The following is a 57,671-nucleotide window of genomic DNA, read 5'->3' on the forward strand; positions in this document are numbered from 1 at the left end:
AGCAGTGGATGAGATGATGCCTTTTGGCTGGGAGGGAATGGCTGCAAAGTACATACCTTATATATCTGATCCGGTCACCGGTTATGGGGCGAACGGTCCTCAAGGGTCCCTGCCCGGTTTCGCGCGTTTGTGGGTGAACTTAGGACTTCACCATCCCTTGTCGTATTTGAATGGCTTCTTCTGTTTAGAGGGCGGCTGGACGAGTTTTGTCGGCCCGCAATCCACCAAGGCCCAGAAACCCCCGTATAGGCAAGATCCCATGGTGATGCGCGTGTACACGTGGACCATGACGAATCCTGATACATATGGGCGGCTGCAAAAGGATCCGCACCCCAATGGGCGTCAACGGCTGGCCGATGAAACATACCAGACGCTGACAACCATACCGGTGCTGAATGTCTGCTTCTATGTGGCTGTCTGGTCATCGATCGTACCCTTCTTCATTCTATATGCCGCTTGGAGAAGGCGTGGTAGGGAGCGCTTGATGGTATTGGCCATGCGGCTGGCGCCCTATTTCGTTTCAGTGCTGAGCCTGTTCGCATACCCCATATCGTTTTCCGTCCCGGGACGGATGGATCCCACAAGGTATGTGTTTCATGCAGTGCTGATGGCTCCCCTGGCCCTGGGGGCTCTGTATTCAGCCAATGAAAAGATGTCTGAAGAAGGGGGTTTTGCCGCCGACCCAGCTTATAAAGGCGGCAATCAAAACAATAGCGGCCACCAGCACAAGATTGATGAGCATGGGCGCCTTATAGAATAAATGGAAATGCAGGACCAGATCACGAACCACCAATATCAGCATCAGATGCAAATAATAGATGCCAAGCGTATTGGAGCCGATAGCCGTGACGATTGCACTCAGGCCGGACGGGACTTTCCTGACCTGTATGAATAACTGGAATAGAGCGATGGCCAAGATCAAGGTTACAACGTTCTGGTAACCAGACTCTATATCGAAAGATATACCCTTTGTTCGGGCTTGGAACCGTTGCAGGGTGAAAAGCAAGCCCCAGGCCAATAGGGCCACGAGAGCAAGGCAGATGTTTTTCGCCCTCGCGCTTGCGAAGTGACGAGACAGCCAGGCTGCTATATCGTGCCCGTAACCTCCGGCAACGAAATAGACCAGGGCGTAACCATAGTCTCCCAGCATGTTGTATTGGCTGATCGAAGCGAGCACTTGCGGAACCTGATGCCCGCTGTAGCTCGACAGTATGTCTTTGGCATTGTCTCCTAGCGTTACAACGAATATCAGAGCACCAAGCACAATCGTGACATAGGCCAGGTATCGTTTCCCGTGCGGGTCGTCGTAGACAGTCTTCAGTATGGGGAAAACAATGTAAATGGCCAGAAGCGCATTGATGAACCAGAAGTATCCCAGAGGAACCACGTCGTAAGAGCCGCCCAGAAGATACTGGGGAACCAATTTCCAATCTATGCGTTTGCGCATCAGGGCACTGAGTATCGGCAAGCTGATGATCTTCCATGCCAGCAGGATGAATACCATCCTAAGGATTTTATGAAGATGCTTGTTCGCCGAAAATCGCGAGTTCATCAGAAGATACCCATTGACAGCAAAGAACAAGGGCACTCCGACGACTGAGAAAGTTGACGCGAGGTTGTTCAGTACGGTATCGCTGACAAAACCGGTGTAAAAAATGTAATGTACAAAAATAACAAGAAATATCGCCAGTGATTTTGCCAGATCAAGGCCAGCTATCCGATCCTTATGGACTCTGTGTCTCGCTGCATGTTCAGGAGGAGCAGCTCTTCGCAGGTCGTTCATCTGCAGCCTCTTTCGTGTGAAAACCCCAGAGCTAATCACGCGTGTAATCATGCGCAATCGCCGACGAGAACTGGCTCTGATATCTATTCCATACTCGATTCTGGAATGTCAGCAGAAGCCACAACCAACCACCTCAACCTGTGTACTGACTTTACTCCCCTTGAAACTGTGGCCCACATGGTCATTGGGTGATGTTTGCCTGTTCCCGTCATGATCAGGCTATGCATAAAAAACAATCGGTGCGATTTCCAGGTCGTTCCTCCAGGGCTCTGCTATCGAGCTGTTGGAGAACTGATGAGAGTTGTTGCCTACCGGTAAGGAATATGAGCCCAGCCTGGTACAACTAGACTTTATGGCATGCTGACTGCAAGGAATCCAAGTTCTTAGCGATCCAGACGTGTTTATCTTTATAGGGTTGCCGAAGGTGAGGTGGAGTTTATGTCTACGGGCCTGTCTTTGAGGGAGAAGCGCAACAGGCTGAGGCGTCTCGGTACCCGATGCGGTCGGGCCCTGGTGCCTGGCCGTCCACGAATCATTGCCTCTATGACTTCATACCCTGCCCGCATCGAGACTGTCCACCTGGCCATAAAGTCACTGCTTGCCCAGAAGACCCTGCCAGATTTGATCATTCTTTGGCTCTGCCGATCTGATTTTCCAGGTGGAGAGCGTGACCTGCCTTCCAGCTTGAAAGACCTGCTTTGGATGGATGTCCAGGTGCGTTGGGTCGATGATGATTTGAAGCCGCACAAGAAATATTATTGGGCTCTGCGCGAATTTCCGAACGATTTGGTTGTCACAGTTGATGATGATTTAATCTACCGGAATACCATGATTGGGGATCTTCTGGCGACCCACCGCCGCTATCCGCACACCATAGTGGCTTCCCGCACCCATCTCATCACTTTTAACAGCGACGGCAGTCGTAAAAAATATGAGGACTGGATTTACGAGGCACCGCATTATCATCCCCGATTGGTGGGTGTCCCGTCCATGCGACTTTTTGCCACTACTGGTGCCGGCACACTCTTCCCCCCACATTTGATGCCTGACTCTACCTTTGACAAGAACTTGATCATGTCTCTATGCCCCACCACCGATGACGTGTGGTTGAAAATTATGCAAGTAAGGGCCCATCGACCTATTCCTGTAGTGGCTTCCACAGATGATCAACTTCTGCAATATGTGCCCGGTACTCAAGAAGAGGCACTCTGCCACGTCAATACCGAGAGTGGAGGCAACGATCAGGTTTTCCAACGAATACTCGGCTATCTCAGCGCACATGGATGCCAGCTGGATTTCGACAATGCCGTTCGAGACGATGAATTAAATAAGTTGTTGTAATTCGGTTTCGACTGGATAATGTATGCACGTCTATCAAATACATAGTTCAAATAGAGCAGTGCACTTCACTTTAGACGCAGAAGTTTAATATACGGTTCTTTATGGCAGTAGTCAGTAATACTATATAATATAGTTTCAGGAAGGAGCGGGGCCACAAAATCCAATCGGTTAATCAACAGAGCTATAGATTCTGATTAAAGCAATGATGAGTCAGATTCTATGACACTCGAGATTGCCAACTACTCATGTAGGAGTATAGTGTTGTTGACGAAGGGGCCGGTTGGGTTCTTTCACGATAATAGAAACTGATATGTAGTACAACTTATACGATGAAGGAGAGTAAGTTGTCAAAAGTTAAAACATCCCTACCGTTGAAGCTGGGAGCCGGCCTAATCTGCGGTGCAACACTGATTGCATGCGTAGGTGCTTTGACTGTGCCTGCACGAGCTGCTACGGAATCGAAGTGCGGAGATGACAACACACTCAAAGATTGTGTGATAGATGAGAATCTTCGTAATCCTCTTAAAGATAATTTGACTACCTTTGTGCCAGGCGTTGCAGATAACACATTAGTTAAAACTGTAAAGGAACAACCCATCTCTGTAACAGTTGATGGAGTACGGAATCTGGAATTAGCAGGTTTGGGTACTTTCAAGAACGCTAAGTCTCTCTCTCTTACGAATGATGGACTTCGGGATTTGAATGAGTTGTCTGGGCTAGATCAGTTGGAGAGCTTGGACCTTTCAGGGAATCCAATCGTTTATGGCCTCACACAGCTAGGACAGAAAGATAAATTAAAGACTCTGAAAGTCGACGGCAATCAACACCAATTCATTGATAGTTTGTCGGCTGTTAGCTCGTTCAAGAACTTAACCACACTGTCTCTTCAGAATCAGAAACTCACCGATCTTTCTGCTCTTAGTGGGTTGGAGAAGTTAACATCGCTTAACTTGAAGAACAACAAGATATCAGATGTCACTCCGTTGGGTAATCTGACTGCTTTAACACAACTCAATCTTGATGAAAACAACATTAAAGACATAACACCGCTTCTTGGCACCGTGTCTTTGAACAATGCTGGGGTAGCTGGGTTGTCTGTTAAAGAGCAGAAGATTACGGTGAAGCCTGATCATGAATTCGACAAAAAAGCTGATTGGGTTCTTGATGGGGTGAAGGTCGGCAACGTCTACGCGAATATTGACGACGCATCATCAGAGGGTGTCCATACGGATGACACTAAAGTCACTTGGGCTGCGCCGGCCGAATATGATTCAGTATGGTATCACTTCAAGTCAGCTGTATTTGCTGCGAATGGCACGCAACTTGGTGCTGAAGATGCTTTCAGTGGTAAAGTTCAGCAAAACAGAAGTGTTATTCAGCGCCTGTCTGGCAATGATCGATATGACACAATGGGTGAGATTGTCGAAGAAGCTTATCCGCACGCATCTGACGACGGCACGGTGATTGTAGCTTCTGGAGATAATTTCCCCGATGCGCTTGCATCATCAGGTCTTTCTGGCTTAGCAAATGCTCCTGTCATTTTGACTAACTCGTATAGGCTTTCTGCTCGCGCTGATGGACAGATTTCTCGTTTGAACCCGAAAAAGGTTATAGTTATTGGTGGGGAGTCTGCAGTTTCTGATAGTGTTGTAAACCAAATTGAAAAGCGGGTTGCTCGAGAAGCAAAGATCGTTCGTATCTCAGGTGATACCCGTAGGGATACAGCTAATGAGATCTTTGCACAGGCAAAGAAGCAGGTAGGCGCAAATTGGAACGGTGATACTGCGATCATAGCTACTGGTGAGAACTTCACTGATGCACTGTCAATCTCTGCTTATGCACAAAAGAACGGATATCCTGTATTCCTGAGTGGCAAGACTGGCCTTGATGCGAGTACCGTTAAGGACATTAAAGGGTATGGATTCACCAAGATTGTAATTGCTGGAGGATCTGCTGCTGTGCCTAACAGTGTAATTGCTCAGTTGAAGGGTGCTGGAGTTTCTGAATCTAATGTTGTTCGTCTGGGCGGTGCTACGCGTTACCAGACCTCACTTGAGATTGCTAAGTATGCTGCAAGCAGAGACAACTCGGAAGCTCTTAAACCTACGACTCCAGTATTTGCGACTGGCGAAAACTTCCCGGATGCACTGGCCGGTGGTGTACTAGCTGGAGTAAAGAAAGCACCGCTTGTCTTGGTTAGCCCAGATACTGCCGTCAATCATGATGCACTCAACTGGATCAATTCCACTAACGCGTTTACCAAGACCGCTTATGTACTTGGTGGCCTTGATGCAGTAAGTGGGACGGTTTCAGCTGACATTTCCTCAGTGTTGAATGAAGACTGATTGCTTTAGATTATCATTAGTTTGACACTAAAATAGTTCAGATTGGTGGCTCCTGACATGTGATGTTGTCAGGAGTCACCAATTTTGCTAAGAACAGAAAACTACTCTTATCGTAGGATATAATTTCGGACTCAGAACTACGACTTAGTAAGTATCCTTGTCTGTGTTGATACATACGATTCGATAGTCTCGATGGAGCGAAAGTTAAGCGTTCTCTAAATTTTACAAAATCCTTACTGTAGGCCAACTTGTATGGAAAACGAACCCAAATCTGGCGAATCATTTCTTTTCCAGGACATGTAGCTAATAAAATGAATGGATGAGTAGTAAACATCCCATATCAGGCAACAATTTGATTATCAAAAATGTCTGTATCAGAAAAAACGTCAAGGGGAAAGACGCAAAAGTTAAGGCCGAGGTATTTGCTCCTCGTAAACAGCCAATGCAAATTTGTATCTTGTCATCCACTTGTTTTGGTCTTTTGCTTGCCTTTCTGATTGTTGTAATTTGGTTTCCCAACAATAGGAGTATGTGGAATCTGCCCATCCAGGCTATCGATGCGCCCTCACACTACTACTTCATTCGTAAACTTATGCAGAACGGCTTGTCAGTTGTATGGGAGCTAAACCCTAATGATAGTTTTTATCCACCCCTGTTTCACGTTTTAGTCTATGTCTTGCTTAGTGTATCGAGCCGGTTGGGGATTCAGATCAATATATTTACCGGACTGAATTTGATATGGCTGGTCACCTCGGGTCTTCTTTTCCCGATAGGTATGTTGCTGTGGTGCTCTTATTTCTATTCAGATGCATCAAAGAGATGTCAGATCATCCTTAATATTGCAGTTCCGGTGCTATCCGTGGTATCGGTGGCGCAGCCCTACTGGATGCTGAACGCCGGGCCGCTCATTGCTTATGGACTTGCTACCTCGATTCTGCCTTTGCTGATGTATTCCAGTCTTAGGTTGATGGACGTAGTCACTATACGGGGCAAACGCACAGTTGCTCACGTACTTCGTTGGTCTCTGCTGACGATTGTTCTCGGCTTGCTGATGTTGTTGGCTCACCCTCGAGTGGCTTTTACCTATTTGGTCTTCATAGGTCCTTTTATACTGGTGAAAATGTCCAAAAAAGACATTCTCTGCTTCCTTCTATGCATTTTCCTCGCAGCGGGGCTTTTCTTTGCGTATGTCTCTCACCGTGATCACGGCAAGGATTACCTGCATCCTGGGTCATGGTTCCATACATTTCGCCCTACCAGAAGTCTTGGTAATGCAGTAAAGACTGTGTTAACTGACGCCATTTCTGGCTTTGCAGGCCTATTTATGGCAATTTTGGTCTGTATATGTTTTATTGCAGTCCTGTTGCTTTGCGGAGAGCGTTTTCGTGATGCACTAGCTGTGAACGGAGCATTTCTTCTTACTGCCCTGATCTTTGTTTCCAGTTCTGCACTCACTGGGCCAGTGGCCAACGTGATCACTGCTGCCTGGTACCGTGGCGAGACCCGACCGCTGACCATGATTCCTTTGGCTGTTGTTCCTCTGCTTGCCTTTGGGCTGCGTTGCCTTCTTGAGCCTCATCCTGGCATAAGTCTGAAGACCCATGTTCTATTCCGACCTGTGTCATCCCAGGTTCAACTCTCGCCTGTCGGTGTGGTCACCGTGTTGCTTCTGGTCGTAGTCTTGGTGTTCTGCTCGAGTTTTGAACCAGCAAAAAAACGATTGTCAGTCATTGTCGCTGGCAGCACGGATATCGAGACGCAAACTCCAGGGGAGCAATTGAGCCATGATAAATACTACGCCTTGAAGAAGGTACACGACTTGGTGGAAGACAATGCTGTAGTGGTGTCCGACCCCTTGAATGGTTCCATGTATGGAATGGCTCTCTACGGAATGGATATGTTGTATCCGGTATACAACCCCATGGATACGAAAAATGGCCAGGTGTTCGGAAGGGTGGAGCGTGCATTCGCCTCAGGTGATTCCGCACGCTTGCTGCATACAGTGTGCCCTGTCGTGACCAGCTATAAGGCAAAGAGCGAACCTGAAGAGATAAGCAACAAGTACTTTTTGACCATGGGTCCGCAATCTCCGAGCCTGCGTATGTTCACCTACAAGGCGCAGTACTACCCCTTCCATGATGACCGTTTGATCAATGAATATGAGCAACGGGGAACTCTGGTAAAAATCAGTGCCCTTGATTCTCCCAATGAGCCGGGGAGTCAATGGAATCTATATCGATTCGCATGCAGATGAGCAATCTATGCGTCTTATACTTTAGGGCTTGAGAGGTAGTTGTCGGTTAACGGCTTGGGATAGATAAGAACAGTGGCGTCGCACTGCTGCTGAAGAAATCAGACGTTGCCGGCCTTCCTCACAGAAGGCTGGCAACGTCTAGATTAGGCTAGTGCCGACCTTCCACTGCCCTAGCTACCGTTTTCAAAATCTCGCGACGGGCGCTGCCGATTGGGGCGATAGGGTCTACCAATCTGCGGAGTCCATTGTCCTCAGCAATCACGCGTTCATGCTGTACCACCTGTACCTGGTTATGGGAGGATCCTGACAGGTGTTGTATCAGGCTCTCGTAGAAGGGGGTCTGTCTGGCGTAGGACCAATACACGTCAGCCAGGTCACAGCTGGCATCATTCCAAGGTTTTATGAATCCAGCGTAGTGAATAATCCTTGGCCGGTTACGGGACTGAAGATAGTCGTAGTAGGCATTGGCTGGTGCATGGCTGAATATACGCTCCAACCTGGTGTCGCAGTCATGTATCACGTTCCATGACCAATCCAGGTAAGTCACACGGCCCTGGCATTGAGCGTTGAGAACATCCTGGTCGTTGTAAATAAAGCTGGAATTTGAAGACAGCCTTAGCCATTCCGGCAGGGAGTGCAGCTTTCGCATCTCAGCAGTGTTCAGCAACAGTACGCCTGCCTGGAAGTAGGAATAAGGATCCCGCATGCCTAATACCTGCCTGCTGTAGCGCAGCCGCTTGCCATCCTTGTTGTTCAGGTTGCCCAGGTAATCGATATCGTGGATAGCCGCTAAGAGATCAGTACCCAGATCTGTATTGTAGAGTTCTGCAATATCGTCGTTCACTACCAGATCTGAATCCAGATATAAAACCTTGTCATAAAAAGGTAGGACCCTCTGGATGATAAATCGGTAATAGGTTTCGATGCTGATGTGTTGGTTGGAGGTTGTCAGGTGGCAGCCGGCAATTTCACGTTCCACATTCACGAAGCGCAAGGTGATGTTGGGGGAGGACACAAGGAACTTCCTCATGACCGCCTTATGTTGCTTGCTGATGTCCCTTTCCAGAACGACAATATCGTAGTGATACTTGTCTGATGCGTTTGACAGCAGCGAGTATATGGCTGTAGTCAGCATAGGGACATAGGCGTCGTTTGCCGCGAAGACTACCGGAATGATCTTTTTTGCATTGTCGGCAAGTTCAAGAGGCCTGCAGATCGTCTGTTGTTCGGGGTGGGTAAAATGAACGCATTGCAGTTCTTTGGTACGCAATGTGGGCTTGATCCGGCGCTGGTGAATAAGCCAGATGTTGAAAAGCCGCTCGGCCAGATGGCCTGGCGTGCGCAGACCCTCCTGGCTGTATGCGGACATGTCGGTGCTCTGCTCGAATTCGTCAAGTATTGGGAACAGCCACTGGCAGTAGGCAAAGAAGAGGTCCTTGCGCATAATAAACATATTGCAGAAGCAGGAATAATGCCCGTGCAGATACTGCTTGACGTCGTCGCTATAGTCAGGGTGCGACTTCATGACGATGGCGCATGCCTTTTGCAGATCCTTCAGGTACAGGTCCGGTGCGGCCCTGTACAGAGCCAGCGGGCTGCCCCAATTGTCGATGGTTGTTCGAAGGTCCTTGATGCCGGTGGTGATAACGTCATAGCCTTTGACAGTTGCGGAGATAGTTGCGTCGTCCAGGCCATATCGCTTGATGGCGGCATCGTCGATATAGTCATCCATGATTTCCCCGTAAGGGTTCTCCCTGTGGGTGTCCTTGGAGAAATCGAAGTATCGCCGGTAATGACAGAAGCCGTAATAGTCAGCGTCGACGTTTTTCCATGCCCAATACTGCGTGGTGAGTTCGCAGTATCTGGGGTTCTTCTCTGAGATGTTGATGCCGTCATCATCATGCAGGGTATTCTTCATCCTTGCCTTTGTAAGGCCAGGTCCTACCTGTACGGGTTGCAGGATCTCGGACTTGGGGATGTCGACCTTTTTGTGCGTTGTTACGAAAATCCTGATGCGCTGCCGGTTATAGGCATCAAGCGTCTGTCGGGCCTTCAGATCGGTCAGATGTTCATTGGCCTTGCTGCGCATGCTTTGATAGCGGTCAAGCTGCAGAGGGGGAGCAGAGTTCACAAATATCCTGTCTGCTATAGCCTTCCAACCCCACAGAGGGTCTGTGTCATCAATGGCGGATTGCTGATGGAGAAAGTCATATGCTCTATCTCGAATAAAGCGATAGATCTCCCGGCCGGTGATGGCGGGGCCGAAAACGTCGCTCATACCATGGGCGGCCTCTGCCTTATGCCCATCATCGATGCGCAGCAGCCAGTCATTGGCCAGTATTTCCGTGCCCTTATGCTCGAAGCCCAGGGCGCATTTCTGCAATATGGCCGAGTGCTGGCTGTTGGCGAAATCATAAGCAGCTGCGAAGTTCGATTGGAATTCCCGGCAATATCGTGCATACAACTTGGGGGTGATCTGTGCGGTGCCGCTGATTCCACGGCCATAGTAATAGCGGTATCCCCTGCATTCCTTGATCGGCTGATAAGACTGCGCAAGCGCTGAGGTGACAAAGCACTCGTACCCATCCTGGGAGCGGCCTAGGCGATTGTCGGTCATGGCGGCAAAGGCTTTTTTGAGCAGGGCTGTTTTGTAGAGCCGCTGGGTGAACCGCCAATCCACCTGTTGTCCGCGGTCTTCATCAAAAATGTCGCGAACGATATCGAGGCCCTGGCTCGGCTTGGTGGGCTTGTTATTAAAGCTCTCGAAATCTTGCCGTTCTTTGTCCAGGGTGCCGTTCGCTGCCGTCACAGTGATGCCGAAATGCATGATGTCGGCAGGGTGAAGGTCTATGGCCTCTGACAGCTCGCTGAGCATGGAGGGCGCCAAAGCATCGTCGCCATCCAGGAAGAAGGTATACTCACCCTTGGCTTCCTGCACGCCAGTGCGTCTTGTCAAATGGGTGCCCATATTGCTGGGGTGCTCCACCAATCGAATTCTCTCATCTTTGCCGGCTGCTTCCGCGGCAACGGCCGCCGTGTTGTCCGTGCTTGCGTCATTGATGACCAGAGCTTCGAAGTCCTTGTAATCCTGTGAGCTGATGCTGGCAAGGCATTCCGGAAGGTACCTGCCCACGTTGTAGGCGGGAATTACGACTGAGATCTTTGGCATATAGCTGGCATCTCCTTGTATAGCTAATCGAGGGCGACGAAGTCTTTACGTATCTTACCTGGATGCCGCAATAGGCAGGAGCAAAACCATTGAATATTCAGCTGGATTACACAACTGGTTCCCTGGCACTTCCAGTATGGAATGAACTGTAGACTGTTAGGTATGAAAATAACGATCGTAGGTACTGGCTATGTCGGTCTGTCCCTGGCCTGTCTGTTGTCACAGCACAATGAGGTGCGAGCCTTGGATGTTCTGAAGGACAAGGTCGATGCCATCAACCAAGGGCAATCGCCCATCAAGGATTCTGAGATCAGCGCTTTTCTCGCTTCCGGAAAATGCAACCTGCGGGCTACGCTGGATCCTGACTGGGCTTACGAGGAGCCGGATTACATTGTTCTTGCCACTCCGACCGATTATGACGAGGAGCGCAATTACTTTGACACCTCCTCAATCGAGCATGAGCTCCAGAGGTTGGCTGAACAGCACACCCAGGCCTGCATCGTCATCAAATCGACGGTTCCGGTAGGGTATACCGAGACCGTATGCAAGCGTTATCCGCAATTGCGCATTGTGTTCTCGCCCGAGTTTCTTCGCGAAGGCCACGCGCTTGCCGACAACCTGCATCCATCGAGGATTGTCGTGGGTATACCTGCCGGCCAGATGCAGGACTGGAGGCATTATGGTGAGCAGTTCGCTCAGCTGCTCCAGCAGGGCGCTGAGGATGACGGAATTCCTTGCCTGTTGCTCCGTGCCACTGAGGCGGAGGCCATCAAGCTCTTTTCAAACACCTATTTAGCGCTGAGGATTTCGTACTTCAACGAAATGGACACCTACGCCGACGTTCGTGGCTTGGACACGGCGCAGATCATCAAGGGCGTGTGCTTGGATCCCCGGATAGGTGATTACTACAACAACCCATCATTCGGATATGGCGGGTATTGCCTGCCCAAGGACTCCAAGCAGTTGCTGGCCAACTACAAGGATGTGCCGCAGACCCTGATCAAAGCCGTGGTTGTATCCAACGATACACGCAAGCGGTTCATAGCGGAGCAAATCGCCTCTCGCAAGCCCAAACTGGCTGGAATCTACCGGCTGGTCATGAAGAAGGGTTCGGATAACTTTCGTGCAAGTTCCATCCAGGGCATCATGGATTACCTGGATAGCCTGGGTGTGGATTTCATCATTTACGAGCCCATGGCTGCGGATAGTTTCGCCGGGCATAGGGTGATGCACGATCTTGATGAATTCAAGGCCTCATGTGATCTGATTGTGTGCAACCGGATGACTGAGGAATTGACCGATGTGGCAGACAAGGTCTATACCCGCGATTTGTGGCATCGAGAGTAGAAGCGGTCAATTGCCAATGCTGCTTACGCTTTATGCAGTATGACTCGCAGCAGTGATTTGACGCGGGAGCGCCTCTTGGAGCCAATCGGAAGTATCTTGTCGGCATACTGCCTAAGAGGGCTGTCTTCGGTAATAAGACGCTTATGATGTCCGGTTGAAAGAGACCCGGTCTTGGTCATGATCGCCAGTATCTGGTGGAAAAGCGGGGAGTGCCGGACGTACAGCCAATACCAGGTGGATAGGTCACACCAAGGATCCAGCCAGGGCTTGTCGAAGCCGGCATAATGAACAATATAGGGCTCCTCACGGGCTTGCGCATATTCCTTGAATGCCTGTGCAGGCGCATACCGAAAGACCGTTTCGACGCGGTCGTTGCAATCGTGCAGGACGTTCCACCGGCCGTCAAGGAACCTGACCTTTCCCTGGCATTCCATGTTGAGTATGTCTTGATCGTTGTATATATAGTGAGGGTTTGCTGCCAGCCGCATCCATTCGTTGGTGGTGTGTATTCTTCGGAGAGCCTTCAGGTTCATCACCAGCACCCCGGCCTGGAAGTATGAATACGGATGCTTCAGATGCAACACATTGCGGGCGTATTGCAGACGCTTGCCATCGGAATACCCCAGGTTGCCTAAAAAGTCCAGATCTTTGACTGCTGCCACGGCGTACTGGCTGACGTCGGTATCGTAGAGCTCGGCTATGTCTCGGTTGACAACCAGGTCGGAGTCCAGATACACCACCTTGTCGTATTGAGGCAGCACCTCCTGGATCAGGAATCGGTAATAGGTTTCATTGCTGATAAAGCCGTTATTGGTTGTCAGGGCTCTGCCGGCCATACGCTGCCGTACATTAAGGAAATGCAAAGAACACCAGGGGTATTTTGCGAATATCCCTGCAAGGATCTTTTTATTCTCCTTTGATATATCCTGCTCCAGGACAGTGATGCGGTATCGACGAGTCGCTGATGAATTGCGTAGTATGGACGTCAATGTCGTGGCCAGCATGGGCACATAGGCATTATCGGCCGCCAGCACCACGGGTACAGCCTTGTCCGTTGCGTTTGCTGGTTGAGCAGTTTCCTGAGCATCGGGATAGCGGAAGTGCACGCATCCCAGTTGCTTGATTTTCCAATTCCCGCTGGTGCGTTGATGATGGCAAAGGAAGATGTTCAGCAGCCTTTCAGCCAGGTGTCCCGGCGTTCTCAGGCGTTCAATGTCGGCCGTAGATGCATCCCATAAGGCCGTGAACTTCTGCAGGAGCGGAAACAGCCACTGGCAATATTGGCGGAAGATTGCTTTCTTCATTATGAACATGTTGCAGAAAGAACCCTTGTCGCCGTGCAATACGGAGTCTGCATCCTCCCTGTAGTCAGGGTAATTCTTGCAAAGGATCTCATACATGAGGCGGAGGTCGCCGACTCGCAGGTGATCGTTGCCTGCATAATGCTGGATCAGCGAATGATACCCCCCCATGGCTTCAACATTGTTGACGGGAGAGGTAATGACATCCCAGCCGATCACCTGGCGCCTGATGGATTCATCATCCAGGCCGTACCGCCGTGCAGCGGACTCGTCGATGAAGTCGTCCATGATTTCGCCGTAGTCGTTGGCCTGGTGGGGTACGCCGCTGAAATCGAAGTAGCGACGGTAATGGCAGAATCCGTAGTAATCGGCATCGACGTTTTTCCAAGCCCAATATTGCGCAGTGAGCTCGCAATACATGGCGTTGAGCGAAGAGATCGAGTCCCCGCTGTCGTCGTGAAGCATGTGCGGGAGCTTTTCCGGTGCCTGCGCTGTTCCGACTTGCAAGAGACTGATCGCATCGCATTGCGGGGCTGCAACGCGTGTACGGGTGGCTACATAGATTTTTATACGCTGCCCGTTTTGCCTGTCCTCGTTATTCATGCCGAATAAGACTCCTCGCTCGGTGGTTGGTACTTATGTTACTTCCCAATTGTGGGCTTCCTGTTTATATAAGGTAAAACCGCTGCCTGGTAAGAGGTTTCCTGCGAAAATGAGCCTTTGCGCTATTGGACGAGTTCAGTAGAATAGGAGTTTTGTGAAAGCTTCTTTAAAGCGACTACAGCAAAGGTATCGCTACTCGTTTATCGTTTTCAAAGAGTTGGTGAAGACAGATTTTCAACTTCGGTACCAAGGGTCCTTCCTGGGTGTACTGTGGTCGGTTCTCAAGCCACTGATGCTGTTCTGCGTCATGTATGTGGTCTTTGTGAGATTCCTTCACTTCACGGACGGAACGCCCACATTCCCCATTGTTCTGCTTTGCGGCACCTGCCTGTGGAGTTTCTTCTCGGAAGCCACCAGCATGGGGCTGCAGTCGATTGTCAACCGTGGAGACCTGCTGCGTAAGGTTCATTTTCCTACATACATCATCGTAGCGTCAGTCACGATGGGTTCCATGATCAGCCTGGCCATCAATCTGGGCGTGGTCATCGTTTTCGGGCTGTTCACTACGGCTCATTTCACATGGAGGATTCTCCTGGTCCCCCTCAATGTTTTTCAGCTCTATATCCTTGCCCTGGGCATTGCCATGATCCTATCCACGATGTTCGTTTATTATCGTGACATCGCCCATATTTGGGAAGTGGTTCTTCAGGCTATGTTTTATGCTGTTCCCATTATTTACCCATTGTCCATGGTGCAAAAGAACTATCCTTTGATTGCAAAATTCATGCTGTTGGATCCCGCAGCCCAGGTCATCATGGACGTGCGTCATAATCTCATTTCTCCTGAGAACGTGCCCACTGTTTGGACCCTGTACGGCAATAAGCTGTTCGCTTTCATTCCTTTGCTATTGACAGTTCTTATTTTCATGTTCGGCCTGTATGTCTTCCGGTCGCATAGCAGAAAATTCGCGGAGGTTCTGTAATGCAAGATGTTGATCAGTTTGATGATCGGCCAGTCGTGCTCTCTGTTGACCATGTAGCCAAGTCCTTCAGGTTGCCGACTGAGCAGGCCACTGGCCTAAAGCAGGCTTTCATCAACTGGACCAAGGGAATCAAAGGGTACAGAGAGCAGGTTGTTCTTAAAGACATCAACTTTCAAGTGCACCAGGGTGATTTCTTCGGCATCGTGGGAAGAAATGGCTCGGGCAAGTCCACACTGCTGAAAATCATCTCGGGAATCTACGTGCCGGAACACGGCAGTGTGGATATTCAAGGCAAGTTGGTGCCGTTCATCGAGCTTGGCGTGGGCTTCAATCCTGAATTGACCGGCCGGGAGAACGTTTTTTTGAACGGCGCGCTTCTCGGCTTCTCTCATGACCAGGTAGCAGCCATGTACGACGAAATCGTCGATTTTGCCGAGCTGGGCGAATTCATGGATCAGAAGCTGAAAAACTACTCCAGCGGCATGCAGGTCAGACTGGCCTTTTCCGTGGCCATCAAGGCGCAAGGCGATATTCTGGTGCTTGATGAGGTTTTGGCAGTTGGTGATGAGGCCTTCCAACGTAAATGCGACAATTTCTTCACTGAAATCAAGAAAGATCCGACCAAAACGGTCATTCTTGTTACGCATAGCATGGATTCCGTCAAGAAATACTGCAACAAAGCCATCCTGATCCGTGACGGCGAGATCGTGGTTTCTGGCGATAAGAATGATGTTGCCAGCCAGTACACCTTGGAGAATCTCCAGGCTGGGCAGAAAAAAACGGAAAAGAAGGCGGAAAAGGAAAAGCAGACCCATGAGCCGGGACTGAGCGATCAGGTGCCTATCTTTAGGGTCTTGCCAGTGTCGCCTCAGCTGCGTACCTGTGACGACACCTTCGAGTTCGATGTGGAGTATGACTATCGGGGAGACAGCGACTTCTACATACCCATGTCGGTCATGGATACCGGTCGGGGAGGGGTGCCTTTCGATTGCGGAGCCCACTTCCATGTCAATGCCCCAGGGCATCATCTGGTTCATTTTTCCATGCCGCTCAAGCTCTTCAATGATGGGAACTTCCGCATCATCGCCTCTATGCGGATCATCCCTGACGTCACCAACCTTTCCAATTACGAGCAGCTCGCTTTCACCAGCGATGAGAACGCCTGCGATTTTGTGGTGCGCAATCATGGCACTACCAATTTTGCAGGCCTGATCAACGACAGAAGTATGGAGATCGTCCGTACCGGCATGGAGGACATGGATTGACGGATAAGGATGAAGTTGCCAGCCTTCTTGTCACCGGCGGTGCAGGTTTTATAGGCTCCAACTTTGTTCGATATCTTGCCCGAGTGAATCCGCAAGCGAAGGTCGTTGTTCTGGATAAGATGACCTACGCCGCCAATCCGCATAATCTGGATGGTTTGTCGCGCAAGCCCATAGTGATCAGGGGTGATATCTGCGATTCATCTTTGGTTGAGCAAATCGTCAAGCAGCATCATATTAATGGAATCGTCCATTTTGCAGCAGAATCGCACAATGACAATTCTATTAGGGATGCTGCTCCCTTTATTCATACCAACATTTATGGGACCTACGTTCTTTTGGAGGCCGCAAGACGCCATGACCTGCGCTTTCATCATGTATCTACGGATGAGGTCTTTGGCGATACATCCGCTGGGGATGTGACGAAATTTGATGAGAGCAGTCCCTATCGTCCATCGAGTCCGTATTCGGCGACGAAGGCGGCCTCTGATCATCTGGTCAGGGCCTGGTGGAGGACTTACGGCACCAGAGTGACCATAACGAACAGCTCAAATAACTATGGTCCGTTCCAGCACGTGGAAAAGTTCATTCCCCGGCAAATAACCAATATTCTGACGGGTCACAGGCCCAAGCTGTATGGCCAGGGCGAGGATGTTCGGGACTGGCTCAGCGTAGAGGATGATTGCAGAGCCATCTGGGATGTTTACCGTCGGGGTCGTTTGGGGCAGACCTATCTGGTTGGAGCAGATAATCGCCTCAGCAATCTCGCTGTGGTGCGGATGATTCTGACAATGATGAACCGGCCTCTTGACGAAGTGGAGTTTGTAAGGGATAGGCCGGGAGCCGACAGAAGATACGCTATTGATGCCTCAAAAATACGGCGCGAGTTGGGGTGGAAGCCTCTTCAGGACGATTTCGCCAAGAGCCTTGAGGCCACTATTGAATGGTACAAGAGGCACGAATCGTGGTGGATACCTGCAAAGCAAACGACGGAATTGCGGTATCGGCAAGAAGGCCACTGAAATCTCTGATTCAAGGAACTGAACCCGTTGATGCCAGCCTGCCAGGTTGTCTGGCACGATAGATAATATATAGCTTATCTGTCTATGTATAAGTTGCATAGCGGGTTGATGTGCTACACCCTCCTGTCACGGAAGGCCCGTGACCTGTAAGTCCAAAGGAGGTGGGTGATGTCTGCGCATAAGTATGAATTGATGTTCATTGCCGATCCGGCCATGGATGAGCGCTCGCTGAAGAAGCTGACTGACCAGTATCTCGAGGTGGTCACCAAGGAAGGCGGCTCTGTCGACAATATCGATGTCTGGGGCCGTCGCAAGCTAGCCTACGAGATCGACAAGCACAAGGAAGGCAACTACGTGGTGGTCGAGTACACCTGCGAGCCCTCTGCCAGCGCTGAGCTTGATCGTGTGCTGAACCTGAACGAGTCCGTCATCCGTACCAAGATTCTTCGCAAGGACGACAAGTAAGCAAACAGCCAAGGACGTCGAAGCGTCGAAGGTTCAAGGGTGCGGGATTCGCCCCAATAGGCTCATTCCCAAATCCTCATTCCGAGGAAAGGTCGTGACATGGCGGGAGATACATACATCACCGTGGTGGGCAATCTCACTGCGGATCCGGAGGTGCGTACGACCTCCAACGGAGGCACGGTGGCCAATCTGACCATCGCGTCCACGCCCAGACAGTTCAATAGGAACTCAGGGCAGTGGGAGGACGGCGACTCGCTCTTCATGCGTTGCTCGGCCTGGGATTCCACCTACAGTCCCATGGCCTCCAACATTCAGGCCAGCCTGACCAAGGGCATGAGGGTTATCGCCCAGGGTCGTCTGGTGCAGCGCTCCTATCAGGATCGTGAGGGCAATAACCGCACGGTCGTGGAGCTGCGTCTGGACGAGATTGGACCCGCTTTGACACGGAACACCGCCCAGGTCACCAGGAACGCCAACACTGGTGGCGGTGGATCCCGCGGTGGTTTCGCCGGCTCCAACAACGGCGGCTACCAGGGCGGGGCTTCCTACCAGGGCGGTGCCAGCGCGGCATCGGCCCCCATGGGTCGTCAGCAGCCAGCGCAGAGCCAGCAGCCCCCTGTTCAGGATCCCTGGTCATCGACCGGGTCCGGCGATTCCTTCGGATCCTTCGGTTCCACCGGCGAGTTCGGTGGTTCCGGGGACGAACCCGAATTCTGAAGTTTCATAGCGTCATCATTCATTTAAGGAGTACCAATGTCACGTAAAAGGCCGCAACCGCCGGTCAAGCCCTTCAAGAAGAAGCCAAATCCCCTGAGGGCCGCCAAGATTCATACCATCGATTACAAGGACGTGGCTCTGCTGCGCAAGTTCATCTCTGACCGCGGCAAGATTCGTTCCCGCCGCATCACCGGCGTCACCGTCCAGGAGCAGCGCGAGATCTCCAAGGCCATCAAGAACGCCCGCGAGATGGCCCTGCTGCCCTACGCCACCAACGGTCGCTGAAGGAGGTCAGGATTATGGCAAAGGAAACCAAGGTTATTCTGACCGATACTGTGACCGATCTGGGTCACAAGGGCGACGTTGTCGCAGTCAAGCCCGGTTATGCGCGCAACTTCCTGATCCCCCAGGGGCTGGCTTTCGCCTGGTCCAAGGGCGCTGCTGCGCAGATCGAGTCCCTGCAGCGGGCCCGTCGCGCCAAGTCCATGGCCACCCGTGAGGATGCTGTTGCCGCCAAGACCGCCATCGATGGGCAGACCGTCGAGATCGCAGCTAAGGTGTCCGATTCGGGCAAGCTCTTCGGCGGCATCTCCAACGATGCCATCGCCCAGGCTCTTCGCTCACTGGCTGATGTCGATCCCCGCACCATCTCTGTGGAGACCATCAAGACCACTGGTGAGTTCCCGGCAACCGTGGCCCTGCACCCCGAGATCTCGGCTGCTTTCAGGGTCAAGGTCGTCGCTGAGTAGCAATCCGACCCCGATTTATATCCCACCAACGATCCTTTGAAATAGGGATCTGGGCTTAAGCAGGAGGCCTTCCCGCAGCAGATTATGCGCGGGAAGGCCTCCTTATGCGTTACTGGGGATTGCTCAACTTAGAAATTGCCGCCGTTCCAACCCCAGTCAGTAGTAGCCGTGTAGCGGATGTAGGTGCGGTCCTTGGGGATGGACAGCTCCGATTCCAATGTATCCATGATGGTCTTGGTCAGGCTTTCCCAGGCGGACTTGGGCACGTCGCTGCCGAAGACGTTGACTTCCACATATGCGGCGGGCTTGCTGTCGTCACCGGCGAAGTAGATGGGCATGTCCGACTCGAATGGGCACATGAGCCAGCCCTCGGACTTGCCGGGGACGGCGGTGATGGCCTTGCCATAGGCGGTCTTGATCCGCTCGCGCTGTTCGGCGGTGATGGGTGTGCTTACATGAGTATGGATGACAGGCATGGCGCTTCCTTTCCGGTCCGTCTGGCATGACCACTCAGGATGATTCGGTCCGCCTGGCGGATGGCTGACTATTCCTGTCCCATAGTAGCCTCGCCTGGACTGGTTGGCTCAGTGCCAGCCGAAGGGCTGGTGACGCAAGGACCAGGCCCCCAGACGGTGGGCCACCGAACGCGGGTTGACCGGCTTGCCGGGTGCAGGCGCGTCCAGCAGCCACTTGCGGATCAGGAAGTTCCAGATGGCCACCACGACGGTGGCAGTGATCTTGGCTATGTTGGCATGGAGCAGGTAGCGGGCGTGCATGGTGGTGATGGCATCCGGCGGCAGCATGGCAGTGCCCATCCATAGGATCACCTCATTGATCCCCAGGCCTATGACTGAGGAGACCAGGAAGACCGTCATCTCCATCCACCGGGCCATGTCATCCCGGTGTTTGAAAACGTAGCGCATGCTGGCCAGGTAGTTGAAGACCAGGGAGATCAGGAAGGAGATGGCCCCGGCCAGGACATTGTTCAGGTGCGGCCCCATGATCAGCAGGTTCATGATGCCGATGTCGATCAGGAAGGCGATGATGCCCACGATGCCGAACTTGAGCAGCTGTCCGATTAATCTACGCACGGTAGCCCATTCAATCATTCCTCCTGTGCTGACGGAGTGCCGGGAACCGCTTGTGTGCAAAAGCCTTACGTTATGCCCTAGGCGGGTAGCTCGGTCAGAATGGGCTCCTCAGTGCTGTTGCGAATCTGACGGAAGCCTACAAAGGCGATGGCCAGCGAGGCCAGAGCCAGGGTAGTGACCACCCCGAACCCGCCCTGGGATCCGTAACGGTCGATGAACTGCCCGGCCACAGCCGAACCGGCCGAAGATCCGATCGAATTCATGGCGCTCAGCCAGGCCATGCCTTCGGTGAAGCGGATGGGCGGCACCAGGTGGAGCATGAGCTGGTTGCCATTGATCCAGGTGGGTGCCTGGCAGACACCGATGATCAGGTAGATGACCATGATGGTCCACAGATTCCTGGCGAACATGAAGGTCCCGATGCCCAGGTTGACCACCAGCAGGCAGAAGTAGAAACGCTTCCAGAGGGGGATGGTCCAGTTCTTGGCCCCGTAGAGCAGAGCGCCGACCAGGGAGCTGAAGGAGAAGCAGGCGAAGACGAACCCGGTCATCTGTTTCATCCCCTGCTCGGTGGCGAAGGCGATGATGGAGATGGATGCAGCGCTCTGGAAGGCTCCCAGACCGAACCAGGTGGCACAGATGGCGATCATGCCGGCGCTCCAGAAGGCGCCGCTGTGGCCGTTCCCTCCCTCCTGGGCACGCAGACGGGCCACCTGCTGAGCCTGCCGCTCCCGGTACTCCTTGCGGGTGATGCCCTGGGCGCGCGCCATGTCTGTCTGCGAAGGGGGCTCGGTTTCTCGACAGGAGAGGAACATCAAGGCCCCGACCAGCACGCAGATCCCGGTGAAGGAGAAAGCCAACACGCCTGAAATGACCGCCAATATGGAAGCCAATGGGTTGCCGATCACCCACATGGCCTCGTCGAAGACCCCAGATAGGGACAGGGCCTGGTTGGTGGCACGGTGGTCGCCGTGTAGCAGGTGCGTCCACCGGCTACGGCTCATGGCTCCCCAGGGCGGAATGGCAGCCATGAAGGGGGTGACCAAATAGAGCACCCAGGTGGGAGCGTGGGCGGTGATGGCTGTGATCAGGACCGTGGCGGCCACAACCCAGACCAGAACCGTGGGGATGGAGACCTGTCGCTGGCCGAACTTGTCAACCAACTTGCCCAGCATGGGGCTGACCAGGGCCAGGGCCACGGCCTGGATGGCGGTCAGGGCTCCGGCTAGGGAATAACTGCCGTAGTAGTGCTGCACCGAGATGGTGATGGTCATGCCCACCATGGGGAAGGGCATGGAGGCAATGACCGACCCTACTGCGAACCGCGCCGTATGAGGCAGTCGCAGAAGCGCTGAGTATCCTCCGAAGACTCTGTGACCGGCTTCGACCAGAGCCGCCTTCAGTTGCCGTGGCATGGGTTGTTCGTCTCGCTTTCCCTGGGTGTTTTCATGGTCCCGAAGCATGTTTTCCACAAGACCTTCTAGACGCACGAAAGGAGGTGGGGGTGCTGGGGGGACTGCTACAGTGGTAACCATATTGGTGCCTGATCGGTGCCATTCGGATAGTGATAATTCTACCCCCCGCCATGGTCACTCAAGGGGCCCGTCGGGGAGCTTGGGAGGTGGGTCGTGCCTGCGACGACCATTCATTTCGTCCGTCATGGCCAGGTTGATAATCCCGATCATATTCTTTATGAGCGATTGCCGGGATTCCATCTGTCTGACAGGGGCAGGGCCATGGTCAAGGCAACGGCCCGTTTCATGGCAGAAGCTCCCGGTCTGCGCGATCTGGAGGCCGTCTATTCTTCTCCGCTAGACAGGACCAGGGAGACCACGGCCATCCTGCTTGAGCAGATCAACCCTGCTCGTGTCCAACACGGCTTGAAACCGTTGGAGCCCATTTATGACCGTCGCCTGATCGAGGCTGGCAATGAATTCCGCGGCAAGCGCGTCGGCCACGGGCAGGGGGCTCTCTGGCGGCCTTCCAACCTGCGGCTGATCCTGGACTTGCGCCGTCCTAGCTGGGGGGAGTCATATCGGCAGATCGCTCGACGAGTGGGGGATTTCGTTCGTCAGGTGGTTCGCAGCCATCCTGACGCACAGGTTCTGGCTGTTTCGCATGAGTCGCCCATCTGGTCGTATCGTCATCTCTTGGAGACCGGCCACCCCGAGCACAATATGCTCCTCAGAGCCACTGCCCTGGCCTCGGTGACCTCCATCACCCTGGACTGCGAAACCGGCAAAGTGCTGGGAATCGCCTATGCGGACCCGGCGGCAGGCGTGTAAAGACCGCTTGTGCGGCTTAGGATAGCTGGGGATACTGTCGTGGATGACTGTCCGAGAACCCGATGAAGGAGCGTGATGATCATGGTGGATGTACAGGCAAGCGCGGAGGCGATAGCCGGACGGCCAGCCGTGGCCCAGGCGGCTGAGCAGGGGGCCAGGCTGGTAGACCTTTGGCCCTTGACGAATGCCGAGCACCTGGCCAACGATGCCAAGTATGCGGAGGACCTGCAGGTACGTATCAGCATGGTGCTGGCGCAGCTGATGACGGGCGAGGATGTGACCATTCCCGACGCAGAATACGTCTATGAGGGCGCTGAGGACATTCCTGGCCGTCCCCAGGAGCTGGTAGATGCCCTCATGGCTGCCAACGATGCCATCGAGGCGGCTGCACAGGCGAAGGACGACCAGTCCAAGATGCTTGCGGATTTGGCCGAAACCTTGGGCGGCGGCTGGGACCAGGCCCGGCTGCAGGAGGTGGCTGCTGGCGTGGCCAAGGCCGAGCAGTCCGTGGATGATCAGAATGAATCTGCCGAATCCCCTCAGGGCAAGGAGACAGTGGCCCAGGACCTGGCTACGAGCCTGGAGATCTGCCGTGATCTGCTTCAGCGTGCAGGCGCTGACCCTGACCATGCTGCGACTGCCGCGCCAATTCTGGTCTATGTCAATGAACTCAACGAGCGGCTGGGCATCCCCCGGGCATTCCTGTCTGACGAGGATGTCGTCCGTGCCTTGAGATTACTGGATGATCCTGAGGCTTTCGCCGACCTGCTGGCCCCTCTAGTGGGCGCTGAGTGGGACCACCATCGTCAGGAGGTGCTCTGGGACCCCGAGGAGGCCAAGCGCAAGGCCAAGGAGGACGACGAGCGTAAGAGCCGCGAGGCCCTGCAAGCCAAGTTTGCCCATGTGCCAGAGGACCCCAACAAGCCTCCCGTGGAGCTTTAAGACTTTCTGCCCTTCGCCTCGGCATCGGTCAAGGCGAAGGGCAGGGTGAACTCAGCGGTCGAAACGGGCTCCTCGTGGATCACTGGGGCGGGCCAACAGGACGATCCCGGCGACGGCTCCGGCGATCATGATCAAGACGCCCAAGCCAAGCAGGGAGAGCGAGGATCCTGGATTTCCGTCGATGATAGCCGCGAGGGCGAAGACAAGAGGGATGCAGCCCACCAGTTCGCCTACGAAAGGCAGGAGTATCCAGAAGCCGGACATGTTGGTGTCATGAAGTCGCCGTATGCTCACGGCCAGATTGGGTATGAAAAGTCCAAGGGCGACCAGGAAGGACAGGATCCGTCCCACAAAGATGGATCCTGAGGTGATGATCGAGACCGCAAAGTCGATGAGGAAAATCATTAGAAAAGCCCACCAGAATTCCCCACGGGAGGCCCTCCCGGAGAAGACGGAATATTTGACGAAGAAACGCTTGCAGGCGTTTACGAAGTCAATGCCGTACCAGGGTGCGTTCAGTGGCGGCTCACCGTTGAATCCGGCATCCGCATAGGGGTAGGCCGGATACTGTGGGACCTGGGGTCCGGGCTGGTACCCTGCCTGATATCCCGATTGGTAGCCTGCCTGCGACCAACCTTCAGGCGATTGATAAGAGTTGTCCGATGCATAGCCAGACGGCGGGGTCGTACCATTGGGCTGGCCAGTGGCCTGGCCGGGATTCGAATTTTGACCGTAGGGCGTCTGCTGCTGTCCGTAGTACTGCTGTTCATTGGACTGTTGACCATAGGGCTGTTGCTGGTTGTAGCCTGGCTGTTGACCCTGCGGCTGTTGACCGTATGGCTGCCCTTGGTATGACTGTTCCCGCTGGTAATCGACAGCAGGTTTTTGGGCTTCGTTGATCGGATGGTAGACGTCGCTCTGATCCGAAGCTGCCGGCGCATAGCCGGATTGCCCTGGTTGAGGCTGATTCAGGTGGGCTGCGGGTCCTGAGCCGGTTCCGTCTGCGTGATCATTCTGGGACCAGCCGTTGGCCGGACCCTGGTCATTGGGGGTCTGGTTCCCGTTGTTCGTATCATCTGGATGGCTCATGGATATCGTCCCTCTCATCTTCTCTTGATAATCCTGAATCTGACTTTTTCGTACATCCCTATTATGGCAGGCCGGTTCTTCTGGCTGCTAGTCCTGGCTAATGCAGTGGATAGAGGACTTGTCACGCTTACTTGGGCCAGTCTGTCAGATTCGGTAGGTGATTGCTGCTGCGGGACTCTTCACTCGTCGTCCGGATTGACCATGTGATCATCGCCGGCATCGCCAAGCAGTAGCCGCTCGGTCAGGGTGATCAGGCCCAGCAGGAGGGCGGTCAGCAGGATGATGACCAGGGTGGCCGAGAAGATCAGCGGGGTTCTAAAGGAGTTGAAGGCCGACTGCAGCCATATACCCAGGCCGTTCCTGGCGCCCAGATACTCCGAGGTGGCCGCGGTGGCGAATACATAGGCGGCGCTGATGCGCAGGCCGCCGAAGATCTGCCCCGCAGCCACCCTCAGCTTGACGTGCCATAGGGTCCAAGTCCGGGTTGCACCGCAGTTCAGCGCTACATCCTGGTAGAAGCGCGGCACGGACTTGAGCCCCCGGTAGGTCTGGACCACGATGGGGAAGATGGCGAAGACGGCTACGATGACCACCTTGCCCAGAGGCTCGAATCCGAACCAGATCACGAACAAGGGTGCGATGGTGATCAGCGGAATCATCTGAGCGCCGGCGATCAGGGGGTAGAGGGCATCATGCAGGGTGCGCCAGCTGTAGAGGGCCAGGCCGATCACTATTCCCAGGACCGATGCCAGGAGGAAGCCCAGAAGGCCCTCAAGAGCGGTGATGGTGGTGGCGGGCAGCAGGTCCTCCCGGGACTGCACTGTGGCAGCCAGGATTCGGCTGGGCGCCGGCAGAACCTGTTCGCTGACTCCGCCCAAGCGGGCAGCCAGTTCCCAGATGATGAGGAGTGCCAGCAGGGTGATGGTCGGAGGCAGCGCCCGGGTTCTGCTCTGCTTCCGCGACTTCATTTACCGGCTGCTTCCCGAACGTACCGATCGGTCCACAGATCCGTGGCCTGAGGGGCCTTGTTGGGGTCGCCCTTCTTGGCATCCCGGTAGGTGCCCGCCTTGAATTGGAAGTCCAGATAGTCCTGGGCATCCTTGACGTTGATCAGTCCGGTGATGCTTCTTTGATCCGGGCTGTCAACCCAGTAGCCCTCCTTGACGATGCTCTCCATGGAGCGCTTGGCCAGGGTCGGGTCGATGGCCGATCCCTTGGTCTCCTTGACCAGGATGTCCGCCGCCTGGTCGGGATGGCTCAGGGCGTAGTTGTATCCCTTCAGGCAGGCCTTGACGAATGCTGTCAAAGCGCGACGGTGGCCGGCCTGCTGCAACCAGGAATTCTTGACCACGAAGCCCAGCTGATCGGGGTTGCCGGGCACTCCCCAGTCGGCCTGGGTGAAGCAGTGCAGGGCTGGGCCCTTGAGCTCGCTCTCCACACCCTCCCAGTTGGCGTAGAAGCCGGCGAAGTCGCCCTTGCCGCTGGTCAAGGTGGCGAAGGTGTTGGTGCCGCTGGTCACACGTTTGAAATCGCCCTTGCCGCCTGCATAGCGGATCATCTGCTTGACCACGGCCGTCTGTTCGGCCGATCCGAAGCTGACGAAGGTCTTGCCGTCGAAATCCTTGGGAGTCTTAATGTCGGTGCGCGAGGCCAGCGAGCACCAACGTGCCACGGAATGCTGACCTATGTTGAAGACCTGCCGCAGGTCGGATCCCTGGGAGTTGAAGGTGGCCAGGTTGCTCAGCTTGGAGAAGCCTACGTCGGCGACCCCGTTCTGGACGGAGGTCTCGGCTCCCGCCTGGGCCGTCGGCAGGATCGTCAGCTTCAGGCCGGCCTTGTCGAAGTAGCCCAGATGCCGGGCCACGTAGATGCCCACATGATTGGTGTTGGGCGTCCAATCCAGCATGAAGGAGAGCTTGGAGCCATCATCGGCCTTGTCATCTGCCCCCTTGGCCCCACAGGCCGCGCTCGTAGCTGCCATGCAGATCGCCGCTGCCAGGGCGAGCGCCCGTACGATCAGTCTATGGCCGGGAGTTCTCCTGAAGTCACTATTCTCCGGCATGCTCATCACTGTCACCTTGCCTCTCCGGCACCTCTGGTGCCCATCCGCATCGGGGCTGCTACGGGAAGGTGAGGAGCCCGCGCGACGATCCGGTACGGTCTTGACCGATGGAATTCTGCGATGTGTGCCACGGCTGCTGCCACCAGCCGCGCGAACAAGACCACTCTAGTCCAACCCAGCCGGTCCTGCCTCGCCGTGGTGAAAGGTTGCATCATTTGCCCTTATACTGGAAACTCACGAGAGGTCTGTGCGGGCCGACCGCTGTCGGTCTCGTCCGGAGCAAGACATCCGATTTCGGTAGGGTTCGACGGAGGGTTCCCATGTCGGTGACCATCAGTGATGTGGCCAAGCAGGCGGGCATGTCCGTATCCACGGTCTCCCAGGCGCTCAATGACAAGGGGCGCATCTCCCCACCCACCAAGGACAGGGTCCGCAGGGCGGCCATGGAGCTGGGCTACATCCCCGACAGTCGAGCCCGTTCCATGCGATCCTCGCGCTCGCATGCCGTAGGTCTGCTGGTCCCCGATATTCGCAACCCTTATTTCTCCGAGTTGGTCTACGCCGTCCAGGACCAGCTCTACTCGGCAGGCTACGCGCCCCTGATTGGCGTGTCCTCCTGCCAAACCAGCAGGGAGGAGGACTATTACCGCATCCTTCTGTCTCGGCATATGGACGGTGTTCTGGTCGTGCCTGACGGGCCGACGTCGCCTATGCTGCGCACCATGCTGGCAAGGGAATTCCCTGTGGTCTTCGTGGATCGCCCCGACCGGGCCCTGCCCGGTGTCCCTCTGGTAGATTCTGACCCGGTGCCCGGCTTGGAGGCAGCCTTGGACGCTCTGGCAGCCAGGGGATGCAGGCGAGTGGCCTTTGTCCCGGGCCCAGAGAGCCGCTCCTATACCTTCCGCGAGCGTGAGCAGGCTTTTCTGGACGGCGTGGATGCCCGTCAGGGGCTGACAGGATTGGTGGTCCGCCAAGGGTTCGAGGATCGCCCCCGGGCGGCCGCGACCATGCGCCACCTGCTCGGTCAAGGGGTGGACGCCGTTATCTTCGGCTACTCGGCCGATGCCATCAAGGCCGTCGCCATGGAGTGGGACAGCGACCAGCGCTCGCGTGTGCCTTTGGTCTCCTTCGATGACCTGGAGGTCTTTCAGCTGATCAGTCCCCAGGTTTCGGTCATCTCCCAACAGGTGGATCGCATGGGTCGGCAGGGCGTTGACATGCTCCTGTCCATGATCGAGCCGGGGCGGCAGGCTCCGGAGGGCATGAGCGTGGATCGCCGGCTGCGCACCCAAACCCTTTTCGTACCAAGGGGTTTGCTGGCTTAGTAATCCATTGCGTCCATACGTTCTCTTCTCGTCGTTATCGTATGACGTACCGGCCAGGCATGAATATTGACATCCATCACAAAGGAGTATGAGCAATTATGAAATTTGAACATCTAGGGACAGCCGCAGCTGAAAGAATCCCCGGAATTTTCTGCATGTGTGATCTGTGCAAGCAGGCCAGACGCATCGGAGGCAGGGAAATTCGTACTCAGTCCCAGGCTTTGGTCGACGATGCACTCCTGCTTGATTTTCCTGGTGATACCTATTGCCATTTTATTAATAATAAGAACTTTGATCTACCGGCAATCACTCAGCTCTTCATCACTCACTGGCATTCTGATCATTTTTACGGTGAGGATCTGGCTTATCGCATGGATTCGTACGCCGATGACAATCCAACCCATATGGATGTCTATGGCTCTGAAACTGTCCAAGGCTTTTACGAGCGGGCTTTCTTCCTGGAGGAGCATTACGATTATGACAAGTTAACGTATCATGCTCTTCATCCTGGTGACAGTGTCACAGTGACGGCTGGGAATGGCAGGACCTACACGGTATATGCTTTTGAGGCAAAGCATGGCCATCATTTCGGTGATTGTCTCTTCTATGGACTGACAGACGGTCAAGTCGGGCTGCTGTATGCGCATGATACGGCCTGCTTCTATGAATCGACCTGGAAGGATCTAGCCAAAGCTGGGCTAAAATACGACTACGTTTCTTTGGATTGCACCCAAGGGTTGACTGATCTCAGTTCCGACGTCCACATGAACTTTTCTGACAACCTGCGAGTCAGGGACCGCATGGTGAAGATGGGGCTGGCCGATTCGCACACTATGTTCGTGTGCAACCATTTCTCTCATCGTGGCAATGCCAGTTATGAACGTATGCAGGAAGCAGCCGTCAGGGAGGGATTTGTCAGCTCTTACGACGGAATGGTGACGAACATCCAGCCCCCAGCAGTCTAAGCGTTGCGTTTTGCAGGCGGCTATGACCATTTTGGCCAGGGCCGCCTTTCTGTGTCTTCGCATATGAAAGCTGGAGTGGAGGTGACGTATGCGTTGTCGCGAGGTCTAGACAAAAGGAGTACGTGGTACCGGAGTGTCGGGTAGTTGTGTCGTCCCTGTAACTGACCTCTACTGGTCTTTCGGCCATTTGCCGCCCTTGTCCAGACCCCGCTCTTTGTGACTCAGTTCACAAAACACGGGAATAACTAGATGTAGGAAACGAATCATCCTCAGGCACTACATATGGTGGTCACGACGTGATAGAGTGAGTCCTGTCAGCAAAAATGACATCCATGTGATTCGCCGTTCCCAATACGGAATTTGGGAACGCCAAAGCAACTGCACATGAACAACCGTATGAGGAGTGACGATGGATACTGAGGTCATGACCGATAGCGTGAAGGAGCGTGGCATTTCGGATCGCGATGCTGTCGATGGCATTCTGGTCGAGAAGCGCGACGGCCGGATCGTCGATTTTGATCCCGTCAACATCATGAACGCCATCGAAGCCGCCTTCAAGGACGTCAAGCACGAGGTCAGCCCTGAGGATCGCCAGCAGATCCGGGGTATGGCCCTGACCGTCCAGTCCGAGATCACCGACCGCTACACCAACCCGGTCAAGATCGAAGACATCCAGACCCTGGTCGAGCACGCCCTGGTCAATGCCCACCTTTACGAAATCGCGCGCTCCTATACCTCTTACCGACTCGACCGTGACATTCAGCGCGCCAAGGCCACCGATGTCAACGAGGCCGTTCACCGCCTGACCAGCAAGGATGAGACTCTGGTGCGCGAGAACGCCAATAAGGATGCCAACGTCTACGCCACTCAGCGTGATCTGCTGGCCGGCGCGGTCTCCAAGGCCTCGGCCTTCGCCATGCTGCCCAAGGATGTCTCCAATGCCCATATGAAGGGCGACATCCACTTCCATGACGCGGACTACTCGCCCTTTACGGCCGAGACCAACTGCTCCCTGCCTGACTTCGGCGACATGCTGGCCCACGGTTTCGAGCTTGGCAACGCCATGATGGACTCGCCCAAGTCCATCGGCACGGCCGCTACGCAGATTACCCAGATCATCAAGGACATCGCCGGCTCCCAGTACGGCGGCCAGACCGTCAACCGCTGCGACGAGATGCTGGACAAGTACGCGCGTCTGGACTACAAGAAGAACTATTCCATGGCTGAGGCCGTCCTGCCGGACGAGGAGCCCATCGACGTGGCCAAGGATGTCGTCCGAGGCCTCAAGGCCAGGGAGGCCGATTGGCTCCACCTTGACGATCGTGCCCCTATCGGCGAGGATGCCCCCTTCGATCTGGATGCTCCGCAGATTGTTCGGCTGCGTCAGGTCTATGCCAAGATCCTGACCCGCAAGAACATTTACGATGCCATGCAGACCATGGAGTACCAGATCAACTCCAACCGTGTCTCCAACGGGCAGACCCCATTCGTCACCGTGGGCTTCGGCCTGGGCACCTCCTGGTTCGCCCGGGAGATCCAGCGGGCCATCTTCCTGATTCGTATCCGCGGACTGGGCAAGGATCGCCACACCGCCATCTTCCCCAAGCTGGTCTTCACCATCAAGCATGGTCTGAATGCAGACGAGGGCGATCCCAACTACGACATGAAGCAGCTGGCCCTGGAGTGCTCGACCAAGCGGATGTACCCTGACGTGGTCTTCTATGAGAACCTGGTCAAGATCACCGGTTCCTTCAAGGCCCCCATGGGTTGCCGCTCCTTCCTGCAGGCCTGGACCAACCCCGAGACGGGCGAGGATGAGGAAGACGGACGCATGAACCTGGGTGTCGTCACCGTCAACATTCCCCGCATCGCTCTGGAGTCCCGCGGCGATAAGGATCGCTTCTGGAAGATCTTCGACCAGCGCATGGAGGTGGCCCACCATGCCCTGCAGTTCCGCATCATGCGCTGCAAGCAGGCAACACCCATCAACGCCCCCACCCTCTACCAGTACGGCGCCTTCGGCAGGCTGAAGCCGACCGACAGCGTGGACACGCTCTTCCGCAACAGCCGCGCCACCGTTTCACTGGGTTACATCGGCCTCTATGAGGCCACCAGTGTCTTCTACGGCAAGGATTGGATGAAGGACCACAGCTGGGATCCGGAAGGCAAGGAGTTCGCCTTGAGCATCGTGCGCCGGATGAACCAGCTCTGCAAGCAGTGGGAGAAGGCTGAGGGATACCACTATTCGGTCTACTCCACTCCGGCCGAGTCACTGACTGACCGCTTTGCCCGGATGGACAAGGAGAAGTTCGGTGTAGTCGACGGCGTGACAGACCACGACTTCTACACCAACAGCTTCCACTACCCGGTCTGGCTGCGGCCCACGCCCATGGAGAAGCTCAGCTACGAGCGGGACTTCCCCTACCTGGCCTCGGGCGGGTTTATCAACTACTGCGAGTTCCCCTCCATGCAGCAGAACCCCAAGGCCCTTGAGGCGGTCTGGGACTACGCCTACGACATCGGCATCGGTTACCTGGGCACCAACACACCCATCGACCACTGCTTCGTCTGCGGCTACGAGGGCGACTTCGAGCCTACCGAGGATGGCTTCAAGTGCCCCGAATGCGGCAACGACGACCCTGACAAGTGCAACGTGACCAAGCGCACCTGCGGTTACCTGGGCAACCCCGTCCAGCGGCCCATGGTCCATGGCAGGCACGAGGAGATTGCCCACCGCGTCAAACATATGGAGGGCGAGACTGGCCACGTGGTCCTCAAAGACGGATCCACCAAGGAGTGGTTCGACGACAAGGCCGAATAAGCTCTGAAAAGACGCAGTAGATGGCGGGCCGGGTAGTTTGCGGCCCGCCATTGTCATGAGGAGGACCAGATGACGGACGAACAGGGAGCCATGAGAAAGACAGGCAGCCACCGTGACTTCGCTGCTGATGAGCAGGGGCGCGGTCCGGGGGTTCCCTCTGCGCTGACCAACAATCCCAAGGCCGGCCAGTGGGACGGTCGCCGGCTCAGTCGGGGAATCGTGGCGGACTACAAGCGCCTGGTCATGACCGACGGCGAGGGGATCCGTTGCTCCCTCTACGTCAGCGGCTGCCCCTTCCGCTGCCAGGGATGCTACAACGCCTCCATCTGGGACTTCGGCGCCGGGCACCCCTATACCCGGCAGCTTGAGGACCGCATCATCAAGGACCTGTCCCTGTCCTATGTGCAGGGCATTACCTATCTGGGCGGGGAGCCCTTGCTCAACACGCCCATGCTACTCAGCCTTTCAGAGCGCATCCGGCGTGAGTTCGGCCACGAGAAGGATATCTGGTGCTGGACCGGCTACACCTGGGAGGAGCTGAACCGGCCGGGAGAGACCCCGGACAAGGCCCAGCTGATCTCCTACCTTGATGTGCTGGTGGACGGACGCTACTTGGAGAATCGGAAGAACAGCCTGCTGCAGTTCCGAGGCTCGGACAACCAGCGGATTATCGACGTGCCACGGTCCTTGGAGCAGGGCCAGGTCGTCATCTGGCCCAAGCTGCATGACCAGACCAGGTTCATTCCGGAGACCTACAGCAAGGACCGGCAGCAGGAGCAGCAGCGAGGCTGATACCGGCTCCTGCCCTGAATTGGTCTACGTCGCCTTGCCGGGGCACAATGGGTGTCATGACTGATGAGCATGATCACGACGCCAAACCCGACCTGCCTAAGGATCTGAGGGTTCGCTTCTGCCCCTCGCCGACCGGCACCCCGCATGTAGGCATGGTTCGAACCGCACTCTTCAATTGGGCCCAGGCCAGGCACTCGCATGGCACCTTCGTCTTCCGCATCGAAGACACCGATGCCCAGCGTGACAGCGAGGAGAGCTACCAGCAGATCCTGGAGGCCCTCAAGTGGCTGGGGCTGGACTGGGATGAGGGTGTTGAAGTCGGCGGCCCGGACGGCCCCTACCGGCAGTCCGAGCGCGGCGATATTTACCGCGATGTGGCCCGGCAACTGCTGGATGCCGGCTACGCCTACGAGTCCTACTCCACCGCCGATGAGATCAAGGAGCGCAACCTGGCCGCTGGCCGTCCGGCCGCTTTCGGCTATGACGGCTACGACCGCGACCTGAGCGACCAACAGCGCCAGGCCTTCCGCGACGAAGGTCGGCAGCCCGCCCTGCGCATCCGCATGCCCGACGAGGACATCGCCTTCGACGACCTGATTCGCGGGCATATCGAGTTCAAGGCCGGGTCCGTGCCTGATTATGTGATCGTGCGCCCCAACGGCGATCCCCTCTATACTCTGACAAACCCGGTGGATGATGCCCTGATGCGCATCAATGTGGTTCTGCGCGGCGAGGATCTGCTCAGCTCCACCCCCCGGCAGATCGTCCTCTATCGGTACCTGATGAAGCTGGGCATAGCCCGGGCCATGCCCCTGTTCGGACACCTGCCCTACGTCATGGGCCAGGGCAAGAAGAAGCTGTCCAAGCGCGACCCCGAATCCAACCTCTTCCTGCACCGGGAGCACGGCTTCATTCCCGAAGGGCTGCTCAACTATCTGGCCCTGCTGGGCTGGTCCATCGGCCCCGACCGCGATGTCTTCTCCATGGATGAGATGATTGAGCACTTCGACATCCGCGACGTCAAGGCCAATCCGGCCCACTTTGACATCGACAAGGCCGTAGCCATCAACGCCGAGCACATCCGCATGCTGGAACCGCAGGACTTCCTGAACCGGTCACTGCCCTACCTCAAGCGTGACGGACTGGTGAGTGCCGAGCACTGGCAGGACCTGAGTGATCGGGAACAACGGATTCTGACCGCTGCCGCCCCCTTGGTCCAGCCTCGTGTCCGCCTTTTGGGGGAGGTGTCCGGCATGGTGGGCAGCCTGCTCAGCCAGGAGGAGTACCTGGAGCCCGAGCCGGATGCCCGCAAACAGCTCAAGGACTCTGCTGGTCAGGTACTCGACCTGGCTATCGCCGCCCTACAGGATGTGTCAGACCAGGACTGGAAGACCAATCACCTGCACGACCTGCTCACTCAGGCACTCGTGGATGAGGGCGGCTATAAGCCCCGTCTGGCCTTCGGCCCGGTTAGGGTGGCGGTCTCGGGAAGGCGGGTCTCGCCGCCCCTGTTCGAGTCTCTGGAAATCCTGGGCAAAAACACAACACTCCGAAGGATGACCAACTTGCGCCAAAACCTCTGAGCGGGTATATTTCTTTTTTGTTGTGCTACTGACCTGCTGAACCGGGTTCGTACGCGGCGAAAAGTGAAGCCCCCGTCGTCTAGCGGTCTAGGACTACGCCCTCTCACGGCGCCAACACCGGTCCAAATCCGGTCGGGGGTACGACATGTGGCAACCGTCCAAGCGATTGTCGCACAGCCAATTGGGGTATGGTGTAATTGGCAACACAGGTGATTCTGGTTCATCCATTCTTGGTTCGAGTCCAGGTACCCCAGCGATAGAGACATAGAGTCCCAAGGAGCGGAACACCGACACGGTGTTCCGCTCTTCATTATTTACGCATTACCATGGATTCCAGGAATGCTTCTGGTTTGCAAAGCGGCGGCCGGCGGTATCCACGAGAGTTGCTCACGGTGTGAGCAAGCAAACAAAAAGAGGAGGCTCGGCAGACTGCTATGTCAGAGTTTCCGATGATGGAATCTGATACTTTGAGCATAGAAGCTTGAGTGATGAACCCAATCATCGGCTGATCGGGCAACATCACCCGGTATATGAATCATCGTACGATTTTTTCGGTAGAGGTGTGTGATTATGACGACAATCATGGTGTTGGGAGCTGGTTATGCGGGTCTTCGCGTGGTCAAGAAGCTGGATCATGCAAAAACTGATGCCCATATAGTCCTGGTCAATCAGAACGAGTACCACTACGAGTCCACCCAGCTGCACCAGGTTGCGGCTGGAACCAAGGAGCCGGCGGATGTGGTCTTCGACCTGCGCAAGTCCCTGCCTGATTCGGTGGAGCTGATCGTCGACAAGGTGGTCGGCATCGATCAGGACAACCGCCGGGTCAGCCTGGAGCATCACGATCCCCTGTCCTATGATTACCTCGTCAACGCCCTGGGTTTCGAGTCCGAGACCTTCGGCATCAAGGGTGCCGATGAATACGGATGGCCGCTCGTTGACGTGGACACCGCTCTGGCGGCCCGCAAGAAGCTGGAACAGACGCTGGCCCGATACCAGACCAGCCATGATCCGCTGGATCTGAGCATTGTGGTCTGCGGTGCAGGTTTCACCAGCATCGAGTACCTGGGCGAGCTGGTTTACCGGTTGCCTCAGCTCTCAAAGCGTCTGGGCTTCCCCATGGATCAGGTCAAGGTAGACTGCATAGAGGCCTCGCCCAAGATCCTGCCCATGTTCAGCCAGGACCTGGTCGACTGGGCTGTGGATTTCCTGCGCAAGCGCGGAGTCAACTTCCATACCTCGACTCCCATCACCGAGGTCAGGCAGGATGCCGTGATCTCCAATGACCAGGAGTTCAAGGCCCATACGATCATTTGGACAACGGGTGTGCGTGGCAGCCACGTTATTGCCGATTCCGGGTATAATCAGAAGCGTAACCGTGTAGTGGTCAGGGATGACCTATCGGTCGAACAGCATCCAGAGGAATTCCTGGTGGGTGATGTCAGTGCCGTTCCCGACCCCCAATCGGGTCGGCTCTACCCAACCACTGCACAGATTTCGATGGCCCAGGCTGATACCGCGGCCGCGAATGTCCTTGCCAGAATGCGGGGGCAGGAGCCTCAGCGGTTCACTTTCCGAAGCCTAGGGACCGTGTGCTCTCTCGGCCCCCACGACGGGGTTGCCGAAATCGACCGAATGGGAACGCTGAAGCTCAAGGGCAAGGTGGTCTCGGTACTGAAGTGGATCGTCAACGAGCGGTCGGTCCTGGAGCTGGCCGATGTGCGTACCATGTTGGAGAGCAACTGAACCAGCGTCTCGATGGACGCAAGGGGCTAGACGACGAGGAAGAAGAGGACGAACATGATTCAGGTCATGAGAATGCAGCGCATGTTCGTCCCTATTCGACCTCGGATTGGATCGTTCTGGGAGACGACGTCCATCGGCTCTGTGTTCATCGACATCATTGACTACCTCCTGCTCCTCCTCGTTCCGGCGGAAACTGTGGCCGACCTTGGCCTCCGCCAGGATTGCGGAGGCCCCCGTGCCAGTGCGCGGATCGGCAGGAGCGAGAGGAGAGTGGCATTAGCATGAGTTTTCTACAAGGTTTGTGGTTCTTTGTCATCGGCCTGCTTTTTGCGGGATTCCTTCTGCTTGAAGGGTTCGACTTCGGCGTTGGCATGGCTACCAGGTTCGTGGCCCGCGACGGTGATGAGCGCGCCACATTCATGAGGGCCATTGGTCCCCACTGGGATGGCAACGAGGTCTGGCTGATCACTGCCGGCGGCGCTATGTTCGCCGCTTTCCCGCTCTGGTACGCCTCCCTCTTCTCGGGGTATTACATCCTGCTCTTCCTGGTGCTGGTCTCTCTGATTCTGCGTGGCGTTTCATTCGAGTTCGCCTCTCACGCACTGACCAGCCGTGAGCGTGGTGTCTGGCAGTGGGCCAACTTCATCGGCTCGCTCTTCGCGCCATTCTTCCTGGGCATGATGCTGACCAGCCTGATCCAGGGCATCCCCATGGATAAGAACGGCGATGCCTGGCCCGGGTTCTTCGATGTGTTCAACTGGCTGTCCGTGGTCGGCGGCATTGCTGTTGTCTTCTTCAGCTTCGTTCATGGCCTGCACTTCCTGAGCCTGAAGCTGGGTGTCATGGATTCCCGCCGGATGCTCAACGTGAGCGAGAAGGCCTACTGGATCGCCTATCCGGCCCTGGTCGTCTTCGTGCTCCTGGCCATCTTCAACACCGACTTCTACAAGGCACGCCCCCTGTCCACCTGGCTGATTACCGTAATCATCCTGGCATCCGTCATTGGAGGCCACGTCGCCGTCTTCAAGAAGCACGGCGGCTACGCCTTCACTTGCTCGGGCATCACCCTGATGGCCATCATCGCCTTTATCTTCAACGGGCTCTTCCCGCGTGTGATGATCTCTGATGATCCGGCCTACAACCTGCTGATCCAGGATGCCTCGGCTTCACCGCTGACCATGAAGATCATGACCGTGGTGCTTTGCATCTTCCTGCCCATCATGCTGGCCTACTTCATCTGGAGCTACTTCATCCAGCGCAAGCGGCTGGACACCGATGGCGCCCACCTGAACTCGCCTGTGGCCCCTTCGGCCACCGTGGCTGAGACCGTCTGAAAGTTAAAGGAGGCAGGGGGGCAGTGCTGGCAGGACCGGAGCGCATCCGGAGGATAATGCATTGATTGACAAAAATCTCTTCCGTTTCGACGGAGTCCGGTCCACCTTGGGCCTGCTGGCTGCCCTGTCCCTGGTCCAGGGAATAGGTGTGGTGGCCCAGGCCTATGGGTTGACCCTGGCTCTGGTGCGTATTTGGCACCTTCAAAACCTGAATGTACTGGTGGTACCAGTGCTGATTTTTCTGGCCGCCTACACCTGTCGACAGCTCTGCGATGTGGCCAAGGATCGTATCGCCACCGACTGTGCCGATGCCATCGTGGCTGAGCTGCGGCCCCATATTCAGGACAAGGTCTTTTCACTGGGACCATCAGCTCTGGCTCGGCGTGGCACGGGCTCGGCTGTCACCATGCTGGTGGACGGTCTTGATCAGGTGCGCACCTACGTGCTGACGGTCCTGCCGAAGATGATGGATCTCATCTTCATTCCCCTGATCGTCCTGGTGGTGGTCTGGACCCAGGATGCAGGTTCCGGCCTCATCCTGCTGCTCATGCTGCCCCTGCTTATCTTCTTCATGGTCATCCTGGGCCTGGCAGCCAGGGATCGCTCCAGTCGGCAATACGCTCAGTTCCGTAAGCTCAACACCAGGTTCATGGATACGGTCCTGGGCCTGCCAACCCTGAAGATGCTGGGCATTGACAAGGAGTACGAGGACGAGATCTATTCGGTCTCGGACCGCTTCCGCAAGAGGACCATGAGCGTTATCAGGGTTGCGATGACCTCCACCTTTGCTCTGGACTTCTTTGCCACCTTGGCTATCGCCATCATGGCCGTCTTCTTGGGCAACAACCTGATCAATGCCAAGGTGGAACTGTTCCCGGCACTCCTTGCCCTGATTCTGGCCCCTGAGTACTTCATGCCCATTCGCCAGTTCGGAGACGACTTCCACGCCACGCTGAACGGTAAGAACGCCTTGGACGACATCGCGGATATGCTGGACCAGCCAGAGCCCAAGCGCTTGGAGGAACTGGACTGGTCCGGGTGGAAGAAAGACAGCCACTTGCGCCTGGAAGGAATCGACTTCGCCTATCCTGGTCCCAAGCCGGTAGAGAGCAATGCCTCAGCCGGGGCGCAGATGGATGCCATGGCGAAGTCCGAGAGTCAAAAGACCAGCAAGAAGAGCAGCAAGTCCAAGGCATCCAAGGTTCACGACAGTGATGGGAGGCCGTCCTCGGTAAAGTCCGGTTCCACGGCATCGCAGGGAACCGGAGCCGAAGCTGTTGCAGATTCGCAGATCAATGGATCCGCCGGGAGTTCGGAGGAGCAGCCTCTGGCTTTGAGCGGTTTGAACTTCAACCTGCACGGTTTTTCCAAGGTGGCAGTTGTCGGTCGTTCGGGAGCCGGCAAGTCTACGCTGATGAATCTGCTGGCGGGTTTTGACCAGCCCAAGGCAGGCACCATCGACCTGGATGGTCATCAGCTGGAGCACTGCAACGTGGCTGCATGGCAGCGGCACATCAGCTACATTCCCCAGAACCCCTTCATCTTCCACGGCACTGTGGCCGACAACATCCGCTTTTACAACCAAGAGGCGGACGATGCCGCCGTGGCCCGTGCAGCCCATCGGGCTGGACTGACCGCCTGGCTCAAAACATTGCCAGACGGTCTGGGCACCCAAATCGGAGAGGGCAACCGTGGCATCAGCGGCGGTCAGGCCCAGCGAATCGCCTTGGCCAGGGGCATCCTGGATCCCTCACGCGAGATTCTGTTCTTTGACGAGCCCACAGCCCACCTGGACATTGAGACGGAATACGACCTGAAGCAGACTTTGCTGCCCATTATGGACGGGCATCTGGTCGTCCTGGCCACCCACCGGTTGCACTGGCTGGCCAACATGGATTGGGTGATCATGTTGGAGCGTGGGCGAATTGTGGCCCAGGGCGATCCGCATGAGCTGATCGGTCAGGGCGGACCCTTGGATGCGCTGATCGATGAGATGGGAGGGAACCAGATTGCCGACTACCAGCAGGACTGAAACCGCCGGAAGAGACGGCATGGGATCGGCGAAGGCCTCCCGCCGCGGCCGCGGCCTGTCGGGCTATATGCATATCTGGCACCGTGACCATTGGTTCTGGCCCTATCTGCGTCAGAACAAGGGGCTGCTTGCCCTGATCTTCTTCCTGGGAACCATCACCTTCGTGTGCGCGGCTGGACTCATGTTCACCTCGGGCTTCCTGATCAGCAGGTCGGCCCGCCATCCCTTCAATATCTTCGCCGTATACGTGCCGGTGGTTCTGACCAGGGCTTTCGGTATTGGACGGCCCACATTCAAGTATCTGGAACGCATCAAGAGCCATGACTGGGTGCTCCGAGTGGTTTCCAAGTTGCGGGTTCAGCTCTACCGCACCCTTTCGCAGGACGCGGCCTTCCTGAACGAGCATGAGCGCACGGGCACGGTCCTGGGCATGCTTTCGGACGACCTGGACCATCTGGAGAACTTCTACCTGCGCACCATTTTCCCCACGGTCGTGGCTTATATGATGTGGGTGGTGGTCACCATCGCCGTAGGCGTCTTCTCCTGGGTGACCTCGCTTCTGCTTTTTCTGCTTTTTGCCCTGATCCTGATTCTGGTCCCGCTGGTCTCGCTGGCTTATTCAGACGGGCGTTACGACATGGAGAAGGCGCGGCGGCAGGATCAGTACACTGCAGTGACCGAGAGCTATATGGGCCTGGGGGATTGGGTGATCACCCACCGTCGGCGGCGCTTCGTGGATACGGCGTCCGGCGACTTCAATGACATCGCCGCCGGCCGCAGAGAACAGAAGCGGTTCGAACGCTGGCGCAACTGTGGCATCCAGATGATTTTCGCCCTCATGGTGGTGGCTTTGATTGTTGGAGCGGATCTGCGTATGACCAGCTCCACCTCCATTGCAGACTTCGCGGCAGCCGTGGTCCTGGCGGTTTTCCCCCTGGTCGACTGCTTCATCGTGGTCTCCCAGGCTGTGGCTGAGGTTCCTCTCTACACAGACTCACTGGATCACCTGAATGATCTGACCGAGCGGGTCGAGTCCCGGCGGATTGAGCCAAGTGCCCAGACCAGGTTGGAGGGGCCGATCAAGTCCATTGTCTTCGACCATGTCAGCTTCTCCTACGGCCCTGATGACCCCCTGTTGCTGGACGACTTCAGCCTGAGGATTGAAGGTGGGCAGCGGGTGGCCCTGCTCGGTCCCAGCGGCGAAGGCAAGACGACTGTCCTTCAGCTGCTCTTAGGCGACCTGCGCCCCACCAGCGGCCGCATCCTGATCAATGGCATACCGGTCGATGCCTTGCAGGATCAGCGTCCTGAGCTTTTCGGCTACCTGAACCAACAGGCATTCCTCTTCAACACCACCATTGCCTCCAATGTGCGTCTGGGTGCACCTCAGGCCGATGACGATCAGGTTCGCCAAGCCTTGAAGGCTGTACAGCTGGATCAGGTCGTGGCTGACATGCCCCAAGGAATAGACACGCCGGTTGATGAGGCCGGCGGCCGACTCTCAGGCGGGCAGCGCCAGCGTCTGGCCCTGGCCAGGATCGTGCTCAAGCGCACCCCGATCATCCTTTTGGACGAGCCCACCATCGGTCTGGATCCCATAACCGAGCGGCGGCTCATGGCCATGATCTTCAAGGTCAGCCAGGATCGCACACTTCTTTGGGTGACCCACCACCTTCAGGGGCTGGAGGAGGCCGACCAGGTCATCTTTATGCAGGACGGGCACATCGCCATGCAGGGACGTCCGGTCGATCTGTATCGGGAGAACGCCCGTTTCCGTGAACTTTATCGCATGGATGTCTCGGACGTGGACAAGGGTGCCGGTCAAGGGATATACTCAAAGAAGCAGTCAGATTCAGATGGACGGAACCCTGTTGAATGACCATCAGGCTGTTTCCCGAGCAATGAATTTTGCACGGTTGTCGGGTCGCCGATCTTGTCGGATGGCTTCCCGGCCGGTCACCGTGCGCCGTCAGTTCATGGACTGGGCGGTATGGAAACCGGAGCCCGCGGAAGCGACCAGGTCGCGAAGTCGGGGAGAGCTGAAAGGTTCTTGTAGGCACAAGCCCGGTCATATCTGAATCTGTCCGGATTCGACCCGTGTACCCGCGCCCGACGAACCCTGCAGAGATTGGGAGGAACGATGTTCACTGTATTGGGATTGTCAAGATTCCAGTTCGCCATGACGACGATATTCCACTTCTTCTATGTCCCTATGACCATCGGTCTGGCCCTGGCGGTCGCCATCATGGAGACTATCTATGTGGTGACCAAGAAGGATGTCTACAAGAAGATGACCATGTTCTGGTCCAAGATCTTCCTGCTCTCCTTTGCGGTCGGTGTGGTCACCGGTATCATCCAGGAGTTCCAGTTCGGCATGAACTGGTCCAATTACTCCAGGTTCATGGGTGACATCTTCGGAGCGCCCCTGGCAATCGAGGCCCTGGTGGCATTCTTCCTGGAATCAACTTTCATCGGTGTGTGGATGTTCACCTGGAACCGTTTCAAGCCGGCCGTGCATGCGGTCTTCATCTGGCTGACCTTCCTGGGTTCCTCCATGTCGGCCATCTGGATTCTGGCTGCCAATAGCTTCATGCAGCATCCGGTTGGATTTGAGATCAACCAGGCCACCGGCCATGTTCGGTTGCGCAATTTTGGTGACGTCGTATCCAATCCCCAGCTGTGGATTGAGTTCCCCCACGTCTTCTTCGCCGCTGTCTGCACAGGGGCCTTCGTGGTCATGGGCTGCAGCGCTTTCAGCCTGCTGAGGATGCACATGGGGAACAAGGACCAGGCCGTGGCCGCTGTCGAAGCTGACTCCGAGAAGCAGGCCAAGGTCAACCTGTTCACCAAGTCCATTCGTCTGGCCGCTCTGATTGGGCTTATTGGCTCAATCTGCGTGATCACCTACGGCGATCTGCAGGGCAAGTTCATCGTGACCGATCAGCCTATGAAACTGGCCGCCACCGAGGCCATCTACGAGGACACGGGTGATCCCGCCCCTTGGAATGCCGTGGCTCTGATCAATGAAAAGGACCATAAGATCGAGGGATCCGTCGAGATTCCCGGAGCCATGTCACAGCTGGCTTACGGCAAGAAGACGGGCGCCGTCAAGGGCATGAACACTGTCAACAAAGAGCTGCACGAGAAGTACGACGCCAAGTTTGGCAAGGACATGAACTACTATGTGCCTGTCACCACCCTATTCTGGGTCTTCCGCCTGATGGTCGGAATCGGGTTTGCCTTTGCCTTGATATCAGCATTGGTGCTCTGGTTCACACGTAAGAAGAAGAACACCCTGTTCACTTCGCGTTGGAAGCTCTGGATTATGGGCATCTTCACCTTCGCCCCCTTCGCTGCGACGACCAGTGGCTGGCTGGTGACTGAGCTCGGACGTTATCCATGGCTGGTTTACGGTTATCAGACCATCGCCGATGGAGTTTCGCCCACCAGCACGGTGCCGAACCTGCTCTTCACCTGCATTGTCTACTTCCTGCTCTTCCTGGTTCTGGGCGGAGTCATGGTCTTCTACACCAGGAGGACCCTACACCAGGGACCCTTCTACAAGCCGGATGACGGCAATGGGCCGCAGCCTGCCAAGGTGCATGGCGCACCGGCTCGGGTAGCCCTGGCCTGATGCTCGACTGAACTTAAACACTTCCTTCCCCTTCGGTAAATCCCCCGCTTCGGACTGCATGGTTCGGAACGGGGGATTTGCTGTCCTAAGGGTTTTCCATCAGCGGCGGACAGTGGTGAAATTCGGAAAAGAGAGCAATGCCGAGCATGAAGCGACGGATGTAATGCAGGTTCGGCATATGCCTGATACAGGACTGGCCTCACTCGTTCAGGTTCGGTCAGACTTGGGCGGTCAGTTTAACTGTGATTCGCTGCAACAGGTCGCGCACGCCTTTGTCGATGTGGGAATCCTCCAGGCTGTCTGAAGCCCGTTTTAAATAGTCCTTGGCGGTTTGCCGGCTGCTCTCCATCAGCTGTGGGTGGGCTCTGAGATAGTCGACCACACGGTCGGGATCGTCCTGCTGGACCAAGGCTCTGAAGTTTTCGTCCTCCTTGAACCCCAGCAGAACCGGCAGAGTGTAAATCCCGTCGCGAATATCCTCCAGCTTGGGCTTGCCGGTGTCGCGATCCAGATCGAAGTCGTTGATGTCATCGATGATCTGGAAGGCCATGCCTAGATTGCCGCCGAAGTCTCTGGCGGTCTGCTCCAAAGCGGGGTCAGTCGGCTGGTCATCAAGGCGAATCCCAGTCAGGCAGGCAAGGCGGAAGAGGGCTGCGGTCTTGCCGGAGATGGCTCGGTCGTAGTCGTTAATGGTTGTATGGATGTGGTGGCGGTCTGACTCTTGGTAGAGTTCGCCGCCTACGATCTCGCAGACCGTGCCGGCCTGCTCGCGGATAAAGGTTGTGTCAGGGGCGATGGAGGCCATGATCTCCATATAGCGTGAAAGGATCAGATCTCCTAGATAGATTGCGGCCTTGTTGCCCCGGATGGTGTGGATCGTGGGCTTGTTGCGGCGGATGGGGGCATTGTCCAGAACGTCATCGTGGACCAAGGTAGCCAGATGAAGCATCTCGATGGCGGCAGCGCCGGTGATGACGGTGTCGTCCAGACACCCTCCGGTTCGTGCTCCGGCACGGGCAAAGAGGATCACCATGGCAGCACGGATCATCTTGCCATGGTTGTCCAGCAGTCGACGGTAATCCTCTTGATAGGGAGCCACATGGGTACGCTCCTGGTGCAGACGGTCGACAACCCGTTCAAGATCCTTGCGCAACAGGAGCTCTTGTCCTTCTGCCATGGAGGTACGCTCCCTCTATCTCGTTAAGAACCGCAACGTATCCAATATAGCAAGACCGGGGCCACGTCTGAAGATTGTCGGCCTGGTCCTGGCTGTCGCCGTAATCACTGTGGTCAAGCTAACATTAGGCCGTCGCCGTGCTGTGAGGACGCTGTGGTCGGAATCCCATTCGTAATAGGGCTGCACAGAACGACCTGGGAGCGAAACCGGGTGAAGTAGGCTAGATGTATGAGTCAGCATTACCACGCGGATCAGGTCTCCCCACAAGGCGGCGAGGGAGAGCATGATCGACCGCTGTCCGTTTCGGCCCGGCTGGGGCGACTTCAGTTCCATTACTCGGGCAAGTTCAGACTTCTGCAGCTGGCCGACGTCCAGGAGGGCCCCAAGGTCTCTCCGGACACAATCAGGCTCATAGCCGCGGCATGTGATGCGGCAAAGCCTGATCTGGTGGTCTTCTCGGGCAACCAGGTGGCCGGTTACGACACGGCCTACGAGCGCACCTTCCGCAAGAGGCGTTGGAGCACCCCCCTGGACGGCATCTACTCTGCTGGTCTGAGCATGGGCGGCGCCCTGGGGCTCGGAGGAGCCTCCCTGAAGCGCTCATCCAAGACCCAGGATGGCCAAGCTCCTGCGGACCGTCGTGAACCAGACCGTAGGGATGCCGAGCGTGTACGTCGGCAGAACATCAAGCACACCGAGGATCTGGTCCGCAGAACCGTTGGCCTGATCACCGGCCCACTGGTTGAACGCGGGATTCCCTTTGTCGTCACCTATGGCAACCACGACTTCCAGTGCGGCCTGGACACCGATCAGATGGATGCCATCTATCGGGAGGTGCCCGGCTGCCTGAACCCGGAGGCTACGGTCGCCCATCCTGATCGGGTTCATGCGCTGATCGGATCGGCCCTGCCCTCCCAGACCGCATTCGTCTGTGCTCCGGGCACTTTCGCCCTGCCTGTGGCGGATTGCGACGGTCACGGGGTGGTCATGGGTCTGGTTCTGTTGGACTCTGGCGACTATGCCCGTGCAGGCGGCTATGGCCCGCCGTCGGCCCAGGCCCTGGACTTCCTGGCGGCCGTTCCTGATCTTCTGGGCAACCGATCCATGGTCTTCCAACACATGCCCATTCCCCAGTTCTATGATCTGCTCAAGCCGGTGCCGGCCACCACGGCCTATGCGGTCCAGGGCTACCGAAGCTTCGACTCCCGTTGCTACATCCTGGACGAGTCGCGCACCTGCCCGGGCTCCTACCTGGGCGAGGGCGTCTCCTGTCCGGACGAGGACAGCGGCGAGTATGACCTGCTGACCCGGAAACGGGGCTATTTTGCTCTCTTCGCCGGGCATGACCACCGCAATGGTTTCGTCGGACGCAGCGGGGATCTGACTCTGGGGGCCACGCCCACATGCGGATTCGGTTCCTATGGTCCGGTGCCTAGCAAGCGGGCGGCCCGGCTCTTCGAGTTCGACATCCGTCATCCTCACCGTCCTCGCACCCAGCTTCTGGAGTTCGGGCAATTGGTGGGGCGGCCCGGATCCCACAAGGTCTACACCTTCGCCATGAGCCATGTGCCTACCTCTACTGGGGACGCGGTCAACCTCTTGCGTCGGCCTGGGTTTTTGGCGGGCGGCTTGACGGCTCTGGCAGGGCTGATAGCCTCCTGGGGATCCTCCCGGCGGCGATAAGAATCGGGATTACTGCTCAGACCCTGCGACGGGCAGGGGATGAGGCTCGCAACAGGGCTTCGGTCAGATATTTGCCGGCGGCCATGACCAGGGGGGCGTAGCGCCTTCCAGGCGTGGTGGACATGCGGTTGACCGGTCCAGAAATGGATATGGCGGCCATGACCTGCCCCGATCCGTTGCGGATGGGGGCGGAGATGGAACAGACGCCCTCCTCGCGCTCGTTGATGGACTCGGCCCAGCCGCGCTTGCGGACCGTGGCCAGGGTCGCTGCGTTGAACTTGGCGTGTCGCAGGCCTTGGTGGAGGCGCTCAGGTTCCTCCCAGGCCAGCAGAATCTGTGCAGCCGACCCGGCCTCCATGGACAGCAGGGCGCCTACAGGGATGGAGTCACGTAGGCCGGAGGCGCGTTCCACCGCAGCGATGCAGACCCGGACCTCGCCCTGGCGGCGGAAAATCTGGGCCGACTCGCCCGAACGGTTGAGCAGTGTATGCAGGATGGGCCCCGAGGCGGTCAGCAGTCGATCCTCGCCGGCGGCAGCAGCCAGTTCGGCGAAACGGGAGCCCAGGACGAAGCGGCCATGCGCGTCCCGCAGAACGAAGCGGTGGCGCTCCAAGGCGATGGCCAGTCGGTGGGCCGTGGGTCGAGCCAACCCGGTGGCGTTGACCAGCTGGCCCAGGGTCATGGGTCCGGTCTCCAAGGTGTCCAGAATTCGCACCGTCTTGTCCAGAACGCCGACGCCCGAATGAATCTCCTCCTGATGCATGTTCTGATCGTTTACGGAGGGGTATCTGTCGTCGTCGTTCATAGAAGGTGTGTCCATGGTTGAATTATGCCATCTCAGTATATGAAATGCAAAAGTTCATAACGGTTGGGCAGTTCCATACTCGGTGGTAAGAGGCCGGCGGGGTGCCGATGAGGTTGGCGCCCCGGCCGGTCGTAGGTTTTCAGGAGGCGATATGGGACGCACAATGGCGGAAAAGGTCTGGGCCGATCATTTGGTCAGAAAGGGCCAGGGGGGCGAGCCCGATCTGATCTACATCGATCTGCAGCTTATGCACGAGGTAACCAGTCCGCAGGCCTTCGAGGGGCTACGATTGGCAGGCCGGAAGATCCGTCACCTGGACCAGGTCATCGCCACTGAGGACCACAACACCCCCACCATCGACATCGATCGGCCCATCGCCGACAAGGTTTCGGCCCTGCAGATCTCCACCCTGGAACGCAATTGCCGCGAGTTCGGCGTCCGTCTGCATCCATTGGGGGATGCGGACCAGGGCATCGTCCATGCTTTTGCACCCGTCCTGGGACTGACCCAGCCCGGCATGACCATCGTCTGCGGCGATTCGCATACCTCGACCCACGGGGCCTTCGGGGCCCTGGCTTTCGGCATCGGCACCTCCGAGGTGGAGCATGTTCTGGCCACCCAGACCCTGAGTCTGAAGCCTTTCAAGACCATGGCCATCACCGTCCGCGGCCAGCTCAAGCCCGGCGTGGGCGCCAAGGACGTCATTTTGGCCGTCATCGCCAAGATCGGCACTGGCGGCGGCCAGGGGCACGTTCTGGAGTACCGGGGCGATGCCATTCGACGCATGTCCATGGATGCGCGCATGACCATTTGCAACATGTCCATCGAGGCCGGGGCGAGGGCTGGGATGATCGCGCCGGACGAGACCACCTTCGCTTACCTGGAGGGCCGTCCGCACGCTCCTAAGGGGGCCATGTGGGATCAGGCCTTGGAATACTGGCGGACCCTTCCCACCGATCCGGATGCGGTCTTCGACAAGGAGGTCATCCTGGATGCCGACCAGCTGACCCCCTACGTGACCTGGGGCACCAACCCCGGACAGGGCCTGCCCATAGCTGCTGATGTGCCCGTTCCCGACAAGATCGCCGACCCCGCCAAGCGCCAGGCGGCCCAGGAAGCCATCGATTACATGGGTCTGAAGCCTGGGATGCCCATCCGGGACATCGCCGTGGACACCGTCTTCATCGGTTCCTGCACCAATGGGCGCATCGAGGATCTGCGCGCAGCAGCGGCCATCATGAAGGGACACCACAAGGCCAAGAATCTGCATCGCGTCCTGGTGGTGCCGGCCTCTTCGCGAGTTCGTATTCAGGCCGAGAAGGAAGGGCTGGATCGCATCTTCGAGGACTTCGGAGCCGAATGGCGCAACGCAGGCTGCTCCATGTGCCTGGGAATGAATCCCGACCAGCTGGTGCCGGGGGAGCGTTCCATTTCCACATCCAACCGCAACTTCCAGGGTCGTCAGGGCAAGGGTGGCAGGACGCATCTGGCCTCGCCCGAGGTGGCCGCTGCCACCGCCATCAGAGGAACCATCTGCTCGCCGGCCGATCTGTAAGCCCATCAATCATTCGTAATTGCCATCCAGCAGGCAGGAGGTCATCATGGAGCCACTTTCCGTTGTTACTGGGGTCGGGGTGCCCTTGCGCCGCTCCAACGTCGACACCGATCAGATCATCCCCGCCGTATTCCTGAAGCGAGTGAAGAAGACGGGCTTCGAGGATGCGCTCTTCTATGCATGGCGAAGGGATCCGAATTTCGTGCTCAACAGGCCTGAATATTCAGGTGCTCGCATCCTGGTGGCCGGGCCGGACTTCGGCATCGGATCCTCGCGTGAGCATGCGGTCTGGGCTCTGCGGGACTATGGATTCCGCGTGGTCATTTCCCCACGCTTCGCGGACATCTTCTATGGGAACACCGCCAAGAACGGGGTTCTGGCCGCCATCATGCCCCAGGAATCAGTGGAGTTGCTCTGGAAGCTCCTGGAGGAGGATCCTGGCACCGAGATGACTGTGGACCTGGGCGCTCGTACGGTCACTTGCGCGGATGTGACTCTGCCATTCCAAGTGGACGACTACGTGCGATGGCGGCTCATGAACGGCTACGATGACATCGATCTGACCCTGCAGCACGAGGATGACATCCGTGCCTATGAGCGCATGAGGGCTGAGCGCTTCCCCTTCAAGCCGCGTACCCTGCCGGCACAGCATATGCCCGAAGAGCCGGTCACTTCAGCCAGAGAGGGCCAAATCGATTGGCCTGGGCCCCTGGCTGATCGCGGCATCATCTGACCGACGGGCCGTGCGCCCTGATATGAAAGTCCTCCGCCCCTTTTTCGCTTACCATGGAAAGTGACAGTCATTGATCGACTGTGGCCGGTTAGTAAACGAAGAGGGGCGGTTATCATGAGGCACAGCAGCGGCGATGTGCACGACTGGGGCGTTAGACGGGCAGTGAATGCCCTAAGTGCTTTTGCCTTCATCTACGTGGCCATCGAGACCCTGGTAGGCCTTTTGGGAGGCAAGGTTGTTCTGCCTGCTCTCTTCCCGCATGCTTCCAAAACGCAACTCAACGGTCCTTTGTCGGACTGGACAGTGGTTATCTCTGTAGTGTTGGCCCTGCTGTTTGCCTTGATCAGTCAATGGCCGGTCATTGTAGGCCATGAACGGCATGGCCAGGACCAGGTGCGTTGGGTTACCGCCCGCCGATTCAGCCTGTTGGCGCTGATCATCGCCCTGGCCTGCTTCTTCCTCAGTCAACTGGTGGCCAGTGCGGCCGACTCTGGACTGGGCGCTATTCTGTCGGGTACTGGGCTGCATCCGCCGACCGCACCTGATGACGGCGGCATGGAAACGCCGATCATGCTCTTCTATGCCATTCTTTTGGGGCCTTTTGCCGAGGAGCTGGTCTTTCGCGGGGTCATCATGAACGGCTTGCGCCGCTTTGGTCGTGTCTTCGCCATTATTACCTCTTCTTTGCTTTTCGGTTTCATGCATGGCTCCTTGGTCCAGGGTCTGTTCGGTTTCATTTCCGGCCTGGTTCTGGGCTATCTGGCCATGGAGTACGGGCTGGTCTGGTCCCTGCTGGTGCACATGCTCAACAATGCCTTCTCTTCAGGTCTGCTGGCCAAGTACATGCCCCTGGCACCCGAGGTGGTTCGCATCGGCCTGGGCCTGCTCATGATCCTGGTGCTGCTGATCGGTGTCGTCGGGCTGCTGTTCAAGATTAGGACTCTCCGTGATTACTGCCGCAGCAATCGCGCTCCCAAGGGAATCTATGCTTCCTGGAGGGCGCCTTGGTTCCTGCTCTTCTGCCTGGCGTGCCTGCTGATGGCCCTGAGCGAATTCGTACCAGGGCTGGCTTGACCGGACGGCCTATGGCACCGGCTCATTGTTGGGATTCTGTCGAGGAAGGGCGGGGTCGGGCTAGACTCGGTTATGTAGTGTCATGATATGAACGCGGGGAAGGTTCGTGTCGCTGGACGCCCTTGAGGGTCGTACGGTAGTGCATGAAGGGGAAGGATCATCGACGGATGAGGGATGATGAGGATCACGACAGCGGCGGCGAGTCTGCCGATGTCCAAGATGAGCAGGGGCGCTGGAAGGCCTCGCGTTCCTCTCTTGCCCTCGTGACCGCAACCCATACCGCCGGCAAGGACTACGCCCGCCACTGGGACTACCAGGAGGGGTCCATCGATCTGCCGCCGCTCAGCCTGCCGGGCCAGGCCGTGGATGATGGCCTGGCCTACCCGGGACGGATTGCCCATAGAAAGATTGTGCTTCCGGGCGCTGAAGGGGCTGGCCATCGTGGGCACACGGGGACTATGCCTGTCGGTGAACGACCCTCGGTGCTTCCTGGATCCGATGATTTTTTGACATCGGTCACTATGGCCAGTCAACCGGCTGTTCCAGCATTTCCTCCGACGGACCTGTCTGCCGACGAGCACGGAGAGAAGGGGGCCGGCGAGGGGTCTGTACCCCGGCGCGTGGTTATTCGCCGTGATCTGGAGGCCCCCAAAGCTACGAAGGCCTCGAAGCAGCAGGATCATTCTGCAGCCAAAGTTGTCTGGTCCTGGACCAAGCCGGAGGTCAGCGATGCTCCGGTTTTCTCCTGGAATATGGGCAAAGGCCGCAAGCCGGCAGCAAAAACCCATGCAGGCAAGCCCAAAGCCCCTACCGCCAAGGCTTCGTCTCTTGCCACATCTGTTCCTGCCTCGCCAACCAAGGCTACAGGTTCTGCCGTTTCAACAGCATCTGCCCCCGGTTCTTCGTCCGCCGAACCGGCTGAGTCCAAGCCGACGGCTACGGCTGGGGCGTCTCCGGTTGCCGTTTCGGCGGATTCGCTGTCTGTCAAGCAGAATACAGAGGCTTCCGCACCTGCCAAAGTGTATGTTCAGCAGTCTCCGACCCCAGTGGTGTTCACTGATCGGCCGGTCGTCGTTCGCCGCTCAAATGCCGACTGGGACTCGCTTATCGCTGGTTCATCAGCTTCAGGTCAGAACGTCGCAGCTACACAATCCGTTGCCAGTGGCGCCAAACATCAGAGGCGCCAGGTCTGTTCGACCCCACGGGTAGTTGATCAGCTGGCCGAGGTCGGCGGCATCAGTACAGGCGGCCGGACTGTTTCGTCATCACCGAGGACTCCGGCCGCTCAGGCGGATCATGCCGTTCAGCCTGTGCAGGCCGTCCAGACAGTAGGTGAAGTTCAATCCGTCGGTGCCCAACCCGCTCCGTCTGATTCCGCCAAGGCAGCGAATACATCGGCTCCAGCCGCGCAGCACGTTGGCGTCTCAAGCAAGCTGGACGAGGGCACGCCGAATGCTTCGGCAGCAGCCAAGGCCCAGGTTCAAGCCAAGACGAAACCACAGACGGCCACCAAATCGGCACCCTCTGGCAAGCCCGTCTCCTACAGGGCCAGTTCGGGGGTTCTCCACGCCGTCAACGGCCAGGCCGCCTTCGCCTTTGTCTACCTTGCCATATCCGTGCTGATGCTCATGGTCGGTTCGGGGATGATCCTGCCGGTCATCATGGAGCGGGTCAAGGATCCGAGAGCCATTGTCTTCATGTCCGATGGGAATACTCTCCTGTCGGTCCTGCTGGCGCTGGCCTATGCCTGTATTTCAGAGTGGAGCGTTATTCGAGGTAAGGAGCAGCGAGGACAGGACGCTGTCCATTGGCGAACAGATAGAAGAATGACGCTGGCGGCTCTGCTGGCCCTTGTAGCGGTGCTTCTGCTGGGCCAAGGAATGGTCCATGGACTGAACAAGTTCTTCAACCACATCTGTCTGCTTCTGCACATCCCCTCCCTGGCCTCGCGCAGTCTGCTGGTCACCGGCACTTCCTCGCCGATGATGGCCGTGTATGCCCTCTTGGCGGTTCCTCTGGCTGAGGAGCTGGTTTTCCGTGGCATCATCCTCAACGGGCTGCGCCGGTTCGGGAGAGTCTTTGCCATCCTGACCGCATCCCTGCTCTGCGCACTGTTGCAGTGTGACCCGGTCTCTGGGCTCTGGATCTTCCTGCTGGGGCTGGCACTGGGGTATTGCTCCCTGGAGTATGGCCTTGTCTGGGCCATTGGAGCCCGTGTGGTCGGCAATCTGCTCTTCAGCGGCCTGCCCAACCGTTACCTGATGAGCGCTCCACGAACTGCTCGTATGTCGATTTTGGCAGTGGCATTGGTCTTGGTTCTGGCTGGACTGGTCATGTTCTTCCTGCACCGCGCCAGTCTGTTTGACTACCGGCGGCGCTATCGAGCCCCTAAGGGAACCTACGCTTCCTGGAGGCAGCCCTGGTTCCTGCTCTATTTGCTGCTCTGCCTGCTGCTTACAGTCTTCAAGTTCGTGCCCGGTCTGCTCTAGAGCATGACGTATTGGGGCTGCCAGTGGTGGCGTAGACTTGGACCAGCTGGAGGTCAGTGCCGGATGGCCAAACCTGCAGAGGATCATGAAAGGGCATGGTGACATGGGGCAGACAGCGACGGCAGCCGACGCGTCAGCGACTGGGCAGACTCAAAAGCCCAGACGAGGCATGGCGGATCGCGCATGGATGAGTGCGGCCAGGGGGATGCTTAACCGTCAGGCCGCCCTGCTGCTGGTCTATCTGCTTATCATCAACAGCGTCGGTTTTCTGTTCGGTGTTCTGGCTCAGATGGAGTGGAATGCCGTGTTTGATCCGGTGCCTGCCCACTCGGGATTTATGTATGTGATCGTCCATGCTGACAAGGAGTATGGAGGCATCATCAACCTGATCGCCGCCTGCACAGGTCTCTGCTTCCTGGTCTTCACGCGGCGGCGGCAGATCTGCGATTCAGGCCCTATGGGCATATTCCACACTGATCTGCACCCCATGACCTGGCAGGTTTTGCTGGGATGCTTTGCACTGACGCTGACCGGGCAGACCCTGGCGGACTGGTATCAGTCAGGCATGGACTGGACCACGGCGCGGTTGGGAGTGCAGCAGTCCTGGACCACGACTGAGCAGATCCAGCAGGCCTCGGGTACTATCCCCATGTTCATCTACGTCAGCCTGCTGGCCCCCGTCATCGAGGAGCTGGTCTTCAGAGGGGCTATCCTGCACGCGCTGAAGCCCTACGGCCACGTCTTCGCCATCGTCACCTCCGCTGTTATGTTCGGCTTCTTCCACGGCGATCTGGATCAAGGATTCTTTGCTTTCATTATGGGTCTGCTCTTGGGCTATCTTGCCTGCGAATACTCCATCTTCTGGTCCATAGCCCTGCACGTGTTCAACAACCTGGTCGTCAGCGACGGGCTGGAACTCCTGCTCGGGTTTATGAGCGACAATATGTCTTCTTACGTCAACGTGCTCATGATGTTGGCAGGCATGCTGGCAGCCGTGCTGGTCCTTTACTTGGGCCGCCATAGGATCGTCGCTTTTCTGCGGGAAAACCGCACGTATACGAACGTCTATGGTGCCTGGGCCTGCCCGTTCTTCATCATGCTGCTGCTGATCATGGGCTTCACGATGCTGACCCCCTTCGTTTCGACCGGTGCTTGACCAGTATCTGACTGGGTGGACGCTCTATGCCGGAGGCGACAATTCACGGTGTCCCCACACCCCCTGTGGCAGACTTGCAAATAGGGGCCGATGATGCGCCAAAGCCCGGCTCTGAGCGGATACGAGAAAGAAGCCGATGTATGGCCAAGATGAATACACAGAATGATGTGCTGCATGTGGTGGGCGGCAGGCCCCTGCATGGCACCATACAGGTCCGCGGGGCCAAGAACTTCGTCAGCAAGGCCATGGTGGCTGCCCTGCTGGCTCCCGATGTCTCGGTGCTCAAGAACGTGCCTGAAATCCGTGATGTCCAGGTGGTCTCGGATCTGCTGAGACTGCACGGCGTCAAGGTGGATGTCAGTCCGCAGGAGGGCGTGGTCACCATTGATGCCCGCCATGTAGAGCTGGCTGATGTGGCCGATGTGGACACCCTGTCGGGCTCCTCCCGCATTCCCATTCTCTTCTCTGGGCCGCTTCTGCATCGGATGGGAGAGGCTTTCATCCCCGTTCTGGGCGGCTGCCGCATCGGTAGCAGGCCTATCGACTTCCATCTGGAGACCCTGCGCAAGCTGGGGGCCAATGTCGACAAGGAGCATGAAGCCGGTATCCACATCACGGCGCCCGACGGCCTGCACGGAGCCAAGATTCACCTGCCCTACCCCTCGGTAGGCGCCACGGAGCAGACCCTGCTGGCGGCTGTCCTGGCCGAGGGGCGTACCGAGCTGTCAGGGGCGGCTACTGAGCCCGAGATCATGGATCTGGTGGCGGTCCTGCAGAAGATGGGCGCCCAGATCTCAGTGGACGTGGACCGTACCATCCGCATTGAGGGGGTGCCCTCTCTGAAAGGCTTCACCCATACCTCACTGCCGGACCGGATCGAGGCCGCCTCCTGGGCTTCTGCCGCCCTGGCTACCCATGGCGACATCATGGTCAAGGGCGCCCACCAGCCCGACATGATGACCTATCTGAACGTCTTCCGCAAGATCGGTGGCCAGTTCGATGTGCGCGATGACGGCATCCGCTTCTGGCATCCGGGCGGCGACCTGCGGCCCGTGGCCATCGAGACCGACGTGCACCCCGGGTTCATGACCGATTGGCAGCAGCCTCTGGTAGTCGCTCTGACCCAGGCCAAGGGTCTTTCCATCGTTCACGAGACCGTCTACGAGAACCGCTTCGGCTTCACCAAGCCGCTGATTCAGATGGGCGCCACCATCCAGCTCTACAAGGAGTGCCTGGGATCCCTGCCCTGCCGCTTCCAGCAGCGCAACTTCAACCACTCGGCGGTTATCTTCGGACCCACCCCGCTGACTGGCCAGGACATCGATGTACCCGATTTGCGTGGCGGTTTCAGCCACCTGATTGCGGCACTGACAGCCTCCGGCCCCTCCACCGTCCACGGCATCTCCTTGATCGACCGCGGTTACGAGGACTTCCGCGACAAGCTACTGGCCTTGGACGCGCAGATCGACTGATCCGGCAGGCATAGATGGCTTCCAAAGGCAAACCCTCTCCCCGGTCTGCGGTACCAGCCCTGCCCGACCGGCAGGTGGCCCTGCTGGCCCAGCGGCACAGGTTGGTGGATCCGACCCGCTACTATCCCACTGGTCACCGCGCACCGGCCCTGGACGAGATAGACGGTCAGCACCCCGTGGGGACTACCCGTCTATTGCGGGGGGTCTCCCAGGTGGTGCGTGACTCCTGCCGAGTCTATGCCTGGGGGTTGGAGCGGGTGCCGCAGACCGGGCCTTTTATTACCGCAGCCACCCATGTGACCCAGTTCGACGTTTTCATTCCCATGATGGCTCTCTTCCACCAGGGTCGTCGTCCCCGCTATATGGCCAAGGCCGAGATGGCCCACTGGCCCCTTATCGGCAGCTGGTTTCGCATGGTGGGCATGCAGCCGGTAGAACGCAAGTCCGGCAAGGCCAGGTCGATTGAGGAGGAGTCAATCAGTATCATCACCTCGGGCAGGCCCCTGACCATCTGGCCGGAGGGGACCGTGACCCGTGACCCTCTGAAGTGGCCCATGTCGCTCAAACCCGGGGTCGGATTCATCGCCTTGGAAGCCTCACGGCAGTTGGGTCGCATGGTTCCTCTCTATCCCAGCATCACCTGGGGGGCGGCTTCGATCAACCACAAGTGGCCTTGGCCTCGCAAGAACGTGGTCATGTGCTATGACCGGCTCCTTGACTATTCCGACCTTCTGGAAGACATGGATCAGTGGGGCGCAGAACCCCCCAAGCAGTCCGTGCATGCCCTCTGTGTCCGCCTGCGCAACCGGATGGAAGAGGTCATGGCCGAGATTCGTGGCGAAGAGCCCCCGGCGGCTGGATATTTCGATTATGTGACCATGACCCGTCGGCCCAGAAGCGAGCAATAAGGCCGGAACCCACCTCCAATTCCTCCTGCCTGGCGGTGGTGTCATAGGATGGTAGAGACAAGAATGAGGCTGCTGGTCGGCGTTCCCGTGCGCACGGCATTATGCAAAGGAGAATGATGACGAAGATCGCGGTATTGGGAGCAGGCGCATGGGGAACAGCTTTTGCCCAGGTACTGGCTGATGCTGGCAACCAGGTGGTCATGTGGGACATCGATCCGGAAGTCGTGGACGAAATCAACAGCAAGCATTCGAATGCTCGCCGCCTGCCGACAGTGGAGAGGTTGCCCGACGCCATCATCGCTGAGGGTGACCGGGCCAAGGCCGTCTCGGGGGCTGAAATCGTGGTCGTGGCCATAGCCGCTCAGCACGCCTGTGAGGCCTTGACGGAATTCAAGAGTCTATTGGATCATGATGCCATTGCAGTCTCCCTGATGAAGGGGATTGAACGGGGCACCGACAGGCGGATGGATCAGGTGGTCTGCCAGACGCTGGATCTGGACCCAGTCAGGTTTGCGGCCGTCTCCGGTCCCAACCTGAGCAAGGAGGTGGCCGCCCGCGAGCCAAGCGCCACCGTGGTCGCCAGCGCTGATGCCGATACTGCCATGAGAGTAGCCCGTGCCTGTACGACCGACTACTTCAAGGCCTTCGTTTCGGACGATGTGATCGGCCTGGAAATGTGCGGGTCGCTGAAGAACGTTACTGCGCTGGCCGTCGGGATGTCACGGGGGGCTGGATTCGGGGAGAACACGGCTGCCATGATCCAGGCCAGGGGTCTGGCTGAGCTCACTGCCTTGGGGGAGGCCTGCGGGGCCAAGTCCAAGACCTTCGCCGGTCTTGCTGGGGTCGGCGACCTGGTGGCCACCTGTGGGTCGTCTCTGAGCAGGAACTACACTTTTGGCTTTAATTTGGGACAGGGCAAAAGCATCGAGGAAGCTACTCGCGTCAGCAAGGGTGTCGCCGAAGGCGTACCCACCACCGATGCTGTCGTCGCCTTGGGCGAGCGCTACCAGGTGGCGACCCCGCTGGCTACGGCCATGAGCCATGTGCTGGATCAGGGTCTGAGCTGCCGGGGCATGATCGACGAGCTGTTCGGCGGGCAAATCACTGCAGAGTGAGTCTGGTGGCCGTCAGAAAATTCTGAAGGCTATAGGGGCGTGAGGGCTGCGAAGCCGGTGCTCTCAACCTTGTGTTCGATGATCAACGGTTTTCCAGATCAAGCGCGTGTCTGACTCATCTGGTTCCTGCTTCGGTTCCATCATGCCTGTTCGTGCCAAGCTTGTGGATGAGCGACCCTGACCAGGCCTTGCTGCTCGCCAAGGGGATATTCTGCTGTCTTGAGTGATGTATTTGCTCGGGCAGGCGCCTGAGGTTGGAATTCATGTCCGAGATGAGGAAAGCCGAGGGATGATGGTCAGGAAACGTGTTGTAGTGCTTTATGGCGGGCGTGCCGACGAACATTCCATATCCTGCGTGTCGGCGGCTGGCGTGCTCAACGCCATCGATATCGATCGATACGAGCCCATCCCTATTGGCATCACCAAGGACGGTCGTTGGATCATCGGCGGTCAGGATCCCAGG

44 protein-coding genes, 2 tRNA genes and 1 pseudogene (2 of these 47 cut by a window edge) are annotated in these 57,671 nt (G+C 56.9%); 36 read left to right on the forward strand and 11 right to left on the reverse strand.

Going from position 1 to position 57,671, the window contains the following annotated elements:
* Positions 1-493: pseudogene (locus H3T90_RS08920) on the forward strand (DUF6020 family protein) (its annotated part extends 905 nt beyond the left edge of the window); the annotation flags it as partial.
* A gap of 144 nt (positions 494-637) precedes the next feature.
* Here the strand turns inward: H3T90_RS08920 and H3T90_RS06200 are convergent.
* Positions 638-1,783, reverse strand: a complete 1,146-nt coding sequence (locus tag H3T90_RS06200) for an acyltransferase (protein ID WP_198229958.1) — start codon at positions 1,781-1,783, stop codon at positions 638-640.
* A 438-nt stretch (positions 1,784-2,221) separates the two neighbouring features.
* Here H3T90_RS06200 and H3T90_RS06205 point away from each other — a divergent pair, with 438 nt between their 5' ends.
* From H3T90_RS06205 to H3T90_RS06215, 3 genes are all read left to right on the forward strand, one after another.
* Positions 2,222-3,124: a glycosyltransferase family 2 protein gene (locus H3T90_RS06205; RefSeq protein ID WP_232350610.1), complete on the forward strand. Its 903-nt coding sequence runs from the start codon at positions 2,222-2,224 to the stop codon at positions 3,122-3,124.
* Positions 3,125-3,618: 494 nt separating this feature from the next.
* The gene (locus tag H3T90_RS06210) at positions 3,619-5,469 is read left to right on the forward strand and encodes a cell wall-binding repeat-containing protein (protein ID WP_198229959.1); all 1,851 of its coding nucleotides are present in this window, start codon (positions 3,619-3,621) and stop codon (positions 5,467-5,469) included.
* Between the two features lie 319 nt (positions 5,470-5,788).
* Positions 5,789-7,723, forward strand: a complete 1,935-nt coding sequence (locus H3T90_RS06215; protein ID WP_198229960.1) for a DUF6541 family protein — start codon at positions 5,789-5,791, stop codon at positions 7,721-7,723.
* 148 nt (positions 7,724-7,871) lie between these two features.
* On the opposite strand, the gene H3T90_RS06220 is transcribed toward H3T90_RS06215, so the two are convergent.
* The gene (locus H3T90_RS06220) at positions 7,872-10,892 is read right to left on the reverse strand and encodes a DUF4422 domain-containing protein (RefSeq protein WP_198229961.1); all 3,021 of its coding nucleotides are present in this window, start codon (positions 10,890-10,892) and stop codon (positions 7,872-7,874) included.
* 162 nt (positions 10,893-11,054) lie between these two features.
* On the opposite strand from H3T90_RS06220, the gene H3T90_RS06225 reads away from it, so the two are divergent.
* A complete protein-coding gene (locus H3T90_RS06225; protein WP_198229962.1) occupies positions 11,055-12,239 on the forward strand; it encodes a nucleotide sugar dehydrogenase in 1,185 nt (394 codons plus the stop codon).
* Between the two features lie 23 nt (positions 12,240-12,262).
* Here H3T90_RS06225 and H3T90_RS06230 read toward each other — a convergent pair whose 3' ends face one another.
* A complete protein-coding gene (locus H3T90_RS06230; RefSeq protein WP_198229963.1) occupies positions 12,263-14,143 on the reverse strand; it encodes a DUF4422 domain-containing protein in 1,881 nt (626 codons plus the stop codon).
* Between the two features lie 154 nt (positions 14,144-14,297).
* Between H3T90_RS06230 and H3T90_RS06235 the strand changes: the two genes are divergently transcribed.
* The 7 genes from H3T90_RS06235 (at position 14,298) to rplI (ending at position 19,340) form a co-directional block, all read left to right on the forward strand.
* The gene (locus tag H3T90_RS06235) at positions 14,298-15,125 is read left to right on the forward strand and encodes an ABC transporter permease (RefSeq protein WP_046322381.1); all 828 of its coding nucleotides are present in this window, start codon (positions 14,298-14,300) and stop codon (positions 15,123-15,125) included.
* A complete protein-coding gene (locus H3T90_RS06240; RefSeq protein WP_198229964.1) occupies positions 15,125-16,390 on the forward strand; it encodes an ABC transporter ATP-binding protein in 1,266 nt (421 codons plus the stop codon). The genes H3T90_RS06235 and H3T90_RS06240 overlap by 1 nt, the downstream gene beginning before the upstream one ends.
* Positions 16,387-17,409 (forward strand): dTDP-glucose 4,6-dehydratase, encoded by a 1,023-nt coding sequence (gene rfbB, locus H3T90_RS06245; RefSeq protein WP_198229965.1) that lies wholly within the window; start codon positions 16,387-16,389, stop codon positions 17,407-17,409. The genes H3T90_RS06240 and rfbB overlap by 4 nt, the downstream gene beginning before the upstream one ends.
* Positions 17,410-17,577: 168 nt before the next feature.
* Positions 17,578-17,874: a 30S ribosomal protein S6 gene (rpsF, locus tag H3T90_RS06250; protein ID WP_015021308.1), complete on the forward strand. Its 297-nt coding sequence runs from the start codon at positions 17,578-17,580 to the stop codon at positions 17,872-17,874.
* 99 nt (positions 17,875-17,973) lie between these two features.
* On the forward strand, positions 17,974-18,591 hold the full coding sequence (locus H3T90_RS06255; RefSeq protein ID WP_110424819.1) for a single-stranded DNA-binding protein: 618 nt from the start codon (positions 17,974-17,976) through the stop codon (positions 18,589-18,591).
* Between the two features lie 36 nt (positions 18,592-18,627).
* On the forward strand, positions 18,628-18,876 hold the full coding sequence (gene rpsR / locus H3T90_RS06260) for a 30S ribosomal protein S18 (protein WP_015021310.1): 249 nt from the start codon (positions 18,628-18,630) through the stop codon (positions 18,874-18,876).
* Between the two features lie 14 nt (positions 18,877-18,890).
* Positions 18,891-19,340, forward strand: a complete 450-nt coding sequence (gene rplI, locus H3T90_RS06265; protein ID WP_198229966.1) for a 50S ribosomal protein L9 — start codon at positions 18,891-18,893, stop codon at positions 19,338-19,340.
* A 128-nt stretch (positions 19,341-19,468) separates the two neighbouring features.
* Here rplI and H3T90_RS06270 read toward each other — a convergent pair whose 3' ends face one another.
* From H3T90_RS06270 to H3T90_RS06280, 3 genes are all read right to left on the reverse strand, one after another.
* Entirely contained in the window at positions 19,469-19,816 is a 348-nt protein-coding gene (locus tag H3T90_RS06270; RefSeq protein ID WP_046322390.1) for a phenylpyruvate tautomerase MIF-related protein, read from the reverse strand.
* A 108-nt stretch (positions 19,817-19,924) separates the two neighbouring features.
* Positions 19,925-20,431: a GtrA family protein gene (locus H3T90_RS06275; RefSeq protein WP_198230042.1), complete on the reverse strand. Its 507-nt coding sequence runs from the start codon at positions 20,429-20,431 to the stop codon at positions 19,925-19,927.
* Between the two features lie 77 nt (positions 20,432-20,508).
* Entirely contained in the window at positions 20,509-21,846 is a 1,338-nt protein-coding gene (locus tag H3T90_RS06280; protein WP_198229967.1) for an MFS transporter, read from the reverse strand.
* Between the two features lie 213 nt (positions 21,847-22,059).
* Between H3T90_RS06280 and H3T90_RS06285 the strand changes: the two genes are divergently transcribed.
* Together H3T90_RS06285 and H3T90_RS06290 are read left to right on the forward strand one after the other, a co-directional pair.
* Positions 22,060-22,716, forward strand: coding sequence for a histidine phosphatase family protein (locus H3T90_RS06285; protein WP_198229968.1), 657 nt, complete (start codon positions 22,060-22,062; stop codon positions 22,714-22,716).
* 81 nt (positions 22,717-22,797) lie between these two features.
* Positions 22,798-23,658: a hypothetical protein gene (locus H3T90_RS06290; RefSeq protein WP_232350613.1), complete on the forward strand. Its 861-nt coding sequence runs from the start codon at positions 22,798-22,800 to the stop codon at positions 23,656-23,658.
* A 51-nt stretch (positions 23,659-23,709) separates the two neighbouring features.
* Here H3T90_RS06290 and H3T90_RS06295 read toward each other — a convergent pair whose 3' ends face one another.
* The 3 genes from H3T90_RS06295 to H3T90_RS06305 form a co-directional block, all read right to left on the reverse strand.
* Positions 23,710-24,747, reverse strand: a complete 1,038-nt coding sequence (locus H3T90_RS06295) for a DUF805 domain-containing protein (protein ID WP_198229969.1) — start codon at positions 24,745-24,747, stop codon at positions 23,710-23,712.
* A gap of 179 nt (positions 24,748-24,926) precedes the next feature.
* Positions 24,927-25,715: an ABC transporter permease gene (locus H3T90_RS06300; RefSeq protein ID WP_198229970.1), complete on the reverse strand. Its 789-nt coding sequence runs from the start codon at positions 25,713-25,715 to the stop codon at positions 24,927-24,929.
* A complete protein-coding gene (locus H3T90_RS06305) occupies positions 25,712-26,728 on the reverse strand; it encodes an ABC transporter substrate-binding protein (protein ID WP_232350614.1) in 1,017 nt (338 codons plus the stop codon). The genes H3T90_RS06300 and H3T90_RS06305 overlap by 4 nt, the downstream gene beginning before the upstream one ends.
* A 401-nt stretch (positions 26,729-27,129) precedes the next feature.
* Here H3T90_RS06305 and H3T90_RS06310 point away from each other — a divergent pair, with 401 nt between their 5' ends.
* The 12 genes from H3T90_RS06310 to H3T90_RS06365 all read left to right on the forward strand — a co-directional run bounded on the left by H3T90_RS06310 (position 27,130) and on the right by H3T90_RS06365 (position 43,041).
* Positions 27,130-28,134: a LacI family DNA-binding transcriptional regulator gene (locus H3T90_RS06310; RefSeq protein ID WP_198229971.1), complete on the forward strand. Its 1,005-nt coding sequence runs from the start codon at positions 27,130-27,132 to the stop codon at positions 28,132-28,134.
* Positions 28,135-28,232: 98 nt separating this feature from the next.
* Positions 28,233-29,099, forward strand: a complete 867-nt coding sequence (locus tag H3T90_RS06315) for an MBL fold metallo-hydrolase (protein WP_198207477.1) — start codon at positions 28,233-28,235, stop codon at positions 29,097-29,099.
* A 424-nt stretch (positions 29,100-29,523) separates the two neighbouring features.
* Positions 29,524-31,920, forward strand: coding sequence for an anaerobic ribonucleoside-triphosphate reductase (gene nrdD / locus H3T90_RS06320; RefSeq protein WP_046323629.1), 2,397 nt, complete (start codon positions 29,524-29,526; stop codon positions 31,918-31,920).
* A gap of 69 nt (positions 31,921-31,989) precedes the next feature.
* Positions 31,990-32,712 (forward strand): anaerobic ribonucleoside-triphosphate reductase activating protein, encoded by a 723-nt coding sequence (gene nrdG / locus H3T90_RS06325; protein ID WP_198229972.1) that lies wholly within the window; start codon positions 31,990-31,992, stop codon positions 32,710-32,712.
* Positions 32,713-32,768: 56 nt separating this feature from the next.
* Positions 32,769-34,295: a glutamate--tRNA ligase gene (gltX, locus tag H3T90_RS06330; protein ID WP_198229973.1), complete on the forward strand. Its 1,527-nt coding sequence runs from the start codon at positions 32,769-32,771 to the stop codon at positions 34,293-34,295.
* 68 nt (positions 34,296-34,363) lie between these two features.
* Positions 34,364-34,436 (forward strand) — tRNA-Glu (locus H3T90_RS06335).
* A gap of 41 nt (positions 34,437-34,477) precedes the next feature.
* A tRNA-Gln gene (locus tag H3T90_RS06340) sits at positions 34,478-34,549 on the forward strand.
* Positions 34,550-34,865: 316 nt separating this feature from the next.
* Complete coding sequence (locus H3T90_RS06345; RefSeq protein WP_110424829.1) at positions 34,866-36,041, forward strand: NAD(P)/FAD-dependent oxidoreductase; 1,176 nt, start codon at positions 34,866-34,868, stop codon at positions 36,039-36,041.
* A gap of 281 nt (positions 36,042-36,322) precedes the next feature.
* Positions 36,323-37,375: a cytochrome d ubiquinol oxidase subunit II gene (gene cydB / locus H3T90_RS06350; protein ID WP_198207471.1), complete on the forward strand. Its 1,053-nt coding sequence runs from the start codon at positions 36,323-36,325 to the stop codon at positions 37,373-37,375.
* A gap of 61 nt (positions 37,376-37,436) precedes the next feature.
* The gene (locus tag H3T90_RS06355) at positions 37,437-39,407 is read left to right on the forward strand and encodes an ABC transporter ATP-binding protein/permease (protein WP_232350615.1); all 1,971 of its coding nucleotides are present in this window, start codon (positions 37,437-37,439) and stop codon (positions 39,405-39,407) included.
* A gap of 19 nt (positions 39,408-39,426) precedes the next feature.
* A complete protein-coding gene (cydC, locus tag H3T90_RS06360; RefSeq protein ID WP_198229974.1) occupies positions 39,427-41,286 on the forward strand; it encodes a thiol reductant ABC exporter subunit CydC in 1,860 nt (619 codons plus the stop codon).
* A gap of 261 nt (positions 41,287-41,547) precedes the next feature.
* The gene (locus H3T90_RS06365) at positions 41,548-43,041 is read left to right on the forward strand and encodes a cytochrome ubiquinol oxidase subunit I (protein WP_046322412.1); all 1,494 of its coding nucleotides are present in this window, start codon (positions 41,548-41,550) and stop codon (positions 43,039-43,041) included.
* 217 nt (positions 43,042-43,258) lie between these two features.
* Here the strand turns inward: H3T90_RS06365 and H3T90_RS06370 are convergent, their stop codons facing one another.
* Entirely contained in the window at positions 43,259-44,218 is a 960-nt protein-coding gene (locus H3T90_RS06370; RefSeq protein WP_198229975.1) for a polyprenyl synthetase family protein, read from the reverse strand.
* Between the two features lie 228 nt (positions 44,219-44,446).
* Between H3T90_RS06370 and H3T90_RS06375 the strand changes: the two genes are divergently transcribed.
* The gene (locus tag H3T90_RS06375) at positions 44,447-45,901 is read left to right on the forward strand and encodes a metallophosphoesterase family protein (RefSeq protein WP_198229976.1); all 1,455 of its coding nucleotides are present in this window, start codon (positions 44,447-44,449) and stop codon (positions 45,899-45,901) included.
* Between the two features lie 16 nt (positions 45,902-45,917).
* On the opposite strand, the gene H3T90_RS06380 is transcribed toward H3T90_RS06375, so the two are convergent.
* Positions 45,918-46,706: an IclR family transcriptional regulator gene (locus H3T90_RS06380; protein WP_046322418.1), complete on the reverse strand. Its 789-nt coding sequence runs from the start codon at positions 46,704-46,706 to the stop codon at positions 45,918-45,920.
* 151 nt (positions 46,707-46,857) lie between these two features.
* On the opposite strand from H3T90_RS06380, the gene leuC reads away from it, so the two are divergent.
* The 9 genes from leuC to H3T90_RS06425 form a co-directional block, all read left to right on the forward strand.
* A complete protein-coding gene (gene leuC / locus H3T90_RS06385; protein ID WP_198229977.1) occupies positions 46,858-48,261 on the forward strand; it encodes a 3-isopropylmalate dehydratase large subunit in 1,404 nt (467 codons plus the stop codon).
* 46 nt (positions 48,262-48,307) lie between these two features.
* Positions 48,308-48,994, forward strand: coding sequence for a 3-isopropylmalate dehydratase small subunit (gene leuD / locus H3T90_RS06390; RefSeq protein ID WP_046322421.1), 687 nt, complete (start codon positions 48,308-48,310; stop codon positions 48,992-48,994).
* A gap of 114 nt (positions 48,995-49,108) precedes the next feature.
* On the forward strand, positions 49,109-50,068 hold the full coding sequence (locus H3T90_RS06395) for a CPBP family intramembrane glutamic endopeptidase (RefSeq protein ID WP_198229978.1): 960 nt from the start codon (positions 49,109-49,111) through the stop codon (positions 50,066-50,068).
* Positions 50,069-50,235: 167 nt separating this feature from the next.
* Positions 50,236-52,557 carry a CPBP family glutamic-type intramembrane protease gene (locus H3T90_RS06400; protein WP_198229979.1) on the forward strand — a complete coding sequence of 774 codons (2,322 nt, stop codon included), beginning with the start codon at positions 50,236-50,238 and terminating at the stop codon, positions 52,555-52,557.
* Positions 52,558-52,660: 103 nt separating this feature from the next.
* Positions 52,661-53,713, forward strand: coding sequence for a CPBP family intramembrane glutamic endopeptidase (locus H3T90_RS06405; protein WP_198207457.1), 1,053 nt, complete (start codon positions 52,661-52,663; stop codon positions 53,711-53,713).
* 149 nt (positions 53,714-53,862) lie between these two features.
* Positions 53,863-55,185: a UDP-N-acetylglucosamine 1-carboxyvinyltransferase gene (gene murA / locus H3T90_RS06410; protein WP_144178268.1), complete on the forward strand. Its 1,323-nt coding sequence runs from the start codon at positions 53,863-53,865 to the stop codon at positions 55,183-55,185.
* 14 nt (positions 55,186-55,199) lie between these two features.
* Entirely contained in the window at positions 55,200-56,093 is an 894-nt protein-coding gene (locus H3T90_RS06415) for a lysophospholipid acyltransferase family protein (protein ID WP_198229980.1), read from the forward strand.
* A gap of 113 nt (positions 56,094-56,206) precedes the next feature.
* Positions 56,207-57,208, forward strand: a complete 1,002-nt coding sequence (locus tag H3T90_RS06420) for an NAD(P)H-dependent glycerol-3-phosphate dehydrogenase (RefSeq protein WP_198229981.1) — start codon at positions 56,207-56,209, stop codon at positions 57,206-57,208.
* A 292-nt stretch (positions 57,209-57,500) separates the two neighbouring features.
* Positions 57,501-57,671, forward strand: partial view of a D-alanine--D-alanine ligase family protein gene (locus tag H3T90_RS06425; protein WP_198230045.1) — the beginning only. Its footprint extends 978 nt past the window's final position; only the first 171 of its 1,149 coding nucleotides appear in the window; it begins with the start codon at positions 57,501-57,503; its stop codon lies beyond the right edge, outside the window.

It is taken from the genome of Bifidobacterium polysaccharolyticum (assembly GCF_016101585.1).
GTDB lineage: Bacteria > Actinomycetota > Actinomycetes > Actinomycetales > Bifidobacteriaceae > Bombiscardovia > Bombiscardovia polysaccharolytica.

Excerpts from the sequence above, each read along its gene's own strand:
- H3T90_RS06200 (WP_198229958.1), bottom strand. The coding sequence starts at position 1,783 with ATGAACGACCTGCGAAGAGCTGCTCCTCCTGAACATGCAGCGAGACAC.
- H3T90_RS06205 (WP_232350610.1), top strand. The coding sequence starts at position 2,222 with ATGTCTACGGGCCTGTCTTTGAGGGAGAAGCGCAACAGGCTGAGGCGT.
- H3T90_RS06215 (WP_198229960.1), top strand. The coding sequence starts at position 5,789 with ATGAGTAGTAAACATCCCATATCAGGCAACAATTTGATTATCAAAAAT.
- H3T90_RS06220 (WP_198229961.1), bottom strand. The coding sequence starts at position 10,892 with ATGCCAAAGATCTCAGTCGTAATTCCCGCCTACAACGTGGGCAGGTAC.
- H3T90_RS06225 (WP_198229962.1), top strand. The coding sequence starts at position 11,055 with ATGAAAATAACGATCGTAGGTACTGGCTATGTCGGTCTGTCCCTGGCC.
- H3T90_RS06230 (WP_198229963.1), bottom strand. The coding sequence starts at position 14,143 with ATGAATAACGAGGACAGGCAAAACGGGCAGCGTATAAAAATCTATGTA.
- H3T90_RS06240 (WP_198229964.1), top strand. The coding sequence starts at position 15,125 with ATGCAAGATGTTGATCAGTTTGATGATCGGCCAGTCGTGCTCTCTGTT.
- rpsF (WP_015021308.1), top strand. The coding sequence starts at position 17,578 with ATGTCTGCGCATAAGTATGAATTGATGTTCATTGCCGATCCGGCCATG.
- H3T90_RS06255 (WP_110424819.1), top strand. The coding sequence starts at position 17,974 with ATGGCGGGAGATACATACATCACCGTGGTGGGCAATCTCACTGCGGAT.
- rpsR (WP_015021310.1), top strand. The coding sequence starts at position 18,628 with ATGTCACGTAAAAGGCCGCAACCGCCGGTCAAGCCCTTCAAGAAGAAG.
- rplI (WP_198229966.1), top strand. The coding sequence starts at position 18,891 with ATGGCAAAGGAAACCAAGGTTATTCTGACCGATACTGTGACCGATCTG.
- H3T90_RS06270 (WP_046322390.1), bottom strand. The coding sequence starts at position 19,816 with ATGCCTGTCATCCATACTCATGTAAGCACACCCATCACCGCCGAACAG.
- H3T90_RS06280 (WP_198229967.1), bottom strand. The coding sequence starts at position 21,846 with ATGCCACGGCAACTGAAGGCGGCTCTGGTCGAAGCCGGTCACAGAGTC.
- H3T90_RS06290 (WP_232350613.1), top strand. The coding sequence starts at position 22,798 with ATGGTGGATGTACAGGCAAGCGCGGAGGCGATAGCCGGACGGCCAGCC.
- H3T90_RS06295 (WP_198229969.1), bottom strand. The coding sequence starts at position 24,747 with ATGAGCCATCCAGATGATACGAACAACGGGAACCAGACCCCCAATGAC.
- H3T90_RS06300 (WP_198229970.1), bottom strand. The coding sequence starts at position 25,715 with ATGAAGTCGCGGAAGCAGAGCAGAACCCGGGCGCTGCCTCCGACCATC.
- H3T90_RS06305 (WP_232350614.1), bottom strand. The coding sequence starts at position 26,728 with ATGGCAGCTACGAGCGCGGCCTGTGGGGCCAAGGGGGCAGATGACAAG.
- H3T90_RS06310 (WP_198229971.1), top strand. The coding sequence starts at position 27,130 with ATGTCGGTGACCATCAGTGATGTGGCCAAGCAGGCGGGCATGTCCGTA.
- H3T90_RS06315 (WP_198207477.1), top strand. The coding sequence starts at position 28,233 with ATGAAATTTGAACATCTAGGGACAGCCGCAGCTGAAAGAATCCCCGGA.
- nrdD (WP_046323629.1), top strand. The coding sequence starts at position 29,524 with ATGACCGATAGCGTGAAGGAGCGTGGCATTTCGGATCGCGATGCTGTC.
- nrdG (WP_198229972.1), top strand. The coding sequence starts at position 31,990 with ATGACGGACGAACAGGGAGCCATGAGAAAGACAGGCAGCCACCGTGAC.
- gltX (WP_198229973.1), top strand. The coding sequence starts at position 32,769 with ATGACTGATGAGCATGATCACGACGCCAAACCCGACCTGCCTAAGGAT.
- H3T90_RS06345 (WP_110424829.1), top strand. The coding sequence starts at position 34,866 with ATGACGACAATCATGGTGTTGGGAGCTGGTTATGCGGGTCTTCGCGTG.
- cydB (WP_198207471.1), top strand. The coding sequence starts at position 36,323 with ATGAGTTTTCTACAAGGTTTGTGGTTCTTTGTCATCGGCCTGCTTTTT.
- cydC (WP_198229974.1), top strand. The coding sequence starts at position 39,427 with ATGGGATCGGCGAAGGCCTCCCGCCGCGGCCGCGGCCTGTCGGGCTAT.
- H3T90_RS06365 (WP_046322412.1), top strand. The coding sequence starts at position 41,548 with ATGTTCACTGTATTGGGATTGTCAAGATTCCAGTTCGCCATGACGACG.
- H3T90_RS06370 (WP_198229975.1), bottom strand. The coding sequence starts at position 44,218 with ATGGCAGAAGGACAAGAGCTCCTGTTGCGCAAGGATCTTGAACGGGTT.
- H3T90_RS06375 (WP_198229976.1), top strand. The coding sequence starts at position 44,447 with ATGAGTCAGCATTACCACGCGGATCAGGTCTCCCCACAAGGCGGCGAG.
- H3T90_RS06380 (WP_046322418.1), bottom strand. The coding sequence starts at position 46,706 with ATGAACGACGACGACAGATACCCCTCCGTAAACGATCAGAACATGCAT.
- leuC (WP_198229977.1), top strand. The coding sequence starts at position 46,858 with ATGGGACGCACAATGGCGGAAAAGGTCTGGGCCGATCATTTGGTCAGA.
- leuD (WP_046322421.1), top strand. The coding sequence starts at position 48,308 with ATGGAGCCACTTTCCGTTGTTACTGGGGTCGGGGTGCCCTTGCGCCGC.
- H3T90_RS06395 (WP_198229978.1), top strand. The coding sequence starts at position 49,109 with ATGAGGCACAGCAGCGGCGATGTGCACGACTGGGGCGTTAGACGGGCA.
- H3T90_RS06400 (WP_198229979.1), top strand. The coding sequence starts at position 50,236 with ATGAGGGATGATGAGGATCACGACAGCGGCGGCGAGTCTGCCGATGTC.
- H3T90_RS06405 (WP_198207457.1), top strand. The coding sequence starts at position 52,661 with ATGGGGCAGACAGCGACGGCAGCCGACGCGTCAGCGACTGGGCAGACT.
- murA (WP_144178268.1), top strand. The coding sequence starts at position 53,863 with ATGAATACACAGAATGATGTGCTGCATGTGGTGGGCGGCAGGCCCCTG.
- H3T90_RS06415 (WP_198229980.1), top strand. The coding sequence starts at position 55,200 with ATGGCTTCCAAAGGCAAACCCTCTCCCCGGTCTGCGGTACCAGCCCTG.
- H3T90_RS06420 (WP_198229981.1), top strand. The coding sequence starts at position 56,207 with ATGATGACGAAGATCGCGGTATTGGGAGCAGGCGCATGGGGAACAGCT.